General features: G+C 70.0%; 45 protein-coding genes and 1 riboswitch (1 of these 46 running past the window's edge). Of the genes, 35 read left to right on the plus strand and 10 right to left on the minus strand.

What is annotated here, in order from left to right; translation table 11 throughout:
* Nucleotides 1-229 precede the first annotated feature (229 nt).
* Nucleotides 230-1,267: a LacI family DNA-binding transcriptional regulator gene (locus ACFVUT_RS18235; RefSeq protein ID WP_389649500.1), complete on the minus strand. Its 1,038-nt coding sequence runs from the start codon at nucleotides 1,265-1,267 to the stop codon at nucleotides 230-232.
* A 246-nt stretch (nucleotides 1,268-1,513) separates the two neighbouring features.
* Here ACFVUT_RS18235 and ACFVUT_RS18240 point away from each other — a divergent pair, with 246 nt between their 5' ends.
* The 5 genes from ACFVUT_RS18240 to ACFVUT_RS18260 all read left to right on the plus strand — a co-directional run bounded on the left by ACFVUT_RS18240 (nucleotide 1,514) and on the right by ACFVUT_RS18260 (nucleotide 10,213).
* Nucleotides 1,514-2,830, plus strand: a complete 1,317-nt coding sequence (locus ACFVUT_RS18240) for an ABC transporter substrate-binding protein (protein ID WP_389649497.1) — start codon at nucleotides 1,514-1,516, stop codon at nucleotides 2,828-2,830.
* Nucleotides 2,831-2,920: 90 nt separating this feature from the next.
* Complete coding sequence (locus ACFVUT_RS18245) at nucleotides 2,921-3,805, plus strand: carbohydrate ABC transporter permease (RefSeq protein WP_389649494.1); 885 nt, start codon at nucleotides 2,921-2,923, stop codon at nucleotides 3,803-3,805.
* A 4-nt stretch (nucleotides 3,806-3,809) separates the two neighbouring features.
* Complete coding sequence (locus ACFVUT_RS18250; RefSeq protein ID WP_389649492.1) at nucleotides 3,810-4,727, plus strand: carbohydrate ABC transporter permease; 918 nt, start codon at nucleotides 3,810-3,812, stop codon at nucleotides 4,725-4,727.
* A gap of 62 nt (nucleotides 4,728-4,789) precedes the next feature.
* Complete coding sequence (locus tag ACFVUT_RS18255) at nucleotides 4,790-7,378, plus strand: family 78 glycoside hydrolase catalytic domain (RefSeq protein WP_389649489.1); 2,589 nt, start codon at nucleotides 4,790-4,792, stop codon at nucleotides 7,376-7,378.
* A 270-nt stretch (nucleotides 7,379-7,648) separates the two neighbouring features.
* Complete coding sequence (locus ACFVUT_RS18260) at nucleotides 7,649-10,213, plus strand: glycoside hydrolase family 3 C-terminal domain-containing protein (protein ID WP_389649486.1); 2,565 nt, start codon at nucleotides 7,649-7,651, stop codon at nucleotides 10,211-10,213.
* Nucleotides 10,214-10,463: 250 nt separating this feature from the next.
* Here ACFVUT_RS18260 and ACFVUT_RS18265 read toward each other — a convergent pair whose 3' ends face one another.
* Nucleotides 10,464-11,042: a TetR family transcriptional regulator gene (locus ACFVUT_RS18265; RefSeq protein WP_389649483.1), complete on the minus strand. Its 579-nt coding sequence runs from the start codon at nucleotides 11,040-11,042 to the stop codon at nucleotides 10,464-10,466.
* Between the two features lie 71 nt (nucleotides 11,043-11,113).
* On the opposite strand from ACFVUT_RS18265, the gene ACFVUT_RS18270 reads away from it, so the two are divergent.
* The 6 genes from ACFVUT_RS18270 (at nucleotide 11,114) to ACFVUT_RS18295 (ending at nucleotide 20,138) form a co-directional block, all read left to right on the plus strand.
* Nucleotides 11,114-12,499, plus strand: a complete 1,386-nt coding sequence (locus ACFVUT_RS18270; RefSeq protein WP_389649481.1) for a carboxypeptidase regulatory-like domain-containing protein — start codon at nucleotides 11,114-11,116, stop codon at nucleotides 12,497-12,499.
* A gap of 173 nt (nucleotides 12,500-12,672) precedes the next feature.
* A complete protein-coding gene (locus ACFVUT_RS18275) occupies nucleotides 12,673-13,194 on the plus strand; it encodes a hypothetical protein (RefSeq protein WP_389649478.1) in 522 nt (173 codons plus the stop codon).
* The gene (locus ACFVUT_RS18280) at nucleotides 13,164-14,588 is read left to right on the plus strand and encodes a hypothetical protein (RefSeq protein ID WP_389649881.1); all 1,425 of its coding nucleotides are present in this window, start codon (nucleotides 13,164-13,166) and stop codon (nucleotides 14,586-14,588) included. Before ACFVUT_RS18275 ends, ACFVUT_RS18280 begins: the two co-directional genes overlap by 31 nt.
* A complete protein-coding gene (locus ACFVUT_RS18285) occupies nucleotides 14,585-15,958 on the plus strand; it encodes a VWA domain-containing protein (RefSeq protein WP_389649475.1) in 1,374 nt (457 codons plus the stop codon). The genes ACFVUT_RS18280 and ACFVUT_RS18285 overlap by 4 nt, the downstream gene beginning before the upstream one ends.
* 98 nt (nucleotides 15,959-16,056) lie before the next feature.
* Nucleotides 16,057-17,181: an AAA family ATPase gene (locus ACFVUT_RS18290; protein ID WP_389649472.1), complete on the plus strand. Its 1,125-nt coding sequence runs from the start codon at nucleotides 16,057-16,059 to the stop codon at nucleotides 17,179-17,181.
* A complete protein-coding gene (locus ACFVUT_RS18295; RefSeq protein WP_389649469.1) occupies nucleotides 17,178-20,138 on the plus strand; it encodes a hypothetical protein in 2,961 nt (986 codons plus the stop codon). Before ACFVUT_RS18290 ends, ACFVUT_RS18295 begins: the two co-directional genes overlap by 4 nt.
* 209 nt (nucleotides 20,139-20,347) lie before the next feature.
* Here the strand turns inward: ACFVUT_RS18295 and ACFVUT_RS18300 are convergent, their stop codons facing one another.
* Together ACFVUT_RS18300 and ACFVUT_RS18305 are read right to left on the minus strand one after the other, a co-directional pair.
* Complete coding sequence (locus ACFVUT_RS18300) at nucleotides 20,348-21,811, minus strand: hypothetical protein (protein WP_389649466.1); 1,464 nt, start codon at nucleotides 21,809-21,811, stop codon at nucleotides 20,348-20,350.
* 384 nt (nucleotides 21,812-22,195) lie between these two features.
* Entirely contained in the window at nucleotides 22,196-22,306 is a 111-nt protein-coding gene (locus ACFVUT_RS18305; protein ID WP_389649463.1) for a putative leader peptide, read from the minus strand.
* Nucleotides 22,307-22,503: 197 nt separating this feature from the next.
* A riboswitch (SAM riboswitch) is annotated at nucleotides 22,504-22,616 on the plus strand.
* Between the two features lie 57 nt (nucleotides 22,617-22,673).
* On the opposite strand from ACFVUT_RS18305, the gene ACFVUT_RS18310 reads away from it, so the two are divergent.
* The 3 genes from ACFVUT_RS18310 (at nucleotide 22,674) to ACFVUT_RS18320 (ending at nucleotide 25,495) form a co-directional block, all read left to right on the plus strand.
* Nucleotides 22,674-22,781, plus strand: coding sequence for a putative leader peptide (locus ACFVUT_RS18310; RefSeq protein ID WP_389670999.1), 108 nt, complete (start codon nucleotides 22,674-22,676; stop codon nucleotides 22,779-22,781).
* Nucleotides 22,782-22,873: 92 nt separating this feature from the next.
* The gene (locus tag ACFVUT_RS18315) at nucleotides 22,874-24,082 is read left to right on the plus strand and encodes an LLM class flavin-dependent oxidoreductase (RefSeq protein ID WP_389649877.1); all 1,209 of its coding nucleotides are present in this window, start codon (nucleotides 22,874-22,876) and stop codon (nucleotides 24,080-24,082) included.
* Between the two features lie 18 nt (nucleotides 24,083-24,100).
* Complete coding sequence (locus tag ACFVUT_RS18320) at nucleotides 24,101-25,495, plus strand: NtaA/DmoA family FMN-dependent monooxygenase (RefSeq protein ID WP_389649458.1); 1,395 nt, start codon at nucleotides 24,101-24,103, stop codon at nucleotides 25,493-25,495.
* A gap of 147 nt (nucleotides 25,496-25,642) precedes the next feature.
* Here ACFVUT_RS18320 and ACFVUT_RS18325 read toward each other — a convergent pair whose 3' ends face one another.
* Nucleotides 25,643-27,070 carry an amidase gene (locus ACFVUT_RS18325; RefSeq protein WP_389649455.1) on the minus strand — a complete coding sequence of 476 codons (1,428 nt, stop codon included), beginning with the start codon at nucleotides 27,068-27,070 and terminating at the stop codon, nucleotides 25,643-25,645.
* 45 nt (nucleotides 27,071-27,115) lie between these two features.
* Here ACFVUT_RS18325 and ACFVUT_RS18330 point away from each other — a divergent pair, with 45 nt between their 5' ends.
* Together ACFVUT_RS18330 and ACFVUT_RS18335 are read left to right on the plus strand one after the other, a co-directional pair.
* The gene (locus ACFVUT_RS18330) at nucleotides 27,116-27,769 is read left to right on the plus strand and encodes a TetR/AcrR family transcriptional regulator (protein ID WP_389649452.1); all 654 of its coding nucleotides are present in this window, start codon (nucleotides 27,116-27,118) and stop codon (nucleotides 27,767-27,769) included.
* A complete protein-coding gene (locus ACFVUT_RS18335; protein ID WP_389649449.1) occupies nucleotides 27,762-28,631 on the plus strand; it encodes an alpha/beta fold hydrolase in 870 nt (289 codons plus the stop codon). Before ACFVUT_RS18330 ends, ACFVUT_RS18335 begins: the two co-directional genes overlap by 8 nt.
* 207 nt (nucleotides 28,632-28,838) lie before the next feature.
* On the opposite strand, the gene ACFVUT_RS18340 is transcribed toward ACFVUT_RS18335, so the two are convergent.
* Nucleotides 28,839-28,970, minus strand: coding sequence for a hypothetical protein (locus ACFVUT_RS18340; protein ID WP_389649447.1), 132 nt, complete (start codon nucleotides 28,968-28,970; stop codon nucleotides 28,839-28,841).
* A gap of 412 nt (nucleotides 28,971-29,382) precedes the next feature.
* On the opposite strand from ACFVUT_RS18340, the gene ACFVUT_RS18345 reads away from it, so the two are divergent.
* The 3 genes from ACFVUT_RS18345 (at nucleotide 29,383) to ACFVUT_RS18355 (ending at nucleotide 33,538) form a co-directional block, all read left to right on the plus strand.
* Nucleotides 29,383-31,317: a hypothetical protein gene (locus tag ACFVUT_RS18345; RefSeq protein ID WP_389670989.1), complete on the plus strand. Its 1,935-nt coding sequence runs from the start codon at nucleotides 29,383-29,385 to the stop codon at nucleotides 31,315-31,317.
* Nucleotides 31,318-31,428: 111 nt separating this feature from the next.
* The gene (locus ACFVUT_RS18350) at nucleotides 31,429-32,523 is read left to right on the plus strand and encodes an NAD(P)/FAD-dependent oxidoreductase (RefSeq protein ID WP_389649442.1); all 1,095 of its coding nucleotides are present in this window, start codon (nucleotides 31,429-31,431) and stop codon (nucleotides 32,521-32,523) included.
* Between the two features lie 391 nt (nucleotides 32,524-32,914).
* Nucleotides 32,915-33,538, plus strand: a complete 624-nt coding sequence (locus ACFVUT_RS18355) for an SMI1/KNR4 family protein (RefSeq protein ID WP_389649439.1) — start codon at nucleotides 32,915-32,917, stop codon at nucleotides 33,536-33,538.
* A gap of 200 nt (nucleotides 33,539-33,738) precedes the next feature.
* Here the strand turns inward: ACFVUT_RS18355 and ACFVUT_RS18360 are convergent, their stop codons facing one another.
* The gene (locus ACFVUT_RS18360; RefSeq protein ID WP_389649436.1) at nucleotides 33,739-34,506 is read right to left on the minus strand and encodes an SDR family oxidoreductase; all 768 of its coding nucleotides are present in this window, start codon (nucleotides 34,504-34,506) and stop codon (nucleotides 33,739-33,741) included.
* Between the two features lie 116 nt (nucleotides 34,507-34,622).
* Here ACFVUT_RS18360 and ACFVUT_RS18365 point away from each other — a divergent pair, with 116 nt between their 5' ends.
* From ACFVUT_RS18365 to ACFVUT_RS18430, 14 genes are all read left to right on the plus strand, one after another.
* Nucleotides 34,623-35,303 carry a GntR family transcriptional regulator gene (locus ACFVUT_RS18365; RefSeq protein WP_389649433.1) on the plus strand — a complete coding sequence of 227 codons (681 nt, stop codon included), beginning with the start codon at nucleotides 34,623-34,625 and terminating at the stop codon, nucleotides 35,301-35,303.
* 71 nt (nucleotides 35,304-35,374) lie between these two features.
* Nucleotides 35,375-36,625 carry a pyridoxal phosphate-dependent aminotransferase gene (locus tag ACFVUT_RS18370; protein ID WP_389649430.1) on the plus strand — a complete coding sequence of 417 codons (1,251 nt, stop codon included), beginning with the start codon at nucleotides 35,375-35,377 and terminating at the stop codon, nucleotides 36,623-36,625.
* A complete protein-coding gene (locus ACFVUT_RS18375; RefSeq protein WP_389649428.1) occupies nucleotides 36,622-37,506 on the plus strand; it encodes a dihydrodipicolinate synthase family protein in 885 nt (294 codons plus the stop codon). Before ACFVUT_RS18370 ends, ACFVUT_RS18375 begins: the two co-directional genes overlap by 4 nt.
* Nucleotides 37,507-37,910: 404 nt before the next feature.
* The gene (locus tag ACFVUT_RS18380) at nucleotides 37,911-39,215 is read left to right on the plus strand and encodes a dihydroorotase family protein (protein ID WP_389649425.1); all 1,305 of its coding nucleotides are present in this window, start codon (nucleotides 37,911-37,913) and stop codon (nucleotides 39,213-39,215) included.
* A 124-nt stretch (nucleotides 39,216-39,339) separates the two neighbouring features.
* Nucleotides 39,340-40,212, plus strand: a complete 873-nt coding sequence (locus ACFVUT_RS18385) for a sulfurtransferase (RefSeq protein WP_389649423.1) — start codon at nucleotides 39,340-39,342, stop codon at nucleotides 40,210-40,212.
* Between the two features lie 68 nt (nucleotides 40,213-40,280).
* Nucleotides 40,281-42,074, plus strand: a complete 1,794-nt coding sequence (locus tag ACFVUT_RS18390; protein ID WP_389649420.1) for a dipeptide ABC transporter ATP-binding protein — start codon at nucleotides 40,281-40,283, stop codon at nucleotides 42,072-42,074.
* Nucleotides 42,075-42,746, plus strand: a complete 672-nt coding sequence (locus tag ACFVUT_RS18395) for an aspartate/glutamate racemase family protein (protein WP_389649418.1) — start codon at nucleotides 42,075-42,077, stop codon at nucleotides 42,744-42,746.
* A gap of 6 nt (nucleotides 42,747-42,752) precedes the next feature.
* Nucleotides 42,753-43,913 (plus strand): MalY/PatB family protein, encoded by a 1,161-nt coding sequence (locus ACFVUT_RS18400; RefSeq protein WP_389649415.1) that lies wholly within the window; start codon nucleotides 42,753-42,755, stop codon nucleotides 43,911-43,913.
* Nucleotides 43,914-44,118: 205 nt separating this feature from the next.
* Nucleotides 44,119-45,687 carry an ABC transporter substrate-binding protein gene (locus ACFVUT_RS18405; RefSeq protein WP_389649413.1) on the plus strand — a complete coding sequence of 523 codons (1,569 nt, stop codon included), beginning with the start codon at nucleotides 44,119-44,121 and terminating at the stop codon, nucleotides 45,685-45,687.
* Between the two features lie 123 nt (nucleotides 45,688-45,810).
* Complete coding sequence (locus ACFVUT_RS18410; RefSeq protein WP_389649410.1) at nucleotides 45,811-46,821, plus strand: ABC transporter permease; 1,011 nt, start codon at nucleotides 45,811-45,813, stop codon at nucleotides 46,819-46,821.
* Between the two features lie 3 nt (nucleotides 46,822-46,824).
* Entirely contained in the window at nucleotides 46,825-47,664 is an 840-nt protein-coding gene (locus ACFVUT_RS18415; RefSeq protein WP_389649408.1) for an ABC transporter permease, read from the plus strand.
* Nucleotides 47,665-47,672: 8 nt separating this feature from the next.
* Nucleotides 47,673-49,094, plus strand: a complete 1,422-nt coding sequence (locus ACFVUT_RS18420; RefSeq protein WP_389649405.1) for an ABC transporter substrate-binding protein — start codon at nucleotides 47,673-47,675, stop codon at nucleotides 49,092-49,094.
* 14 nt (nucleotides 49,095-49,108) lie between these two features.
* Nucleotides 49,109-49,489 (plus strand): VOC family protein, encoded by a 381-nt coding sequence (locus tag ACFVUT_RS18425; protein ID WP_389649402.1) that lies wholly within the window; start codon nucleotides 49,109-49,111, stop codon nucleotides 49,487-49,489.
* A gap of 122 nt (nucleotides 49,490-49,611) precedes the next feature.
* Entirely contained in the window at nucleotides 49,612-51,720 is a 2,109-nt protein-coding gene (locus tag ACFVUT_RS18430) for an SUMF1/EgtB/PvdO family nonheme iron enzyme (protein ID WP_389649399.1), read from the plus strand.
* Between the two features lie 579 nt (nucleotides 51,721-52,299).
* Here the strand turns inward: ACFVUT_RS18430 and ACFVUT_RS18435 are convergent.
* Together ACFVUT_RS18435 and ACFVUT_RS18440 are read right to left on the minus strand one after the other, a co-directional pair.
* Entirely contained in the window at nucleotides 52,300-53,349 is a 1,050-nt protein-coding gene (locus tag ACFVUT_RS18435) for a cytochrome P450 (protein WP_389649396.1), read from the minus strand.
* An 85-nt stretch (nucleotides 53,350-53,434) separates the two neighbouring features.
* On the minus strand, nucleotides 53,435-53,548 hold the full coding sequence (locus ACFVUT_RS18440; RefSeq protein ID WP_389649394.1) for a tryptorubin family RiPP precursor: 114 nt from the start codon (nucleotides 53,546-53,548) through the stop codon (nucleotides 53,435-53,437).
* Nucleotides 53,549-54,612: 1,064 nt separating this feature from the next.
* Here ACFVUT_RS18440 and ACFVUT_RS18445 point away from each other — a divergent pair.
* Nucleotides 54,613-55,368 carry a DUF4232 domain-containing protein gene (locus ACFVUT_RS18445; protein ID WP_389649391.1) on the plus strand — a complete coding sequence of 252 codons (756 nt, stop codon included), beginning with the start codon at nucleotides 54,613-54,615 and terminating at the stop codon, nucleotides 55,366-55,368.
* A gap of 809 nt (nucleotides 55,369-56,177) precedes the next feature.
* Here ACFVUT_RS18445 and ACFVUT_RS18450 read toward each other — a convergent pair.
* Nucleotides 56,178-56,552, minus strand: a complete 375-nt coding sequence (locus ACFVUT_RS18450; protein ID WP_389649389.1) for a VOC family protein — start codon at nucleotides 56,550-56,552, stop codon at nucleotides 56,178-56,180.
* Between the two features lie 313 nt (nucleotides 56,553-56,865).
* Here ACFVUT_RS18450 and ACFVUT_RS18455 point away from each other — a divergent pair, with 313 nt between their 5' ends.
* Nucleotides 56,866-57,671 carry the 5' portion of an NAD-dependent epimerase/dehydratase family protein gene (locus tag ACFVUT_RS18455; protein ID WP_389649874.1) on the plus strand. 196 nt of this gene lie beyond the right edge of the window, so only the first 806 of its 1,002 coding nucleotides appear in the window; the start codon lies at nucleotides 56,866-56,868; the stop codon falls past the right edge of the window.

A 57,671-nucleotide genomic window follows, 5' to 3' on the forward strand; every position in this document is an offset into this window, starting at 1 on the left:
GTGCTGGAAGCCTCAAGAACTCCCATCATCGCAGGTCGCAAGGCACTTCCTTATTTCTCGAAGAGTCATCCACAGCCATCAGATCGGTGGATCAAGGCTAAGGCCACAAGGCGCAGCCGCCCGGGGTGGCGGCGGTGCCGCCGGAGACACCTTCCTCCCGAGCCATGTCCGGTCAATCCCGACGCGCGGGTCCACGGCCGGACACCGTGTGTCGTGGGCGCGCGCAAGGTCAGGCCCTGGGCTCTGCGGTACTGCGGCGCACCACGAGGCGCGGTGTCATGGTCGTCTGGACGGAGCGGTCCCGATGTCCTTCGACGCGCTCGATCAGCAAGCGGGCCGCCGTGGACCCCATGTCCTGTCCCGCCTGGTCCACGCTGGTCAGCTGGACGGTGGCCAGCTCGGCCAGGGCGGTGTTGTTGTACCCGACGACGGATACGTCCTTCGGGATCCGCAGCCCCAGCTCGTGCGCGGCCCGCCACACTCCCAGGGCGGCGACATCCGCCCCGGTCATGATCGCGGTGGGCCGGTTCTCACCGGCCAGCAGGCTGATGCCGGCTTTGTAGCCGCCTTCGTCGGAGTACGCGGCCTTGCAGACGCGCGCATGCGCGGCGAGGCCGTGCCTCTCCATCGCCGCCATGTACCCGCTGGTCAGCTCGATTTCAGGGGTGTTGTGCCACTGGCTGGCGCGGGTGCCGGGGGAGGAGACCAGGGCGATGTTGCGGTGGCCCAGTCCGGCGAGGTGGTCGACGACGAGGCCGGCGCCCGCGGCGTCGGCGTCGGCGACCGAGTCGTGGCTGTCGGACGCGTCGTGGTGTCCGATCACGACGGTGGGGGTGGACCGGGCCGTGTGCAGGACCTCGCTGCGTCTGGTGCCGGGGGCGATGAGGATCAGTCCGTCCATCTGGCGGTCGACCATGGACCGGATGGTCTTGCCCTGGGCGTCCGCGCCGAACCCGGCAGCACCGATCATCACGGTGTACTCGCTGTTGTCGAGCTGCCCCTGGATGCCATCGAGGATGTCGGCGAAGAAGCTGTTGCGGATGTTGTCCAGCAGGACACCGATCGTGTAGGTCCGGCCGCGCATGCCGCGTGCCGCCGCGTGCGGGCGGTAGTTGAGCTCCTCCATCGAGGCGCGGACCCTCTCCTGCATCGCCGCGCTCACTCCGTAGGCGTTGCGCAGCACCTTGGAGACCGCCGCGGTCGACACCCCCGCATGCTGGGCGACATCCGTGATGGTGACTCGCTTCTTCTGTTCCGACCCCGGCATTGCAGGCGCTCCCAGTGCTCAGCTCATGGTTTATGCAACGGTCTACACGATGATGCCTCTGGTCCGCCAGATGTGCGCGGCCTTTCCAGGATGTTACGGCCGAATGTCTTGACGTCCGTTCGGACTGAGTGCACTGTGGTGCGCACTTCGCCGTGGAGAACGTTACACAAAATGTGGGCTTCCTGGGCTTCTTCCCCAGGCCCTTCACCGTGCGTCCTCCGCTCCAACGATGACTGGGAGCATGCTGTGAACACCGACTCCACCTCCGCCAGAAGGGCCCGCATCGCCGGTCTGACCGCGAGCGCCGCCGCCCTCACCGTCCTCGCCACCGCCTGCGGTGGAACGGGCGGGGGCTCGTCCTCCGCTCCCAAGGAATTCAGCTACCTGACCAACACCGAGAACACGACGGTCAAGACGGCGCTGACGACCCTGTCCAAGGGGCAGTGCGCCGATGCCGAAAAGGCGTTGCCACTGAAGGTGGAGACCGTTCCCCAGACCAGCCTGGACCAGAAGCTCCAACTGCTGGCCGGCCAGGGCGCGCTCCCGGTCCAGTTCGCCGCCGGCAACGCCCCGGCCCTGACCGATCAGCTCTACACCTCCGGCAAGATCGCCGACATCGAGACGGAGCTGAAGAAACTGGGCGTCCTCGACCGGATCCAGCCCGCCGCCCTCTCCACCATCAAGGCCCTGTACGACGGCAAGGTCGAGGTCCTGCCGTACGAGTACAACATCGAGGGCATTTTCTACAACAAGAAGATCTTCAGCGAGAACGGACTGAACGAACCAGGCACCTGGGACGAACTCACCAAGGTCTCGGCCGCGCTCGACGCCAAGGGCATCCAGCCGTTCTCCGCATCGGGGCAGCAGGGCTGGCCGCTGACCCGCCTCATCAGCGGCTACCTCTACCGAAGCCTGGGCCCCGACGCGCTCAGGGACGTCAAGGACGGCAAGGCCCGGCTCACCGACCCCGAGTACGTGAAGGCCGCCCAGGAGATCGCCGATCTCGGCAAGAAGGGATACTTCGGCAAGGGCGTCGGCTCGATCGACTACGACACCGCCTTCAACCAGTTCCTCACCGGCAAGGCAGCCATGTTCTACATGGGCAGCTGGGCGCTGACCGACATCGCCGACCCGAAGCAGAACACGGTCGGCGCCGAGAACATCGGCTTCATGCCCTTCCCCGCGGTCTCCGGCGGCAAGGGTTCCGCCGACCAGTACCCGTCCAACGTCGGCCTGGCCATGACGCTCGGCAAGAAGACGTTCGACTCCAAGGTCGGCGGCTGGGTGACCTGCATCGCCAAGAACTACGGCAGCACCGCCCTGAAGGACCAGGGCTCGATCTCCGGCTTCAAGACCAGCACCCCCGTCAAGGACCCCAACGAGGTCACCAGCAAGGTACGCGAGACGATCGGCGAGTCGAAGCAGAACGTCCTGTGGTTCGAAGCCCTGTTCAGCACGAAGGCCACCACGGTCAGTCAGACCAACGCGGCGGGCCTCGTCAACGGAACCATGAGCGCCGAGCAGTTCATGCGGACCGTGCAGGACGCGCTGTCCAGCAACTGAGGCGCGCGTACCGACGCCTCAGCCCCTCGCCCCGGGGACGTCCTGTGCCTCCCGCCGCAACGTCCCCCGAACGAAGTGGACTTCTCACCCATGCACCGTGTACTCGGTGACCGCAGGGCCGTCCTGATCCTGATCGGACCAGCCCTCCTCGTCTACTCCCTGATCATGCTCATCCCGATGGTGTGGTCACTGGGATACAGCTTCACCAAGGGCAGCCCGATCGACGGGTTCACCGGCAACGGCCTGGACAACTTCCACCGCCTGTTCACCGACCCGGACGTCCGCCACGCCCTCCGGTTCACCGCCGAGTACGCGGTCACCGTCACCGTAGGCCAGGTCGTCGCCGGCTATCTGCTCGCCCTGCTGTACGTGTTCTTCCTCAAGCGGGCCTCGGCATTGGTTCGCACCCTCGTGTTCTTCCCCGTGGTGCTCCCCACGGTGGCCGTCGGCCTCCTGTTCAAGAACTTCTTCCAGGTGGCCCCGCAGAACGGCCCGGTCAACTCCCTGCTCAACGCCGTGGGAATCGAATCCATCGACTGGTTCGGCAGCTCCGGCCACGCCTTCTGGGTCCTCATCATCATGGACATCTGGCGGTCCATGGGCTTCTACGCCGTCCTGCTGTTCGCCGGCCTCGTCGACATCCCCGAGGAAGTCCTCGAATCGGCCCGGCTCGACGGCGCCCGGGGCCTGCGCCTGATCCGCCACATCGTGCTGCCGATGTCGTTCCCGGTCCTCCTGTCGTCGCTGATCTTCAGCATCAACGGCACGCTGAAGGCCTTCGACTCCATCGTGGCGCTGACCAACGGCGGCCCCGGCAACAGCACGTCGCCGCTGACCCTCTACATGTTCCAGACGTCGTTCACGTACGGCGACTACGGCTACGGCAGCACCATCGCCCTGCTGCTCACCACCGTGTGCCTGCTGGTGACCCTGGTCGTCTTCCGCGTCTCGCGACGCGACCTCACGAAGGACTGAACCCATGGCCCTCGACACGGCACACCGGACCCGGGCGGCCACGGGCAGCGGCGGCCGCGCCTCCCGGCTGCGTACCACCCGCTCCGAGGGGCGCCGCCGCCGCGGCGGACGCCTGTGGGTCAAGGCGGTCGTCGCCCTCCTGCTGGTCGTCGAGATCTACCCGCTGATCTGGATGCTCCTCACGTCGCTGAAGTCCAACAGCGACTACCTCAACAACTCCACCTGGAGCCTGCCCACCCACTGGGAATGGGGCAACTACAGCGAGGCGTGGTCCACCGGCCACATCGGCCTGTACATCCAGAACAGCCTCTTGGCCGTACTGCCCGCACTCGCACTCATGCTCCTGCTGGGCACCGCCGCCGGATTCGCCTTGCAGATCATGGTCTGGAAGGGACGCAGCCTGATCCTGCTGATCTTCCTCGCCGGCATGATGGTGCCCGCTCAGATGATCCTGCTGCCGCTGTTCACCATCTACTTCCGGACCGGCCTGTCCGGCAGCCTGTGGCCGCTGATCCTCACCTACACCGGCACCGGCCTTCCGCTGACCGTCTTCATGATGGCCACCTACTACAAGTCCGTGCCCCGGGAACTGTTCGAGGCCGCGACCATCGACGGCGCAGGCATCCTGCGCGCGTTCTGGACCATCAGCATCCCCATGGTCCGCAACGCCGTCCTCACCGTCGGCCTGGTCCAGTTCTTCTTCATCTGGAACGACCTGCTCATCGCGCTGACCTTCACCAACAGCCAGGACCTGCGCACCGTCCAGGTCGGCCTGCTCAACTTCACAGGCGACTTCGGCGCCACCCAGTACGGCCCCCTCTTCGCGGCCATCTGCCTCAACGTCTTCGGCACCCTCGTGATCTACCTCTTCCTCAACCAGAAGGTGATGAAGGGCCTCACCTCAGGCGCCGTCAAGGGCTGACAACCAACGCCACCACCCCAACCGGTTGTCCCACGCCCATCTCACGGAAGGTTCCCCCAGCTGTGTCGCACCAGCCTGCCCCCGTCACGTTCGAGCACCTGCGTGACGCCCTCGGAATCGGTCGGACCGAACCCCGGCTGTCCTGGCAACTCCCCACCGGCACCGAGACCCAGACCGCCTACGAACTCGAACTCGACCGCGACGGCTCCGTCCACCGAACCGGCCGCATCGAGAGCGGTGACCAGAACCTGGTGTCCTGGCCCGATCGCCCGCTCACCTCACGGGAACGCGTCACCGTCCGCGTCCGCACCTGGGCGGCCGACGACGAACCCTCCGCCTGGTCCCGTCCGGCGACCGTCGAAGCCGGTCTGCTGGATGCCACCGACTGGCAGGCCGAGCCGGTCGGCGCCGGCTGGAACGAAGACCCCGAAGGCGACCGCCGCCCGGCTCGCGTGCGCCGTGACTTCGAGCTGACCAAGCCCATCGCCCACGCCCGCCTCTACATCACCGCGCACGGACTGTACGAAGCCGAGATCAACGGCGTCCGCGTCGGGAACGACACCCTCTCACCGGGCTGGACCGTCTACGGCCGGCGGCTGCGCTACTACACGTACGACGTCACCGCCCACCTCACCGACGGAGCCAACACCGTCGGCGCCCACCTCGCCGACGGCTGGTACCGCGGACGCATCGGCTTCGACGGCGGCACCCGCAACATCTACGGCACCGACCAGTCCCTGATCGCCCAGATCGAGGTCACCCACACCGACGGCACCACCACCGTCATCGCCACCGATCAGAACTGGCAGGCGGGCTTCGGCCCGGTCCTCGCCGCCGGCCTGTACGAGGGCGAGACCTTCGACGCCCGCCTCCACGACCCGGCCTGGTCCACCCCGCAACACGACGACGCGGGCTGGACCCCGGTGGCGGTGCGCGAGCGTGACCTCCACACCCTCATCGCCCCCACGGCGTCCCCGGTGCGCTGCACGCAGGAGATATCACCGGTCTCCGTCACCCCGTCCGGAGACGGCCGATACCTCCTCGACTTCGGGCAGAACCTGGTCGGTCGTCTGGCCGTCACCGCTGACGGACCCCGGGGCACCACCGTCACCCTGCGCCATGCCGAGGTTCTGCAGGACGGCGAACTCGCCACGCGCCCCCTGCGCGGGGCCGCCTCGACCGATGTGCTGACTCTGGCCGGGAACGGCCCCCTCACCTGGGAGCCGCGCTTCACCCTGCACGGCTTCCGCTACGCCGAAGTCAGCGGATGGCACGGAGAGTTGACCACCGAGCACGTCACGGCCCGCGTCTACCACACCGACATGCTGCGCACCGGTTGGTTCGAGTGCAGCAACGACATGATCAACCGGCTTCACGAGAACGTCGTGTGGAGCATGCGCGGCAACTTCGTCGACCTGCCCACCGACTGCCCCCAGCGCGACGAACGCCTCGGCTGGACCGGTGACCTCCAGGTCTTCGCCCCCACCGCCAGCTTCCTCTACGACTGCGCGGGCATGCTCGACTCCTGGCTCGCCGACGTCGCCGCCGAGCAACTGCCCGACGGCACCGTCCCCTGGTACGTCCCGGTCATTCCCGGCGGCCCCACCTGGACCCCGATCCAGCCCGGCGCGGCCTGGGGCGATGTCGCCACCCTCACGCCCTGGGTTCTCTACCAGCGCTTCGGGGACCTGGAACTGCTGCGCCGTCACTACCCGATGGGACGCGCCTGGGTGGACCTGCTCGAACGACTGGCCGGCGAAGACCGCATCTGGGAGACCGGCGACCAACTGGGGGACTGGCTCGATCCCATCGCTCCGCCGGACGACCCCGGCGCCTCGCGCACCGACCGCTATCTGGTCGCGACCGCCTACTTCGCCCACTCCGCCCGCCACCTGTCCTATTCCGCGAAGGAGCTGGGCCACGACGAGGCCGCCGCTACCTACGGCCGCCTCGCCGACGAGGTCGCCGCCGCGTTCCGGGGCAGATACGTCGAGACCTCGGGCCGCATGACCAGCGACAGCCCCACCGCCTACTCCGTCGCCCTCATGTTCAACCTGTTCGAGAGCGACACACAGCGCACGTTCGCCGGCGACCGGCTGGCCGACCTGGTGCTGGAGGACGACGCCCGTATCGCCACCGGATTCGTGGGCACCCCACTGATCTGCGACGCCCTGACCGACTCCGGCCACCTGGACGTGGCCTACCGGCTGTTGACGCAGACCGAATGCCCCTCCTGGCTCTACAGCGTGTCCATGGGGGCCACGACCATCTGGGAGCGGTGGGACAGCCTGCGCCCCGACGGCACGCTCAACCCCGGCGGCATGACCTCGTTCAACCACTACGCCCTGGGAGCCGTGGCCGACTGGCTGCACCGCACCGTCGCCGGACTCGAACACACCCGGCCCGGCTACCGGACCCTCGCCTTCCGGCCCCGGCCCGGCGCGGGGATCACCTGGGCCAGGGCCCGCCACGAAACGCCGTACGGTACGGCCGCCATCGCGTGGGAGCGGACCGCGGGCGGCATCAGCGCCCTGGTCACCGTCCCCGACGGCTGCCGAGGCCGCGTTGAACTGCCCGGCTGCCGGCCGGTCACCGTGGGCGCGGGCGAGCACCGTATCGACAGCACCGCGTTGAACGGCCGCGCCGCCTGAGCCGGCCCACCCGCGCACTTCTCCCGCCGCTCCCTGCCTCCAGCACGCGTGGACGGCGGGAGAGGCACGGCTCGGACGGTGCCGGACGCCGTTCCGATTCCGGCATCGGCATCGCCTGCTCCACCGCACCACGTCCCGGCCCCGTCCGCATCGGACGGCGGCCGCGGCCGAGGCCCGCACCATCTGGACTCGTCCGAGGGGACGACGGCCGAGGCCGAGGCCCGCACCACCCGTGATCCAGCCCCCCTCCCGCCCCTAGGAGAGCGTGACATGACCCGTCCCGGAGGAATGACCCGGCGCGAAGCCGTCGCCGTATCCGTAGCCGTTCTGGGAGGAACCGCGGTGACGACCGCGGGCCTCCCCACCCCAGCCGCAGCCGCTGCCCGCACCGTCCCGGCCAGCGCGTCTGGGGCCGAGCCCTGGCGCGACCAGGGCAAGTCGCCGGCCCGCCGAGCCGACGCCCTGCTCGATTCCATGACCTTCGACGAGCAGGTTCTCCTGGTCACCGCCGTCGAGGCAGCCGAGTTCCAGCCGCTGGAGCACCTCGGCATTCCGGCCATGACGCGGGTGGACGCCTCCGACGGACTGCGCGGCGACACCGGTGTCACCGCCTTCCCCGCGCCCAACGCCCTGGCAGCCACCTTCGACACCGACCTGGCCGAGAAGTACGGCTCCGCGATCGGAGCCGAGGCCCGCGGCAAGGGATGGAACGTGCTGCTCGGCCCGACCGTCGACATCGACCGCAATCCGCGCAACGGCCGCGAGTCCGAGTCGTACGGTGAGGACCCCTTGGTCAACGGCCTGATCGGCGCCGCCGTCACCAGGGGCTTCCAGAACAACGACGTCATCGCCCAGGTCAAGCACTTCACGGTCTACAACCAGGAAGAGGGCCGCAACTCCCTCGACGTGAAGGTGTCCGAGCGGGCCCTGCGCGAGGTGTACTACCCGGCCTTCGAGCACACGATCCGCGACGGCGGCGCCTTGTCGATCATGGGCTCCTATCCGCAGGTGAACGGCGTGTTCGCCTGCCAGGACCCACACATCATCAGCGCGCTCAAGAACGACCTGGGCCTCAAGGGCTACCTGGGCACCGACTTCTACCCGTGGGCCGACCGCGTCGAGGCCATCAAGAACGGCGTCGACTCCGCGGCGCTGACCCCCGACACCCCCAAGGACGCCTTCACCGACGGCCGCATCCCCGAGGACCGCACACGCGATGCGGCCCGGCGCATCCTGTACGCCCTGTTCGCCTCCGGCACCTACGACAACCCGGTGCCCACCACCCCCGCCGACGTCGTCACCAGCGACGCCCACCACACCCTCGCCCGGATCACCGGCGAGCAGGCCACCGTCCTGCTGAAGAACAGGAGCGACCTGCTGCCGCTGCCGAAGAAGAAGACCGTCGCGGTCATCGGCCCGGCCGGCAAGGACGCGATGACCGGCGTCGAAGGCTCCTCGTACGTCGACCCGGGAGAGTTCACGACCGCTGTCGACGCCATCAGGGCGAAGGTTGGTGCCTCCAACGTCCTGTTCTCCCAGGGAAGTCTCGGCGACGTGGCTCTGCCGGTCGTTCCCGGTGATGTGTTCACCACCCCGGACGGCACGCCCGGCCTGAAGGCCGAGTTCTTCGCCGGCGAGGATCTGTCCGGCCAGGCGCTGGCCACCACGACCACCGCCGGCGTCGACTTCCGCTGGGGCAATCCGGTCGGCAACCTGCCCGCGAAGTGGTCGGCGCGATGGACCGGACGCCTGGCCGTCCCGCACAGCGGCCTGATCCGCTTCAGCACCCTGCTGTCCGGTGCCGCCAAGCTCGTCATCGACGGCAGGACCGTCTTCGACGACTCCCGCTTCGTGTGGGACTCCTTCTTCGGCCCCAAGGAATGCGCCCTGGGCGGAGTCGTCCGACTCACCGGCGGCACGAGCGTCGACATCACCGTCGAGTACTCGACGAAGGACGTCGGCTTCAACGGGCCCAGCATGAAGCTGTGCTGGCAGCCCCGATCGCTCATTCCCGACGCCGTCGCCACCGCGAAGAAGGCCGATGTCGCCGTGGTCTTCGTCAACAACTACACCGGCGAGGCCATCGACCGCGACGACCTGGCGCTGCCGGGTGACCAGAACCAGCTCATCGACGCCGTCGCCGCGGCCAACCCCCACACCGTCGTCGTCCTGAACACGTCCGGTCCGATGCTCATGCCGTGGCTCGGCAAGGTCAGGAGCGTCCTGCAGGCGTGGTACCAGGGCGCTGCCACCGGCACCAGCATCGCCAACGTCCTCTACGGGGACGCCGAACCCGGTGGCCGCCTGCCCGTCACCTTCCCCGCCGACGAGAAGCAGGGCCCATCCACCTACACCGGCGGGAAGAACGACGGCGCCTACGGCAGCATCACCTACGACGAAGGCATCTACATCGGCTACAAGTGGTACGACAAGCACCGGGCCGAGCCGCTGTTCCCCTTCGGCCACGGCCTGTCCTACACCACCTTCAGTCACCGCAACGCCCGGGTGACCAGCCGGGGCCGCGGCGACACCGCGGGCCACGTCAGTGTGGAGGTCCGCAACACCGGCAGGCGCCCCGGTGCCGATGTGGTCCAGGTCTACCTCGGACACCTGCCCACCCCCGTGGACACCCCCGCCAGGACGCTGGCCGGATTCGCCCGGGTGGGCCTTGAGCCGGGGGAGCGCACGACGGTCGAGGTCGGGATCAGCCGCCGCGCCCTGTCCTACTGGGACGAGACCGTGAACCGCTGGGTCACCCCCACAGGAAGGGTCGAGGTCTACGTCGGCACCTCGGCGAGGGACGTCGCGTACGCCGGGTCCATCACGGTCAACTGACCACGCGGCACCGCCACACAGCACAACCGCCCAGGGCCACGCACCCCCTGAGCAGACCCACCCGCTGATCCCTGCCCGGACCACGACGCCGGGCAGGGATCAGCCGGCCCCCTTCTTCCACACCGCCGCGGAATTCTTCGGTATGCCGTCCGCCGCAGCGCACAGGTCGGGGCGTGCGGAACGATCGTGCGCCCCCACGCTGTTCCGCACCGCCCGTTGCCGTTCGAGCGTGTGACTCCTCGCGTGTCCCTCAGGCGTCGTGGGGCGGTGAGTGGATCGCCGCGTCGATCAGGAGGCGTGCGGCCGCGTCGGTACGGGCCGCGTCGCCGGTGACCAGGCGGTCCTGGCACAGTCCGCGCAGACCCGAGACCACGAGGGTGGCGCGTGCGCGCGCCTGCCGTTCGGGGGTGCCGAGGCGCACGAAGGCGTCCGCCACCGGACCGATCATGACGTCGACGGTGTCGGCGGCCAGCTCCCCGTACTGTTCCGGATGAGTCGCGGCCAGGCTGAGCAGCTGGAGCAGCATCCTGACCGGGCCGGCCTGCTCGCCGACGGTGATCGCCTCCCACAGGGCGCGGGCCGACCGGCGCAGCTCCCGGGTGCTCGTGACGCCGTCGAACAGGGCGTGGGCGTCGGGGCGGCTCGCGGCCAGGGCGCGTGCCAAGAGGTTCTCACGGCTCCCGAAGTAGTACAGGAGCATCCGCTTCGTCGTGCCGATCTCCTCGGCGAGCGGGGTCAGCGAGAGGTTCGCGAGACCGTGGCGCTCGATGTACCGCACCACCTCGCCGAGCAGTTCGGCGCGCTTCTCGGTGTTGATCGGACGGGGCACCTTTTGAATGTACCGGAAGGTACATGTATCGTCCACTCATTGTTTCTGTGCCGATCGGTACATCAACAGCGGTGGGAACGGAGCGCGACACGGTGGAGAGCGGCACGCGAAGGCGTGGGGCGACGGCGAAGACCTTGGCCGAGGCGGCCTGGTTCCCCGCGGTCCTGTTCCTGGGGATCCTGTTCTTCTTCGCTCCCGCCCTGCACGCGCCCGAGCCGCACCACGTGCGGGTGGCGGTTGCCGGGACCGCGGACGCGGATCGCGTCGGCGGGGAGCTGGGGCGGCAACACCCCGGCGGCTTCGACGTCTCGACCGTGCGGGGCGAACGCCAGGCACGGCAGGCGGTGCTCGACCGCGACGCCTACGCGGGTTATGCCACCGACGGTCACCGCTCCGTGCTCTACGTCGCGAAGGCCAACGGGGCCTCCCTGGAGCAGGTGCTCGTGACCGCCTTCGCGAAGGTGTCCGGCGGAGAGCCCGGCCTCGTGGTGAAGGACGTGGCACCCACCACGAGCAAGGACCTGCTCGGTTCGACCGCGGTCTACTTCGCCATCGCCTGGAACATTCCCGCCTACATCCTCGCCACGACACTGCTGCGTGCCGTCGGCTTCGACCGCCGCCGCAAGCTGATGGCCACAGCGGTCGTCGCGGCGGTGTTCAGCGTGGTCGGCTACGGCGTCGGGGCCGGGCTCGGATACCTGCACGCACAGCCCGCCGTGATGGCCGTCGCGTTCCTGCTGACCACGGCGGTGGCCGCGACGACGTCCGGTCTCGCGCCCTTCGCCCGCCAGTACCTTCCCGCGGTGGGAATGACGCTCTTCATCGTCATGTCGATCCCGACGAGCGGCGGAGCGGTCCCCAGCCCGCTCATGCCGCGCTTCTACCAGCACGTGCATGCCGTCATGCCGCTTGCGAACGCGGTCGACGCGCTGCGCGGCTTCCTGTACTTCGACGGCGCCGGCACGCTCAAGCCGATCCTTGTGCTCTGCGCCTGGATCGCCCTCGGCGCGGGGCTCCTCGCTGTCGACTACTGGCGCCACCGGCGCGCGTCCGACGGCAGCACGGTCGCCGAGCCTCCGGTGGACGATCCGGCCGTCGAGACGCCGGTTCCCACGGCCTTGCCGGTCCATCCACACCACTTCGGTGAACCGGTTCCCGTGCTCGTCGGAGCCGTACGGGAGCGCGAACAGGGGCCCGTGCCCGGAGCGGCGGTGATCGTGCTGGACGGCCAGGGGCGGCGGCTGGTCACCACCATCACCGACGACCGGGGCAGATACGCCATCTCGGGACTGCCCGAAGGACACCTCGGCGTCGTCGCCTCGGCGCCCGGCCTGCATCCGCTGGCGCACCGCACGCTCTTGAGGGCCGGGGAGACCGCCGACGCCGACTTCGTCCTGCGGCGGCGTGAGGGGCGGTACACGGAGGGCGCCGAGGGGCCGGCGCCCGCGGTGAAGTGAGAGGCCGGGTACAGACACCGGCGTGACCCGATCCCGTGCGGGCCCCACTCCACACGCCGCCCCGCCCTGCTCCGTCTCCCAAGTGGTGTTGATGCTTAAGGCCGTTGTCAGTGGGCGACGGTAGGTTCGTTCATGTTGCGCCGCGTCGGCGTGAACACCCCCTTTTTTCTGGCATGCATGGGAGAGGCGCGTTGACAGTCTGGGAGAGGTCGAGCACGGTGCGGGTGGTACCGCCCGCACGGCCGCGGAAACTTGCCAAAGTACCGTTCGTGGAGCTGGCCGACGGGCGGTTGCAGGGCGTGGTGTCCAGCGGATCCGACACAGGCCGCGTGTATGTGTCCTCGATCGCCGCCGGAACGTACGCGTTCGCGTGCAGCACCAACAACAACCGCCCGTGCGGAGGTGCGCGCGGCACGTTCTGCAACCACATCCGCGCGCTCGTCGGCGAGGCCGTCCTCCAGTACGGCGCCGGGCGCGTCGCCCGGTACCTGAAGGCCGAGACACCCGACGGGGAGCTTGACGCCCCCGGGCTCGTCTCGATGATGGCCGGCACGCGTCCCGCGCAGGGAGACACCTCGGCCGCCGCACCGGTCTTCAGCCGGTTCCTGCGGCACCTGGCCTACCTCGAACTGGAGCCGGCCACCGCACCGCTGCCCGAGATGCACTGGTTCCCGCCGACGAGGGCGGTGGCCTGATGCGTACGGACCTGCTCTTCGACCCCGTCGACGGACTCGACGAGGCGCTCGCGGCCGTGGACGCCTTCGACGGCGTACTTGTCGCCGGACTGCTCCGCCCGCAGCCCGAACAGGCCGCGCTCCTGGCCGCGCTCGCGGACGCCGTCGCGGGAACGCCGTTGGCCTCGCGGGTCGCCGAGGCAGTCGAGAAGGCGGCGGCCGGCGCCGCCGGGGAGGACCACTTCGTCGCGCTCGCCGCTGCCCGCACCGCCCTCATGGGTTCCGTCCACGACGCGCTGGCGGCCCGTGCGGGGGACGTCACCGGACGGCCGCGCGCCGGGGAGACCGCTCCCGCTGCCGACGCGGAGGAGCACGCCGTGAACGTGCTCGCCGCTGCCCGAGCCTGGCTGTGCGACCTGGCCCGCGCCGGCTGGCAGGGCATCGACCACGAACTGATCACCGGTGCCGCGCCCGTGGTCTCCGCGATGCTGTCCGACCCGCTGCTGCGGCGGCAGGCGACGCTGTTCGACGGCTTCGCCGCCGAACTCGCCGCATCCTGCCCGGGAGCCGCGCTGGAGCGCGTTCCGGAGCGCCGCTGGGCCGACCTGTGGTCGCGCGGGCTGCTCCTCACCCTGCCCGGTGCCGCCCGCACCCCGGCCATGTCCACCGCCACCGGCCGCCTGCTGCCGCTCGGCGTCGACGTGCAGGAGCACGCGACCGCTGTGCAGGCCCAGGTCCACGCCGTGTTCGAGCCCGCCGACGGCACGGCGCCGCGCCTGGTACGGGCCTCGGTGTCCGCGCCGAAGCCCGACACCGTCATCGGTGCAGGACTGTGGCAGCTGCTCCGCCCCCGCATGTCGCTGCTCACCGCTGTCGGTGAGGGCCGCTCCATGGAGCTCGACGCCATGCCCGTCACCGCAGAGGGCGACCTCGTCTGGGACGACGAGCGGGCCCGCGCGGGCGAGTCGGCCGACCCGTTCGCGACGGCCCGGGTGATCCTGTCCACCGCGACCGACCCGGTGACCGCCCCGCTGGACCGCCACCCCGCCCGGATCGCCGTACCCGTCCTGCTGGAGGGGTACACGGTTGAGCAGGAGGACGACGGGCCGCTGACATTCGTCCTCGCCGGGCACCGGCTGGCCGTCGACACCGACCGCACCCCGGCCGCGGGCCCTCTCACCCCGGAGGCCGTCGCCGCGTCCGGCGCGTGCGTGGGACTGCTCCGCTGGGACGCCGGGGAGTTCGTCCTCCAGCCGGTGGCCGTCGAGACGACCGTGCGGAAGAAGACCGTCGCCGTCCACGCGGGCGCCTGGGCAGGCGGCACCACCGACAAGGCCGGTGCCCGGGCCGAGAAGGCTGCCACCGACTCCGTCGCCGTCCTGCGCGAACGAGCCGGAAGGCTGCTGCGGAAATGACCGACCACACTCCTGGAGGCGGCACCGTACCCGCGGGCCCGCCGCCCGCCGGGCCGGACCCCGGCGAAAACCGCCGGCAGGTCCTCTACTGGCGGCTCCTGGCCCGGCTCTTCGACCACGAGGAGCAGACCGCGCTGGAATCGGCGAGCCTCGCCGTCGTCGAGGACATCGGCCTGCCGTCCGCGCTGCTGGATCCGGCCACGTCCGTCGACTCCGTCGTCCAGCGCCACCCGGAACTGGCCGACGAGTTCGACGGCCTGATGACCCCGGAGCCCGAAGAGGACGGCGCGCGCGACCGTGCCGCCGAGGTGCGGCGCGCCGCGCTCGCGTCGAAGCTGCTGCTCAACGTCTTCGCCACCGGCACCGGCACGGTCTCCGCCGGTCAACTGGCCCGCTGGCAGTCAGACAAGGGCTGGTTCGAGCGCGCGCTCGGCTGCCCACCCGGCGGACCGTCCGCCGGAGCGGGCATCACCGGCAACGGCCTGGGGCCCGAACTCGGCGCCATCGAGGCCGACCTGGTGCGCCGCATGCACCTGCGCGAGGTACTGGCCGACCCGGCGCTGGCCGCCCGGCTCACCCCGAGCATGTCCCTGATCGAGCAGCTGCTCCGCGACAAGGGCAACCTCTCCGGCATCGCCCTGGCCAACGCCAAGTCCCTCATCCGGCGTTACGTGGACGAGGTCGCCGGAGTGCTGCGCACACAGGTGGAGAAGGCCACCGTCGGTGAGCTGGACCGCTCGGTCCCGCCCAAGCGCGTCTTCCGCAACCTCGATCTCGACCGCACCATCTGGAAGAACCTCACCAACTGGAGCCCGGAGGAGGAACGGCTCTACGTCGACCGCCTGTACTACCGGCACACCGTCCGCCGGACCACACCCCAGCGGCTGATCGTCGTCGTGGACCAGTCGGGCTCCATGGTCGACTCGATGGTCAACTGCACGATCCTCGCGTCGATCTTCGCGGGGCTGCCGAAGGTGGACGTCCACCTCATCGCGTACGACACCCGCTCGATCGACCTCACCCCCTGGGTGCACGACCCGTTCGACGTACTGCTGCGCACCAACCTCGGCGGTGGCAACGACGGTCCGGTGGCGATGGCCATGGCCCGGCCGAAGATCGCCGAGCCGAAGAACACCGTCATGGTGTGGATCTCCGACTTCTACGAGTTCGACCGCTCCCAGCCGCTGTTCGAGGGCATCGAGGCGGTCCACCGCTCCGGTGTGAGATTCATTCCCGTCGGCTCGGTGACCAGTTCCGGACGGCAGCAGGTCAACCCCTGGTTCCGCGAGCGGTTCAAGGCCCTCGGCACCCCGGTGGTCTCCGGCCACATCAACAAGCTCGTGCACGAACTCAAGACGTTCCTCACCTGAGGCGCCCCGGCCCGGCCGCCCACCGCCCTGGCGAAGAGGGCAGCCGCCCGCCGGAGTCCGCGCCCCGCACCCATCACCTGTCCGGAAAGGCCCTTACCATGTCCGACCTGCTCCGCGCTCCCGCCGAGACCAAGTACGCCGAGGAACTCGACTGGCTGGAGTCCGTCGACGACAACCCCAAGCCGTTCTCCTGGCGCCTGTCCCCGAAGATGGTCCGCCTGTTCATCCTCGGCTCCGAGCGCGCCGACGGCCTGGACCGCGAGGTGACACAGAAGTGGTTCGGCGACCGGAGCTTCGTCGAGCGTTCCATCGTCACCCTCGCCTCCGACCGGGGCCTGCTGCTCATCGGCGACCCCGGTACGGGCAAGAGCTGGCTGGCCGAGCTCCTCTCGGCGGCGATCTGCCGCAACTCCACCATGGTCGTCCAGGGCACGGCCGGCACCACCGAGGACCACATCAAGTACTCCTGGAACGTGTCCATGGTCATCGCCAAGGGCCAGTCGCGGGAATCCATGATCCCCTCGCCGATCATGACCGCCATGGAGGCCGGAGCCATCGGCCGTTTCGAGGAGCTGACCCGCTCCACCAGCGACGTACAGGACGCGCTGATCTCGATCCTCTCCGAGAAGTACATCTCCGTCCCCGAACTGGAGAGCGACGGCGGCGGCGACAACATCGTCTTCGCCAAGCCCGGATTCTCCATCATCGCCACCGCCAACAGCCGTGACCGGGGCGTCAACGACCTCTCCTCCGCACTCAAGCGCCGCTTCAACTTCGTCCGCATACCCGTTGTGACGAACAAGAAGAGCGAGGCCGAGATCGTCCGCTTCCGCACCGAGGAGCTGCTGCGTCGGCACCGGATCGAGCTGGAGGTGCCGCCCACCCTCCTCGACGTCCTCCTGCAGAGTTTCGCCGATCTGCGCGCCTCGGCCGCCGCGGCGGGCAGCGACGACGAGAAGCTGGAGTCCGCACTGTCCACCGCCGAGCAGATCGGTGTGCTGGAGGACGCCGTCCTGCACGGCAACTTCTTCGGCGAACGCACCCTGACCGCCCGTAACCTCGCCGCCTCGCTGGTCGGCTCCCTCGCCCGCCGTGAGCCCGAGGACCTGGCCATTCTCAGCAAGTACCTGCACGGCGTCGTGGAACCGCGCGGCAAGGAGGAAGGCGGCTCCTGGCCCGAGTTCCTGGAGGGTGGCCGCGACGCGATCGCGAAGCTGTCATGAGCGAAGCCTCCGAGAACCCCGCGCCGACCCCCGCGCCGATCGCGGCGATCGCGGCGATCCGCACAGCCGACGCGCCGCCCTTCGGCGCCCTGCGGGGTCAACTGCACGAAGCCGCAGCCCGGTTCGCCGACGGGCCCGACGCCCTGGAGGGCATCCTGCTGGGCATGGTCGACGACGTCGACCGAGCTGCCCGCGAACCACTGGAGATCTTCCCCGTCTGCCACCACTCACCCGCCTCGGCGCTCGCCATGGCCCGTCGGCTGCGCGAGAAACAGCCCAAGGTCGTCTACCTGGAGCTGTGCGAGGACATGGCCCCGCTCCTCACCGAGCTGCGCAACTGCCGGCTGCCGGTCGCGGTGCAGGCGTTCGCGAGCGACACCGACACCTTCCCGCCCGAGTGGGCCCCTCTGTCGGTCGTCGCGCCGATCACGGAAGCATCCGCCGAATACCAGGCCATCGCCTACGCCCTCGACACACCTGGCGTGGAACTGGTCCTCGTGGACCGTTCCTCCGACCACGTCTTCCAGTGGGACGCCCGCCACGAACAGGCCGGGGAACAGGCCGGCGAGGACACGACGGGCCCCAGGACGGAGCCCGCCGAGGCCGCGCTCCACGGCGAGGCCGTCGGCGTCGAGATCGGCGACCTGCGCCCGCGCTTCGCCGAACTGGAGGAGCATCTGCTGCGCCACGGGAAGGTACGGCACTGGTCGGAGTGGTGGCACCAGTACGTCGAGGTGCCGCTGGGCGACAGCGACCACGACACCTACCGCCAGGTCATGTTCCTCATCGGCAGCCTGTTCCGGCGGCTCGCCCCCGGCGACGCCGACCGCGTACGCGTGGACGAGGACCGCGAGCGATACATGTGGACCCGGATGCGCGAGCACCTGACCACGACCGGTACCGACGCGGCCGACTGCCTGTACGTCTGCGGCGCGTTCCACGCCGCCGCCCGCGTCGAGGAGTTCGGCGTGCACGGCGCCGACCGCTTCACGATCTCTCCACGCACCGCCACGACCTGGCAGTACGGCCTGATCCCGTCCAGCCATGCCGCGATCGAGGCGCAGTTCGGCCTCGCTTCCGGCTCGGTGTCGATCGCCGCGACGCAGTGGGCGAAGAACCTCGGACGCACCCGCGTGAAGCCGTACCGCCTGGAGGGGCAGGCCGGTACGAAGAAGGCGCGCCCCACGAAGGCCGTCGCACCCGTTGCCGCCGTCACACCCGCCGCCCCGAAGGATCAGCTCTCCGGCTTCCTGAGCCGGCCACCGGTCCTCGACACCCTGGACGAGGCCGAACTGCTCGGCTGGTCCGTGGACATCACCCGGGCCGCGCGCCGCAACGGATACCTCGCCTCGACCGCCGACGCCATCGCCGTCTTCGAGACGTCGATCCTGCTCGCCGGCATGAGGGACCGGGCCAAGCCGACGCCGTACGACTTCCAGGATGCGGCGATCACCTGCATCGAGAAGGACACCGTCCCCGGACGGCGGGACGTACGCCGCCTCGTCGAGATCATGATGGGCGGCGACCGCATCGGCCAGGTCGGCTACGACGCGCTGCCGCCCCTCGCCCGCGACGTCCACGACCGGCTGGCACCACTGGAGCTCAACCTCCAGCAGCGCGGGGTACGCCGGGCACTGCTGGACATGGCGTCCAGCCCGCAACTGCGGGCCTGCTCGGACGTGCTCTGGATGCTGCGCAGGCTGATGCCGCCCGGCGCAGCACGGCCTGTCATGGGCGAACGACGGCTGGGTGAGCGCTCGATCCAGGAATCGTGGGACCTGGCGCTCGGCACCCATCAGCGGGCACTCATCGAACTCGGCTACGAAGGCGTGAGTCTCGAACAGGTGCTGGAGCAGAGGCTGCGGCGTGCCGCGTACGGACCGCAGACGACGACCGCGGACGTGCTGGCCGCGGTCGAGGACGCGACACTCCATCTCGCCGGCCAGCGACGCCTCGCCGATGAACTGGGCACACGCGCACTTGAGGTCCTCGCGACCGAGCGCACCGTGGACGGGGCACCCGAGGTGCTGCGCCGGGTCCGCGGACTGCTCGCGTACTACCGCACCAACGAGCCCGAACTGCCCCCGTGGATCGAGTCCTTCGTCAGGACCGGGTACGCCCACTACTGCACCCTGCTGCCGACGGCCTTCACCGACGAGCACGCCGGCGTCCGGCACGTGGCGGCGATGCTGGGCTTCCTGTTCAGCATGGAGAGCCTGGCGCTCTCGCTGGGCTGCGACCGGACCCAGCTGGAACTGGCCGTCGCCCAGTCGCACCCGCAGGACCCGGCGAAGACGGCGCTGCTGTGGGCGGCACAGGTCCAGCTCGGCACCCTGTCCCGGGAGCAGCTGCGGACCCGCTGCGACGAACTGCTGGCCAACCCGCTGGTGGTGCCCTCCTACCCGCGCTACCTCAGCGGTTTCGTGCACGCACTGGAGCCGGTGCCGGGCCTGGCCGGCGTGGTGGTGGAGGCCGTGTCGAACGCGTTCGGCAGACTTCCGGACGATGTGCTGCTGCCGTGGCTGCCGACCCTGATCACCACGCTGCGGTCGAACGGCGCGGAGCTCGCCCCGCTGCTCATCCGCGAGGCCGGACGGATCTTTCCGGCGCGGCTCGCGGCCCTGGACTCCTGGACACCGCCGTGGCGGCAACGACCGGCCGCGGCCCCGGCCGCCGACCGCGCCGGCGGTGGCGTGGCGCTGCTCCCCGCCCATCCTGCGACCTGTGACGCGGTCGCGGAGCTGCTGGGGTGCGCGGACGGCTGGACACCGGCCGACGCACCGCCCCGTGGGGTGGCGCTGCTCCCGGCCCACCCGGCGACCTGCGACGCGCTGGCGGAGCTACTGGGCTGCGACGCCCCGTGGGCCCCGGCCGGCCAGGCACCCGGCAGCGCGGACCTGATGGCCCGCCACCCGGCCACGGCACACGCGGTGGCAGCCCTGCTCACGGGCCGGTGACAGCGGCCTCGGCCGCCGGGACAACGCGTCCCGGCGGCCGGGCACCCGCGGTCGTCGACGGTCAGGTCTCGCCGAGATTCGCTGACCGCGCCCGTCCAGTAGGGGATGGATACCGAGCCGGCCGCGACGTACACGGCGTGACCGCCCCTCGGCAGTCCTGGCATCTCAGGGGAAGTGCGCGACCTCGACGAAGCCGCGCACGGTGTCCGTCACTTGGTGGTGATACGCAGAATGCCCGTCACCGTTCCCTGGTAATAGACCCCACCCGGTGCTGCTGTCCCCGCCATCTGGAGGGTGTCGTACAGCGAGCCGATGCCGACCTGGGAGCTGCGGGTGACCTTCCCGGTGGCCGGGTCGATCTCGGCGTAGCGGTAGGGGTCGAGCAGGGTGGTGCCGGACGTGCCGGGAATCAACGGGTCGCGCAGTACCGTGTGCAGCTTGCCGTCCGCCAGCGACAGCTTGGGCACCGCAGCCGACCGCAGTGCGTTGTCCCACACCAGGTCGCAGCCTGAGCCGTCGGCCCGGACGTCCACCCTGGTCAGGCCACCGGTGAAGTCCGCCGACGCGGGCACGCTGTCCCCGGCGCCGTCCGGTACCGCCGGATACGGATAGCCGTAGGTGCTGGCCACGAAGACGCTGCGGCCCACGCCGATCGGGGAGTTCTCGCTGCCCGCACCGCCGGCCAGCAGGACCGGTGTCGAGCAGATCCGCTCACCGGTCTCCGTCCTGTAGACCTGGAGTTTCACCTGGCTGTCGGCGTTGTCCACGACGGTGACATAGTCCGTGCCGTCACCCGGTCCGAAGAACGTGGGTGTGGAGCCGCTGCCCCAGCTGAGCTGCCCCGGCTTGCGTGCCGAACCGCGGTCGTACTCCTGCCGCCAGGAGACGCGCGGGGTGCCGTCCGCGCCGGCGGTCAGCAGATACGTGGCCCGGGTCGTGGTGACGACGGTGCCCCGGGGCGAGGTGGAGATGCTGTTCGCCACTTTCTCCCCACCGGGCAGTGGCAGGGTGCGGACCGTGCCGGTGCGGTCGTCGGCGGTGCCCACCAGCCCTTCGCCGGTCGCGAACCAGACACGCCCCTGCCAGTCCGGCGAGAGTCCGGTCACCGCGTCGTCCTGCGGTATCTCGGAGGTCAGGGACAGGCTCTGGTCGACGGTCAGCGTCCAGTCGCCGTCCGTGTTCCGGTGATGGCCGACCCGCAGGAGCGACCTGCTGCCGTCCACCACCACCAGGCGGTCGTTCTGGTCGATGTACGCGTAGACGCCACCCAGCAGCGAGCCCTTGGTGAGGGCGAGTTCGGCGATCGAGCCGCCGTCGTCCGGGTCCAGCAGGTGGACCGTGGGGACCTGCCCGAAGATGGGCGTGCACAACGCCACAGGATAGCCGTCGGACCCGACCAGCACGGTCGGGCAGGCGGACGCCAGGGCCACCCGATCCGAGGTGAGCGTGCCGGGCCCCGGCCCGGCCAGCGGCGTGGTGTCCGAGGACGCGGTGTCCCCGTGCATGGTGGCAGTGCCGTCCGGTCCGGTGTACGGGTTGTGGGGCGGCGCCGGAGCGAAGACCGAGCCGGTGGCGCTTGCGGGAGCCGCGCCCGCTGCGGCGACCACCGCAGCGGTGACGGCAGCGGCCAGCGCGGTGCGCAGCCGTGAACGGGCGGGGACGGCGAAGGTCATGCGGGTCTCCTGGGAATACGCGATACGGACGAGGGCACGTCTGAGGGCACGTCCGGCCCTGGCGCCGGGCCGTGCACATGGGCGGAGGACAAGAGGCGGGGGATGCGCCGAGCAGGTCCGCACCACGGTTGGCTGCCGAGGCGAAACCGGTGCGGAGGCGAAACAGAGAACCTCAGGCGATCACTGAGAGCTCTTGGACAGCTGTACCGAGGTCGTCATGCGTCAGGAAGGGACGATGACCAGGACGGGGACGATGACCAGGGCAGGGAGAATGGCCAGGACAGGGACGAGGGGCTGCGCCTGTCGGATCGTGGAAATGCCCGGGGAGCGCCTGCCGGAGCAGCGACACATGTGTTGGCCGACAAGGGAGCTGTCGACGCGGGACTACGACGTGTGCGTGATGACGGCACAGGCTGCCCGGGAGCTACACAGGCTGGAGGCGTGCCTCACCAGGTCGACATGGCGTCGCGCCGTCAGAAGAACTCCCGGATGCATGCCGGGAAGGCAATCAAGAGAAGCATGCCCCTGTCAAGAAGGGGCGTGGCTTCGACCCCGGTCCGAACGAGTCGGCAGCCGGGCCGGTCTGACGGAACATTCGGCGTAGCCGTGTTGTTGTGCGTCGTGGCGATGTGAGCATGACCATGCCTGCCGGACATTGCGCGAGGCTGCCGCCCCACGTAGCGTTCCGGGCAGGTCATGAGTGTCAGCGTCAAGCCCTGGCTTGCTGACCGGCAACCCTCCTGCGCGGTGGGGTGCTCCAGGTGATGACCAGGCGGAGCCCGTCCGGGTTCCGCAAGCGCGATGCGGGCCGAACCCTCGGGTCCGCCGAGACGGAAGGGCGGAGGTGACGGTCGTGGCACCCGTGTCCCGCCTGCTGGTCAGGGTTATCGCCCCGCGACGACGCCTCCACCTGTGCTCCCGGCCTCACATCGACCTGCAGCGCGTGGCCGCCGCGCTCTGTTGTTCCTGACCGCTCTCCCGCCGCCGAACCCTCCGGACGAGGGACGGTGATCACGTACGGTCGATCAGGAAGGCACCCCTCTCGTGTCCTCGTCTTCTTCGCTGAATTCCTCGCTGTCCTCTTCGCTCCACCTGGCCGTCGCGCTCGACGGCGCGGGCTGGCACCCGGCCGCATGGCGTGAGCCGGTGGCCCGTCCCGGGGACCTGCTCACTGCTCCGTACTGGGCCGACGTCATCACGGAGGCCGAGCGCGGCCTGCTCGACTTCGTGACGATCGAGGACGCGCTCGGGCTCCAGAGCTCGCACTTCGCGGAACCCGACGGCCGTACCGATCAGGTGCGGGGGCGGCTCGACGCGGTGCTCATCGCCGCCCGTGTGGCCCCGCTGACCCGGCACATAGGGCTCGTACCGACCGTGGTCCCCACCCACACCGAGCCGTTCCACATCTCCAAGGCGATCGCCACCCTCGACTACGTGAGCAACGGACGCGCGGGCCTGCGGATCCAGGTGTCGGCGCGGCGGAACGAGGCGGCCCACTTCGGGCGCCGTGCGATTCCGGGTGTCCGCATCGAAGACCTGGACAGCCCTGCCGTACAGGAGTTGATCGCCGAACTCTTCGAGGAGGCCGGCGACTACGTCGAGGCGGTGCGCCGCCTGTGGGACAGCTGGGAGGACTCCGCGGAGATCCGCGATTCCGCCACAGGCCGTTTCGTCGACCGCGACAAGCTGCACTACATCGACTTCGTGGGCCGACACTTCAGCGTCAAGGGCCCCTCGATCACGCCCCGGCCACCGCAGGGGCAGCCGGTCGTCAGCGCTCTGGCGCACCAGAGCGTCCCGTTCCAACTGGTGGCCCGGTCCGCCGACATCGGCTACGTCACCCCGCACGACGCAGACCAGGCACGTGCCGTCGTCGACGAGATCCGCCGCGAACAGGCCGTGGCCGGGCGTGCGGAGGAACCGCTGCACCTCTTCGGTGACCTGGTGGTGTTCCTCGACGACGACCCCGCGGCGGCGGCGGCCCGCCGGGCCCGCCTGGACGGCCTCGCGGGCTACGCGTACACCAGTGACGCGCCCGTGTTCACGGGCACGCCCGCTCAGCTGGCGGATCTGCTCCTGGAGTGGCAGCGGGCCGGACTCTCCGGCTTCCGGCTGCGCCCCGCCGTGATCGGCCACGACCTCAACGCGATCACCCGTGGCCTGGTGCCCGAACTGCAGCGCCGCAGCGCCTTCCGGCATGCCTACGAGGCCGACACCCTGCGCGGGCTGCTCGGACTCTCCCGCCCCGCCAACCGCTACGCCAACGCCTGAGCCGGAGGGACCACCGACATGAGCACCAGCAAGGACACCGGCAAGCCGCTCAAGCAGATCCATCTCGCGGCCCACTTCCCCGGGGTCAACAACACCACCGTGTGGAGCGACCCCGAGGCCGGCAGCCACGTCGAGTTCAGCTCGTTCGCGCACTTCGCGCGCACTGCCGAACGGGCCAGGTTCGACTTCCTGTTCCTCGCCGAGGGGCTTCGGCTGCGCGAACAGGGCGGCCGGATATACGACTTGGACGTGGTGGGACGCCCCGACACCTTCACGGTGCTGTCCGCCCTCGCCGCCGTCACCGAGCACCTCGGCCTGACCGGCACCATCAACTCCACGTTCAACGAGCCCTACGAGGTGGCCCGCCAGTTCGCCAGCCTCGATCACCTCTCGGGCGGGCGCGCGGCATGGAACGTCGTCACCTCGTGGGACGCCTTCACCGGGGAGAACTTCCGCCGCGGCGGCTTCCTCCCGCAGGAGGAGCGGTACTCACGGGCCAAGGAGTTCCTGGCCACCGCGAACGAACTCTTCGACGCGTGGCACGGCGACGAGATCGTCGCCGACCAGCAGAGCGGAACGTTCCTCCGGGACGCGCGGGCCGGAGCCTTCGTGCACAAGGGGCAGCACTTCGACATCGAGGGGCAGTTCAACGTCCCGCGCAGTCCGCAGGGCCGTCCGGTGATCTTCCAGGCGGGTGACTCCGACGAAGGGCGCGAGTTCGCCGCGGCGAGCGCGGACGCGATCTTCAGCCGGTACAGCACCCTCAAGGAAGGCCAAGCGTTCTACGCGGACGTCAAGGGCCGCCTCGCCGGCCACGGCCGCACCCGCGACCAGCTGCTGATCCTGCCCGCCGCGACCTTCGTCATCGGTGATACGGACGCCGACGCCGAGGAACTGGCCCGCGAGGTGCGCCGCAAGCAGGTCAGCGGGGCCACCGCGATCAAGCACCTGGAGTTCGTCTGGAACCGCGACCTGTCCGCCTACGACCCGGACGGCCCGCTTCCCGACATCGACCCCGATCCGGGCGAGCACACCATCGCCCGCGGCCGCGCCCAGGTACGGATGTACCGCGACCCGCTGGCCGTCGCCCGGGAGTGGCGGGAGCTCGCGGCTGCCCGTAAGTGGTCGATCCGCGACCTGGTCATCGAGACAGGCAACCGCCAGACTTTCGTCGGCTCCCCGACCACGGTCGCCGAGACCATCAACGACTTCGTCCAGGCCGACGTGGGCGACGGCTTCATCCTCGCTCCGCACATCACCCCCGGCGGACTGGACGTCTTCGCCGACACCGTGGTCCCGCTGCTGCAGGAGCGCGGCGTGTACCGCACCGAGTACGCGGGCACGACCCTGCGCGACCACCTCGGCCTGGCCCACCCCGGCACCGGTGCGCCGGGTGCGCGAGTGGCCTCATGAGCCATGGCCGTCACCTGCGTCATCCACGCTCCGGCCCCTCACCGATCTGACCGGCACGAGCGTCAGCGACGCCACACGGGGGATCGCCCACGCGAAGCGGGACCGCGGGCGGGGCCTGGACTTCCAGGGCCGCCGTGGCGGACGGGCTCATGACCGCACTCGTGCGCGTCCGTCTGCCGGAGGCAGCCGGTGTGACCAGGGCAGGGCTTCCTCCAGTTGGGCCGCCGCGTCGAGGAGCAGTTCCTCCTGGCCCCAGCCCGCGGTGAGGGTGATGCCGATGGGCACGCCCTCGCCGGTCCAGCCCAGCGGAAGGCTGATCGCGGGGAATCCGGTGGCGTTGGCGAGGATCGTGTTGCCGGTGAACCGTGTCATGGCGCGCAGTTCCCGCTCCGGATCGGCGTCGTTGCGCAGCTCGCCGACCCGGGCCGGGAGCCGGGTGATCGTCGAGCTGAGGACGAGGTCGGCGTGCGCGTACCGGGCGGCCCAGACACGGGCCCGTACCTGGAGCGTGTTGAGCGCGGCGGCCAGCATGCCGGAGTCGGTGACGGCGGCGCGGGCCCGCAGATGCCGCACGACGGGTCGCAGCGCCGCCTCCGCGTCGCCGGGCACCGGCTTGGTGCCGGCCAGGGCGCTGAAGACGGTGGTGAACGCCGAGGTCAGTTCGTCGTCGAGGGGCTGGTCCAGCCGCTCCACGTGATGGCCGAGGCCGGTGAGCGCGGTGGCGGCGCCGTCGAGGGCCGCGGCGACCTCGGGGGCCTCCGGGGCACCGGACACCGAGCCGTGCGCGAGTGCCACCACCAGCCCTCGGCGTCCTTCGCCGCAGGCTTCCAGGAAGCCCGCGCCCGGAGCGGGCCGTACCGTGCCGGAACCGGGGCGGGCGGCCATGGTGTCCAGCAGGGCGGCTGTGTCGCGGACGGTCCGGGCCAGAGGCCCTTTCGTCGTCAGGCCGATTCCGTCACCGGCTGTGGGGCCCATGGTGACGCGGCCGCGGCTGGGCTTGAGTCCCACGATCCCGCAGGCGGACGCGGGCGAGCGCAGCGACCCGGCGGTGTCGCTGCCCTGGGCGAGCGGGACGAGCCGGGCGCCGACCGCGGCCGCGGAGCCGCCGCTGCTCCCGGCCGCTGACAGCGCGGGTGCGAAGGGGCTGCGCGAGGGCGGTGCCACGTCGGGCTCGGTATAGCAGGCGGCGCCGAACTCCGGAGTGGTGGTCTTGCCGATGTCGACCAGACCCTGCTCGCGCAGGAGGCCCACGATCTCGTCGTCGTGGTCCGGTACCCAGTCGGCGAAGAGCGACGACCCGAGGGTGGTGCGGATCCCGCGCGTCGCCTCCAGGTCCTTGATCCCCACCGGAACCCCGAAGAGCCGTGGCAGCGCGGCGGGTCCGGTCCGGTCGAGACGGCGTTGCGCTGCCACGGCGGCGGCCCGGGCGTGGGCGTGGGCGACGGTCGTGAACGCGCCCACGGTGTCGTGGTCGGCGCGGTCGAGGAAGTGGTCGACGACCTCGGGGACCGAGACGTCGCGGCGGGCGATCGCCGCCGCCAGGTCCAGCGCGCTGAGGTGGTGCAGGTGGGTCATCGGGCCGCCTTGCAGTTTCGTTACGCGTATCGATATTGTGTGGGCATGGTAGACGACACAGGCACTGGCAGGAAGCCGGGCCGTCCGCGGGCGGTGACGACCGCGCAGATCATGCGGGCGGCAACCGAGATCGCCGACGCCGACGGGCTCGACCGGGTGTCCTTCCGCGCAGTCGCAGCACGCCTTGAGGTGTCCCCGATGTCGGTGCACCGCGCCTTCGGCGGCATCGAGGCGCTGCACCGGGCACTCATTGAGGACCTCGTCGGCTCGGTCGCCACCACGGTCCACTGGCCCGCCACCTGGCAGGGTGTCCTGCGCACCTTCGCCGGGGAACTGCGTGCCCTGCTGCTGCGCCACCCGCTCGTGCTGGAGTCGCACCGCCACGCGGCCCTCGAAGCCCCGGGCGCGGACGACGTCGCACACCGTGTCGTCGCCGCCCTGCGCTCGGCCGGCCTGGACGAGGAGAGCGCCGCCTACGCCTACGCCACCGTTCACGACTTCGTCACCGGGCACGTCGCCATCCGCCTGGGCCGCGGCGAGTTCGAGTTCGCCGACCTGCCGTCCGCGCGCCGTGAGGCGTCCGTCTTCGCCCGCCACCACGACCCCGTACGTCGCTTCGCCCTCGGGCTCGACATCCTCGTCTCCGGCATCGAACACCTCGCCGCGACCACACCGGCCCCGGGGAATCCGGATGCCTGACACCGACGCCCGCCCGCTGCCCCCGACCCATCACGTCACCACGGCCCAGGGCCGCACCATCGGATACTGCTCCTACGGCGACCCCGACGGCCGACTCGCGGTCGTCGTCCACGGCACCCCGGGCAGCCGGTACGAGGGGCTCGCCCTCGACGCCCCGGCCCGCGCCGCCGGCCTCCACGTCGTCGTACCGGACCGCCCCGGCTACGGACGCACCTCACCCGCCCCCGACAACGGATTCCACTCCTGGGACGCCGACTTCGTCGACCTGCTCGACGCGCTCGGCGCCCCGGGCGCCGCACTCGTCGGCTTCTCCGGCGGCGGCGGATACGCCATCGCCGCCGCCCAGCGCCACCCGGACCGGGTGGAACGCCTCGTTCTCGCCTGCGGCATGATTCCCGGCGCCCCCGCCGAACTCCTCGCCCGCCGCATCCCGCTCGTGACGCTCCTCTACCGCGTCGCCGCCCGTGCCCCGCGCGTCGCCCGGGCCATGGTCACCGGCAGCGGGATCTTCCGCTTCGCACGCGGATCCAGCGTCTCCGCGTGGCCGCCCGCCGACCAGGCGGTCATGACCGACCCGGTCTGCAAGGAGTGGTCGGCCGCGGATGCCCTGGGCGCCAAGGAGCAGGGCGGCGACGCCGCCGTGGCCGACCTGCGCCGCTACGCCCGGACGCTGCCCGAACCGCTGTCGACGCTGCGCCCTCCGGTGACGTTCCTGCACGGCACGAGCGACGGCAACGTCCCCGTGGAGGTGGCTCGTTGGGCCCACGACCGTATCCCCGGCTCGACCCTGCGGACCCTGCCCGGGCAGGGGCACCTCTTCCTCATGGCCGACCCGTCCCCCTTGGTGGAGGCGCTCGGCTGAGGAGCCGAACGCGGGGCTTCGTGGGTCTCAGGGAACAGTGACTGCCGACCGGTTCCGGAGTCGGTTGTCGATCAGCCTGTTCGTGAACGTCGAAGAGCGATGACGGCACTGTCGAGTTCGAGAATGCGACGGCCGGCCGCCCGTCACGGGTGACCGGCCGTCGACGCAGGCAGCGGCAGGAGCGAGACGTATGTGGCCGACGCGGTGCTACGGGACCAGCCGGGCCGGCGCCTCCTGCGTGTTGTGCTGGGTGATTCCCCGCATCACCGCGCGGTGCGGGGAGTCCCCGTCGGGCAGGCGCAGGGGGCCGGCCACCGGCGAGAGGCGCGTCGCGAGCATGAAGAGGTCGAGCCGCGCTGGATTGCGTCGGGACGGCCAGGCCCCGACATCCTCGCACTGACACTGACGGTATGCAGATCCTCAATTCGGGCTCACATAAGGCATGTTGAGGTGAAGAGAGGGTTCGTAGTGCGGCTAACGTCGGGCGGAGCCGATGGCCGGCTGCGACGAAGGGGGAAGCGTGGACGACGATCGTCAGCCGGAAAGCGGTGCGGGCACACCGGAGCCACCGCAGCAGCCGCCTCCCCCTGCCGTGCCACCGGACATCCCACGGTCCGAGGACACGGCACCCATCCTTCCTCCTCCACCTCCCACCGTTCCCCCACCACCGGCCCACCCGCCCACAGCAGCACCGACGGCCGGTCCCCGGAGCAGGCGGCGCCTGTATGCGGGCCTGTCGCTGGCGGCGGCGGTGGTGGTGCTCGTCGCCCTGTTCCGGCCGGACGGTTCCGGCGGGCCTGACGCGGACTCCAAGGGGGCGGGCGGTCAGTCCCCGGCCGCCGTCGCGGCCAAGGGTGCCGCCGCGGCCAAGGCGTTGGCGGCGCTGCCGGGTGTGCGCCTGTCAGCCGCCTATCGTTCGAGCGGCGGAGAGACCGAGGTCCGGGCCGATCTGACCGTCACCTCCGACGGCGAGGCCAGCGGAACCCTCAGGATGCCGGTGACCGGCCGGGCCGCCATGGCGTGGTCCGCGGATCAGCTCTATCTCAAGGGCGACGACGACTTCTGGGCGCAACAGGGCCCGCATTACGGAAAAGATCTGTCCAGCAGCAGTCACTGGGTGGCGCCTGTCAAGCGCGACGGCTACTACATGCTCGACAGCTTCGGCGTGAACGCGGGCTCCCTGAATCCCGCGTCGCTCGCTTCCCTTGTGCGCGAGGTCACCTCCGACCCCTCTGTGGTCCAGGAAGACGTCGAAAGCGTGCGGGGCCGAAAAGCCACGTCCTATGCCGCGCGGGACTGGACGGTCGTCCTCGCCGACGCGGCACCGCACACGGTGCTGGCCATCGGGATCAGCCCGGCCCGCTCCAGCCCGGTCAAGTCGGCGTCCTGGCGTCACACGGCAGGCGGCCGGGTGCTCCCGGCTGTTCACCGGATGCCGTCCGACGACAGCGACAGGTACAGCAACCCGTACCTCAACGTGATACTGCATCCGGCCACGGGCAAGGAGGCAAAAGCCGTACGCGTGGCCGCCGGCGAGGCGAAGACGGCCGCCGTGCCTCCCCTGACGTCCGCCGAGAAGGTGAAGAACGCCCAGGGGCCGGTCTTCACGACCTCGTCGGACGATGCGTACCTGTGCACGAGCAAGCCGTGCTCGTACTCCTACACAGTCACGAACGAAGGAGACGAGCCGGCGGAGGCCACCCTGCACGTGAGTTTCCCGGGCATTCCCGACCGGGCCCACCCGCTGGGTGTCCTGGCTCCGGGAAAGTCCCGGACGGTGAGCGGGACGCGCCCCAACGCGGCGGCCGGCACGGGATCGACCGTGCGGCATGTCGACCCCGTGTGGGTGTACTCGTACGCGTACTACGGGCCCGATCCCGAGGTGGGCCGGCGTCTGCACGCGCGGAATCTGAAACCGGACGACGTGTTCGTCGCCACCCCGCTGAAGCCGGCGGTCGCGAAGTTGCTGGACCTGATGACGAAGAACGCCGCCGGCGACGACACGAAGGCCAACGAGGTCGCGGTCGCGGCCCTGCGCAGTGCCGACAACCGGGGCCAGCTTCCCCTGCTGGCGGCGATCGCGCAGTCAGGACGCCTGTCGAACATCAAGGATCTGGCCGCGAACGTGATCAAAGCCAACAAGATGGACAACCCGGGTGACATTCGTGTGCTGGAGCAGGTCGCCCACCTGATGGTGACCGATCCGAACACCGAGGTGACCTACGACGGCGCCTACGAGATCAACGGAGAGAAGTACAAGGCGGACTACATCACCGTGTCCCGAAAGGGAGGAGAGGAGATCAAGAAGGCGTTCCAGGTCAAGGCCGCCAGTTCCAGGAGGAACCTGCCGGACCACGTGGACAAGGGCGGCGAGCAGCTCAACGGGGAGGCCGGAGCGAGCGGATCGGACGGCCTGGCCGAGAACGCGCCCCCCGGCTTCAGGCGTGTCCTCCAGATCTATCTGGAGCCGAACCTCACGGACCTGTTCCACCAGTCCAAGGCCGATCTGGAGAGTTCCCTCTTCGAGACCAGGAAATGGGCCAAGGTTCGAGAAAATCTGTGCAAGCAGAGGGCAGACAAGCAAGGGCCGCGCATCGAGGAACTGGTCATCGTCAACGGGGCCGGAAACCATGTATGGGCGGACCTGAGCAAACTCTGCACGCCGACTGCCGACCACACACGCTGACGAGCGCTTCGGTTGGCGGATGAGCATGCTGGCCGGCGGAGCTGAGCGCTTGAGCCGGCGGACGGGGTGCGGCCTGCGACGCTTACCCGCAGGGGGTGTTCACGAGCGCCGATGGCCTGGGCAGTCATCGGTCATTGGGCGTCGACCCACCAGGCCGCGCGGGCGGACGCTAAGGTCGTGAACGTGTTGAGCTCATTGGTGAGCGGGGACTTGGTTGTTGTCGGCGCCGGCATTGTCGGCGCATCGGTGGCCTATCACGCCGCCCGGGCGGGCGCCGCGGTGACGTTGGTCGACGCCGGGCGGCCAGGCGCCGGCGTGACGGCGGACTCGTTCGCCTGGGTCGGAGCGTCTGGCGTGCGCAAAGGTCCGGCCGCCGGGCTGCGGGCCACCGCAACGACGGAGTACCACCGACTCGGGGCCGAGTTGCCAGGGCTCCCGGTTACCTGGTCCGGCTCGCTGAGCTGGACCAGGGAGGGCAGTGCGCCCGACGCCGGGCCCGGGCAGACAATTGTGGACGCGGCCACCGTGGCGACGCTCGAACCCATGCTTCGGCGGCCTCCGGAGTGGGCTGTCTGGACGCAGGATGACGGCGCTGTCGACTCGGTGGGCGTGACCGAGCGGCTGGTCGCGGCCGCTCGCACCCATGGAGCTCGGGTACATCTGGACACGCCGGTTACCGCGGTCCGCCGGGATACAGCGGGCCGTATCAACGGGGTTGAGACGGCAACAGGACCCCTCTCCGGTACGACAGTGGTGCTGGCGGCCGGAGTCGCCACGGCCGCGCTGGGCGCGTCGCTCGGCGTGCGCGTCCCGGTCGAACCGTCGCCGTCGCCGCTGTTCCGGCTCCGCGCCCCGGCCGGTCTGGTCCGCACCGTGGTCAACACCGAGGACTTCGACCTTCGGCAGGTCGCTGCGGACCGGCTGATCGCCGCCGCGGACTCGCCCGAACGGACCCTTGCCGCCGTCCGGTCCACTTTCCATGGCGCCGGGAGCGTCGAGCTGCTCAGCACCCGACTCGGAGCGCGCCCCATGCCGGCCGACGGTGAGCCGATCGTCGGCCCGGTCGCCGAGGTCCCCGGCCTCTACTTGGCGGTGATGCACTCGGCGGTCACGCTCGCCGCGGCCGTGGGCCGCCTGGTCGCACGGGAGTTGGTCGACGGAACCGTTGAGCCGGTTCTGTCGGGTTGCCGCCCGGATCGCTTCTGACCTCGATCGTTCATGAGTCCTCGTCGGTTCGCTGACGGGGATTCTGTGCTTGCGAGGTGCGGAATTTCGTGGGCTGGGGCATGTCGGCGCTCTCTGTTACCCAGGCGCCGGGCCGCTCGTTGCCGCCGGCGGAATCGGTGCGGATCAGTGTCTGTCGGCCCCGCCGCACATGTTTGACGAAGTCCCGGCGTCCGGGGCAGTGCGCCTGCGGGCGGCGGGCCTGGGTCTCGGTGCCGTCGATCCTCAGCGTGACGTTCTCGGCCGCGGCATGGGCGAAGACGTCCGCAGGCGTCCGTAGTCGCAGGCCGGGCCGGCGCCGCGAATCCCCGCGCGGGGCGCATCCATGTCCCGGCGGAGTCCTGACGGATCGCTCGCGTCTACCCTCACCTGTATGACGACCGATTGGATGGCGGAAGACCAACGCATCGCTCGGGGACGGCGCTCTGACGGGCTCAGCGGTCCACCCGCGAGGCAGGTCGCTTCCCCGCCGCCGCTGTCCGAAGCGGAGATCTGCGAAGCGGAGGCGGAGCTGGGCATCGCGTTCCCGGACCAGTACCGAGAGTACGTGCTCCGGCAGAGCGCCGGCGGCGTGGTGAACCGGCTGTGCCGATCCGCGGCAGGCTGGGGCTGGCATGGTGACTCAAGCACCAACTACCACTTGCTCACCACTGACTTCCCGCATCCCGACTCCTACCGTGCTTACGAGGATGAGCTGGACGCGCGCGAGCCGCTGACGCAGGAGTTTCCGGACCACAACGCCTACCAAGCGGCATGGGAGCAGTGGGACGCCGAGTACGGGGTGTTCCGGGAGCGCCAGACGTCCGGCGCCGTATTCATCCAGGACAACGGCTGTGCCTTCTCGACCCTGCTCGTTGTCACCGGTCCGCACCGGGGCTCACTGTGGTTCGACGGCCGGGCCACCTGCGACCGGATCCTTCCTCTGAACCTGGGCGGTCAGCCCGTGTCGTTCACGGACTGGCTCGCTCACAGGTCCATGGATCTGGTCGGCTGGTGAACGCGGCCGGGCCGACGCCCGGCGGAGCCGGTCCGGCCGCCCGGTCGCAAAATTCCCCACTCAACCACTGGTGAGAACGCGGTCAGGCCCATCGCGGGGCATCGGCCGGGCGAACTTCCGTGGATCGCCCCCGGTCCGAGTCGGCGCCTGTCAGCCGTGCTGCCACGGTCACGGCCCGTGGGCCGAGCCGGTCAGGCCCTTCAGTACGAGCCGACCATGCCGCCGTCGACGCGGAGCTGCTCGCCCGTGATGTAAGCGGCCTGCTCGCTCGCGAGGAAGGACACCGCGGCACCGAACTCCGCAGGATCGCCGTAGCGGTTGGCCGGGATGCGCGCGGCCGACTGTGCCGCGACCTCGTCCGGGCTCCGTCCGCTCTTGCGGGCAGCGGCCTCGTCGAGGGCTGCGACCCGGGCCGTCGCGATGCGCCCGGGCAGCACCATGTTCACCGTGACCCCGCGGTCGGCGACGTCGCCCGCGAGCGACTTCAGGTAGGCGGCGAGCGCCGCGCGGCCGATGTTGGAGACCGCGAGGGTCGGGATGGGGCTCTGCACGCCGCTCGAACCGATGGCGACGATGCGGCCCCAGCCGTTCTCCAGCATCCCCGGCAGCAGGGCCTTGGTGAGGGTGATGTGGGCGAAGAGCAGTTGTTCCATCGCCGTCCGGAGCGCCTCGGTGGTGAGCTCGCTCGCGGTCGACGGGGCCGGTCCGCCGGAGTTGAGGACGAGCTGGTCGATCTCGAGCCCGGCCAGTTCGGGAAGGGCGGCGGCGATCGCGGCCGGATCGGCGAGATCGAGCGCGATGCCGGACGCCCCCGCGCCGAGCTCCCGGGCCACCTCCGCCGCGCGGCCCGCGTCCCGGCTGGTGACGAGGACACGCGATCCGGCGGCGAGAAGGGCGGCGGCGGAGGCGCGGCCGAGTCCGCTGGATCCTCCGAGAACGAGTGCGGTGTGGGAGCGGGTATCCGTCATAGTTGACTCCTGTAGATGCGCCAATGGCGGGCACTACAGTACGTCCTGCGTCATGGACCAGCAGTAACTCGCCTTCCGCGTGACGGGCAAGTCTGACGAAAGGGAAATGAAGGGGCATGAGGGAAGAGGCCAAGGTCGCCAGATGGGCGCTCGTCTACTCGGAGCTGAAGCGCCAGATCCAAAATCTCGAACTCGTTCCGGGCGCACGCCTCTCGGAGAGCAGTATCGCGGCACAGTTCGGCGTCAGTGCCAGCCCCGTGCGGGACGCGCTCGGCCGGCTCAGTCAGGAGGGGCTGCTCACTGTCCGGCGCGGGCAGGGCTACACCGTCGCGAGCCTCACCATCGGTGGTATCACCGAGACCTGTGACCTGCGCTACGTGCTGGAGACCGGGGCTGCGGAACTCGCCATGGAACGGGCGCGGCCCGAGGACGTCGAAGCGCTCCGGCCCCTCGCGGCCGCCACGGGGGAACCGGGTGTCGCCGGTGTCGACCTCATCCGGCGCAACGCCGAGTTCCACACGGCGGTCGCCGGACTCACCGGCAACGGCCGGATCGTCGAGTCGGTGAAGCGCGTCATGGAGGACTCCGTGCGCGTCTTCCATCTCGGCCTGCCGACCTTTGAGGACCACGGCATGCAGGCCGACCACGACGCCCTGCTGGATGCCATCGCGGCCAAGAACGTCGACGCGATGAGGGAGATCGTGCACCGGGAGGCCTATGAGGCGAGCCGGCACATCCTGGAGAGCCTTGTCCGTAACCCCGGAACGAAGGCTTCGCAGCTGATCGCATCCCTCTGACGTCCGACCGGCCGACCTGTCCCCGACTGTGAACTGTTGCGCGTACTGCAGTACGCAGTATGGTGGCTGCCATGTTGGGCAACCCGGCTTTCGCTCCACGCGCTCTGACGCCGCCCCGGTCCGCCACCAGTGCCACGGTCGCCCTCGGCGACACCGTCGCGCGCCTGCGGGCCGAGGGGCGCACGATCATCAACCTCGGCTCCGGCGACCCGGACTTCGCGACGCCCGGGCACATCGTGGAGGCGGGCGTCCGGTCGCTCCGGGAAGGCCGCACGCACTACGCGCCGTCCCGCGGCATCCCCGCCCTGCTGGAAGCGATCGCCGCCGACCGTGAGGCGCGCACCGGCATCGAGGTCGCGCCCGGCCGCGAGGTCGTCACGACACCGAGCGCCAAGTACGCGCTCACCATCGCCGTTTCCGCGATCGCCGGGGTCGGCGAGCCGGTCATGATCCTGGCGCCGAGCTGGGTGTCCTACGTCTCCATGGTGACCATCGCCGGCGCCGAGCCCTGCCCTGTGCCGCTCGATGCCGCGGACGGGTTCCGGCTGACGCGCGAGCGGCTGGAGGCGGCCCACCGGCCGGGCGCCAGGATGATCATCGTCAACTCCCCGAACAACCCGACCGGGAGGGTGTTCGACGCCGCCGAACTCGAAGCGCTCGCCGGGTACGCGCAGGCGCACGACGTCGTCGTGCTCTCCGACGAGATCTACGAGGACGTCGTCTACGACGGCCCGCAGACGAGTATCGCCTCCCTGCCCGGCATGGCGGAGCGGACGGTCGTGGTGAGCGGATTCTCCAAGGCCTTCGCGATGACCGGCTGGCGGCTCGGCTACGTCGTCGCGCCCCCCGCCCTGACCGACCGCATCCTCGCCGTTCATCAGCACACCTCCTCGTGCGTCGCCACGTTCGTCCAGGACGCCGGAGTCGCCGCGCTCACCGGGCCGCGCGACGTCGTACGCGAGATGACCGGGACGTACCGGCAGCGGCTGGATGTCGCCCTCCGGCGGATCGGCGAGGTCCCGCAGTTCGGTGTCCGCAGGCCCGAAGGCGCCTTCTACCTGCTCGTCGACGTGAGCCGCACGCCGGTCCCGGACTCGACGCAGTTCGCCACCTGGGCCCTGGAGCGCACCGGGGTGTCGCTGGTGCCCGGTGCGAGTTTCGGACCCGGCGCGGACCGGCATGTCCGGCTCGCGCTCACCACCACGAGCGACGTGCTCCTGGAGGCGGTCGACCGCCTTGCCGAGCTCGTCTCCGATCCCCATGCCGCGACCGCCGCCGACGGGGCGGCCCAGGCACCGACCCTTCACGAGGAGCAGTCTTGACGGCCATCGACTGGCGCGGCGTCGCCAACATCATGGTGACTCCGTTCACCGAGGACGAGAACATCGACGTCGAGGGCGTCGGTGCCGTCACCCGCTGGGCGGTCGAGGCGGGCGTGGACATGCTCGTACCGCTCGGCATCATGGGCGAGGCCCACAAACTCACCGACACGGAACGGGACGTGGTGCTGCGCGGCGTCGTCGAGGCGGCCGACGGCACTCCCGTGGTGGCGGGTTGCACGGCCGAGTCGACCCGCGCCGTGATCGTCAGGGCCGAACGGGCCGCGGAACTCGGCGCGTCCGCGGTGATGGTCGCCCCGCCGCGCGCCGCCGCCGGACCGGAGCTGCAGCGGCGCCACTACGAGGCCGTCGCGGCGGCGTCCCCGCTGCCGGTCGTCCTGCAGGACGAGCCGGTCACCACCGGCGTCAGGATGGCCGCGTCGACCATCGGCGAGATCGGCCGGCTCGACAGGATCGCCGCGGTCAAGGTCGAGGAGGTCCCGAGCCCCACCAAGGTGTCGGGGATCCTCGCCGCGAACCCGGACCTTCCGTGCTTCGGCGGTCTCGGTGGCCTCTACATGGTGGAGGAACTCGACCGCGGCGCGGTCGGCATCATGACCGGCTTCGGGTTTCCGGAAGTGCTGGTGGCCATCCACCGGGCCTACGCGAGCGGCGACCGCGAGGAGGCGCAGCGGATTTTCTGGCATGCCATGCCGCTCATCCGTTACGAGGCCCAACTCGGCGTCGGCGGCGTCTCGATCCGCAAGAAGCTCCTGGCCGAGCGCGGCGTCATCGCTACCCCGGCCGCCCGCCAGCCCGTCGCGGCCGGCGACCCCGAAGCCCTGCCCGAGCTCCGCCGACTCGTCGCGCAGCTCAAACTGTGAACACCGGGGCTGCTCAGGCTCTGAACGCCGGGCTGCTCAGGCTCTGCTCGCCGGGGCTGCTCAAGCTCTGATCGCCGGACCGCTCAGGCTCTGCACGCCGTGCATCTCAAGCTCTGAACACACCGGGACGCTCAAGCTCTGATTGTCGCGCAGCTCATGCCCTGGACGCCGTGCCGTTCAAGCTCCGGTCCCCGTGGCGCCCATGTCCTGAACAGCGCGGCAGGAAAGGCCCGTTCGGTCCGTTGTCGGTGCATATCGGCGTGTTGCTGCCCGGTGGTGGACGTACGGGCATGTCATATGGCGGACGCCGCATGGCAAGTACTGCAGTACGTGCTACCGTCCGCGGTGTGGTAGCCGATGTGAGGGGTGGAACAGGCATGCTCGGGTCGGTACAGGGTCTTCAAGTGCTGCGTGGCGTAGGCATGTACGGCGACGAGCGCGACGCGAAGCTCGACATCGTCACGCGCGCCGGACGGATCGTCGCCGTCACGGCCGCGGGTGAGACGGAGGGCGCCGAGGTCGTCGACCTCGACGGTCTGCAGGCACTGCCCGGCGTGATCGACGCCCACACGCATCCCATCCACGACGAGACGTTCGAGAGCGTGGGAGCCGCCGCCCCCCGGGGCGGTGTCACGACGGCGCTGCACCACCTCTATCCGGAGCCGGGCGAGCCGTACGCCGACGCCGTGGCCCGCGCGACCGCGTCGGCGCGGCTCGGGCAGGCGGACTACGGATTCCATGTGCGCATCACGCCCGACCGCCTGCCGGAAGGGCTCGCGGCCCTGGCCCCGCTCTCCCCGGTCGTGGGCGCGAAGCTGTTCCTCGCGCACTCGGACCCGTCGGTGATGAGTTCCTACGGCGACCTCTACACCGCCCTGCGGCAGGCCCGTGACGCCAAGGTCCGCATCGTCGTCCACGCCGAACTCGGCGAGGTCCTCAACCTGCACGAGAAGGTCGTCGGCGACTACGCGGACCTCGACGCGTTCCAGGCGGCCCGGCCCACCTCACTGGAGGCCGCTGCCGTCGCCACCGTCGGCGCGATCGCCGAGATGACGAACGGTCCGGTCTACATCGCCCACGTCTCGGCACCCGAGGCGCTCGACGTGGCCCGCGCCGCCCGGGACCGCGGCGTCGACATCGCCGTGGAAAGCTGCCCGCACTACTTCTTCCTCGACGCGACCGCGCCCCTCGGCGGCCTCGGCCGCGTGACGCCGCCGCTGCGCAGGCCCGAGAAGGCCGCCGCCATGCGCGACGCGATCAGCCGCGGCGGATCCGTCGACGTGATGGGCAGCGACCACTGCGGCTACGGCGAGCACGAGAAGTTCGCCGACGACGTCACGGCGTCCAGCAACGGCCTGCCCGGCATCGAGCTGATGCTTCCGCTCTTCCTCGACGCCGCGGCCTCGCCCGACTCCTGGGTGACACCCCGGCGCGTGGTCGAGCTGCTCTGTGAGGGCCCCGCGCGCACCTTCGGGATCACACGCAAGGGACGCATCGCGCCCGGCTTCGACGCCGACCTCACCCTTGTCGACCCGGCGGGCAGCTGGACGGTCGACGGCGGCGCGCTGGCCGACCGCTCCTTCTACTCGCCCTACCACGGCCGCACGCTCAAGCAGCGCATCGAGCGCGTGTACCGACGCGGCGAGCAGATCTACTCGTACCAGGACGACGTCACGGGGGGCGAAGGTGCGCCGGTCGCCAAGGCATGACGCACCGGGCACATCGGCCGCGACGGCGGACACGTCGCCATGAGTACGGGCACGGCGACACGGCAGGCTTCGCGGGCCGCGGCAGCGGACACGGCGACAAGAGGAATCGGAAGGACGGTGGCACATGCCTGACGACATACGCGGCGCCGCTCTGCTCACGCCGCAGGAGCTGCAGGAGTTGCGCCGCTGCGGCGCCGACGTGACGGTGCTGGCCGTCCACTCCGTCAACCCCTACACGGGACAGCGTTACTTCACCGGCCTGCGCATCGAGGGCGCGCTCGACACCGAGGCGTACACCGACTTCCAGGCACCCGCCTCGGCCGAGGGCGGGCAGCGACCGCTCCCCGAGATCGACGTGCTGCAGGAGAAGGCGCGCGCCTGGGGGCTGCGCCCCGAGAGCACGATCGTGGTCTACGACTACGACCGGAGCATGACCGCGGCGCGCGCCTGGTGGGTGCTGAAGTGGGCCGGCCTGCCCGACGTCCGCGTCCTGGACGGCGGACTGCCCGCCTGGCTCGAAGCCGGGCTTCCGGTGACGACCGCGGCCACCCGGCCGGGGCCCAGCGGCATCGTGCTGTCGCCCGGTCACATGCCCGAACTCGACGCCGGCTCGGCGCTCCGCGCGGCCGAGGAGGGCGTGCTCCTCGACGCCCGTATCCGGCCCAACTACATCGGCGCTCCGGTCGCCGAGGGTGAGCCCGCGCGCGGGCACATCCCGGGAGCCGTCAGCGCCCCCGCCCCCGACAACGTCACCGACCACGGCACCTTCACCGACGCGGCGACGCTGCGGGAGATGTACCGCGCGCTGGGCGTCGACGGACAGCGGCCCGTCGGCGTGTACTGCGGCGGCGGGATGTCGGCGGCGCACTCCGTTCTGGCGCTGGCGTCCATCGGGGTTCCCGCCGCCATGTATCCCGGCTCGTGGTCGGCGTACATCAGCGATCCCGAGCGGCCCGTCGTCACCGGCGCGGATCCGGTCCGGGCGACCGCCTCGTAGACCCTGCCGAACGTGTTGGCCTTGGTTTTGGCGGCGCACTCCGCCGAACCGTCCCCAGGAGCGTCCATGTGACTGTGCTGTCCGTTGAGAATCTGACCACTTCCTTTCGCCGTGGCGGGGAATGGGTGCCGGTCGTCGACGACGTGAGCTTCGGTGTGGGCTCCGGCGAGACGGTGGCCCTCGTGGGCGAGTCGGGGTCGGGGAAGAGTGTGACGGCCCTGTCGATCATGGGTCTGCTGCCCGCGCGGACCTCCCGTGTCACCGGTTCGGTCACGCTGGAGGGGCGCGAACTGCTGTCGCTCGGCGAGCGGGAGATGCAGGACGTGCGCGGCAACGAGATCGCCATGATCTTCCAGGAGCCGATGACGTCGCTCAATCCGGTGCTGACCGTCGGACGGCAGATATCCGAGGCGATCCGGCGCCATCGCCGTGTCTCCAAGGCACAGGCGCGGGCCGAGGCCATCGGGCTGCTGGACCGGGTGAGGATCGCCTCGGCCGAGAAGCGCGTCGACGAGTACCCGCACCAGCTGTCGGGCGGCATGCTGCAGCGCGTCATGATCGCGATGGCGCTCGCCTGCCGCCCGAAGGTGCTGATCGCCGACGAGCCGACCACCGCCCTCGACGTGACCGTCCAGGCCGACATCCTCGAACTCGTCAAGTCCCTCCAGGACGAGGAGCGGATGGGCGTCCTCTTCATCACGCACGACATGGGCGTGGTGGCCGAGGTCGCCGACCGTACGGTGGTGATGTTCCGTTCGAAGGCGCTGGAGAGCGGCTCGACGCAGGACATCTTCGCGCGTCCCGAAACCGGCTACACCAAGGCGCTGCTGTCGGCCGTGCCGAGGCTGGGGTCGATGGAGGGCAGAGCGCACCCGGCGACGTTCCCGCTGACCGATGTCGACACCGGCCAGGTCCTGCCGGAGCGGGAGGTGCCCACCCCGGTCGGTGCCCCGGTGCTCGAAGTGCGCGATCTGGTGACCCGGTTCGACATCAAGTCCGGTGTTCTGGGCCGGGTCACCGGGCGCGTGCACGCTGTCGAGGACGTCTCGTTCGACATCCGGCAGGGCGAGACGCTGTCGCTGGTCGGCGAGTCCGGCAGCGGCAAGTCCACCACGGGCCGGTCGGTGCTGCGGCTGGTGGAGCCCGTGAGCGGCACCGTCCGCGTCGCCGGCCAGGACGTGCGGGCGATGTCGCGGGCGCGGCTGACCAAGCAGCGCCGCCAGATGCAGATGATCTTCCAGGACCCGTTCTCCAGCCTCAATCCGCGGATGCGGGTCGGTGACGCGATCGCGGAACCGATGCGCGTCCACGGACTCGCGGACAAGCGGGAGTTGCCCGACCGCGTCGCCGACCTCCTGACCCGGGTCGGTCTCAGCCCCGACATGGCCAGGCGGTTCCCGCACGAGTTCTCCGGCGGACAGCGTCAGCGCGTCAGCGTCGCACGCGCCCTCGCTCTCGACCCCGCGCTCATCGTGGCCGACGAGTCGGTCTCCGCCCTGGACGTGTCGATCAAGGCACAGGTCGTCAATCTGCTGATGGAGCTGCAGGAGAACCTGAAGATCGCCTACTTGTTCATCAGCCACGACATGGCCGTGGTCGAGCGGGTGAGCCACCGGGTCGCGGTGATGTACCTCGGCGAGATCGTGGAGATCGGCACCCGGGCCCAGATCTTCGAGGATCCCCAGCACCCGTACACCAAGCGGCTGATGGAGGCGGTGCCGGTCGCAGATCCGGCCCGCCGCCGGCAGCGGATGTCCCGGACGGGGATGGAGATCAAGAGCGCCGTGCGGCCGGTCGGCCATGTGGTGCCGAAGACGGTCTACCGGGAGCAGTCGCCCGGGCATCTCGTGAAGGAGAACTGAATGTCCGGCATCCTCGTCCTCAATCCGAACAGCTCGGTGTCGGTGACCGCGTCGATGGAGTCGTGCCTCGCCCCCGTGCGGGCCGCGACCCGTCACTCCCTGCGCCTCACCGAGCTGGCGAAGTCGCCTCCCGGTATCGAGACCGACGCGCACGTGGCCGAGGTGGTGCCGCACATCCTCGAAGAGGTCGGCCGGGCGCCGGAGGACATCGTCGTGCTCTCCTGCTTCTCCGACCCGGGAATCGACGAGGTGCGCCGGTCCACGGCGAAGCCGGTCGTCGGCATCGCGGAGGCCGCCTACCTCACGGCGCTCGGCCTGGGACGGCGCTTCGGGATCGTCTCGCTCGGCCCGTCGTCCATCGACCGTCACCAGCGGTATCTGCGGCGACTCGGCTTCGACGGACGACTGGCCGGCGACCGGTCCATCGACACGACCGTTGTGGAACTCATGGCAGGCGACGTCATCGACGTCGTCTCACGGACCGCCACCCGGCTGCGCGACGAGGACGGGGCCGAGGTCGTGATCCTCGGCTGCGCCGGCCTCGGCTCGTACCGCGCCGCGCTGCAGGAGGCCCTGGGGATCCCCGTGGTCGACCCGGTGCAGGCGGGTGTCGCCCTGGCCTGCACTCAGCTCGACCTGGCCTGTGGAACGGCCCGCCGTCCAAGAAAGTAGACAAGAATGACCGACTTCGACCTGCTGTGCGACCGCAGGGGTACGGGCAGTTCCAAGTGGAGCAGGTACCCGGACCAGGTACTGCCCATGTGGGTGGCCGACATGGACTTCCCGGTGGCGCCCGAGATCATCGACGCCGTCCGGGAACGGCTCGAACACCCCGTCCTCGGCTACGGAGTCCCGCGGGACGAACTGCGCGAGCAGATCGTCGCCGACATGAGGACGAAGTACGACTGGACGGTCTCGCCCGAGGACATCGTGTTCCTCCCCGGCGTGGAGCCCGGATTCAACATGGCGCTCAAGGCGATGCTGCGGCCCGGCGACGGCGTACTCGTCCAGACGCCCGTCTACAGCCCGATCCTGAACGCTCCGGGGAACTGGCAGCTGGAGCGCTACGACGCGCCGCTCACGCCGACGCCGGACGGCTGGCTGATGGACGCCGACGCCGTCGGCGACGGGCTGCGCGAGGCGACGGCGCTGCTGCTGTGCAACCCGCACAACCCGACGGGCAAGGTCTTCACGCGCGACGAACTCCAGCTCCTCGCCGGGCTCTGCCGCGCCAACGACACCTTCGTGATCTCCGACGAGATCCACTGCGACCTGCTCTTCGACGGCAGGCGGCACGTCCCCTTCGCGACGCTGTCCGAGGACGCGGCGCAGCGTACGGTCACGCTGATGGCCGCCAGCAAGACCTACAACATCGCCGGCCTGAAGACGGCCTTCGCGATTGTGCAGAACAGGGAGGTCCGCGAGCGGTTCGCGGCCTCCAGGCTCGGCATGGTCGACAGCGTCAACGTCCTGGGCCTGGAGGCGACTCTGGCCGCGTACGCGAAAGCCGACGGCTGGAAGGCCGAGATGCTGAGCTATGTCCAGGACAACCGGGACTTCCTCTGTGACGAGGTGGCGAAGCGCTTTCCCGGCGTCCGCCTGGTCAAGGCCGAGGGTACGTTCCTCGCCTGGCTGGACTGCGCTGACCTGGGGCTCGCCGACGACCCGCAGCAGTTCTTCCTCGACCACGCCGGCGTCGGCCTCAGCGCGGGCCGTGACTACGGCGACGCCTACCGGGACTGCGTCCGCCTGAACTTCGGTTGTCCGCGCGCCCTGTTGGCCGAGGGGCTGGACCGCATGGGACGAGCGCTCGCGCGCGTACGACAGCCGCTGCCCTGAGACCGGCGGAAGGCCGTCGGGCCCCGGACGTTCTTCCCCGGCGACCACTCGCGTCCCGTCGCCGAGACCCCTGTATGAAGTTCTTGTTGCGTGCCTTGCTCGCGTACGGCATCACGTGCTGCAGTACTCACTACAAGAGTGCGAACAGGCGTGAAAACAGTACCGAAAACGCCGCAGCTCACCCCAGGCATGAAAGGTCCGTGAAGTGAAACTCAGGAAGGGACTCGCAGCAGGCGCGGTGGCTCTGCTGATGTCCGCCACCGCAGCCTGCGGCCCCGAGCAGGCGAGCGGCGCGGCGGATGCGCTCGTGGTCGCCGTGCCCACGGACCCCGCCGGCGTGGAGCCGGGCACCAACCTCGCCGAGCCGGTCGGCAGTGAGATCATCCTCAACGTCTTCGACACCCTCGTGGCCTGGAAGTCTCCCGGCTACACCGAGCTCGAAGGACGTCTGGCCAAGAGCTGGAAAGTCTCCGACGACTCCAGGAAGTTCACCCTCGAACTGCGCAGCGGCGTGAAGTTCCAGGACGGCACCGCCTTCGACGCGGAGGCCGTGAAGTACTCCCTGGAACGCACCAAGAAGATGAACTCCTACGTGAAGGCGACCTTCGACCTGATCGACACGATCACCGTCGACTCGCCGACCCAGGTGAGCATCGACCTGTCGAAGTCGTACCCGGCGTTCCTCTCGATCCTCGCGCAGCCGCAGTCCGCGATCGTCAGCCCGACCGCGGCCAAGAAGTCCGGGGACACGTTCGACGCCCACCCGGTGGGCACCGGCCCGTTCGAGTTCAAGAGCGCCAAGGCCGGCACCAACGTCGTCCTGGAGGCGAACCCCGACTACTTCCGGGGCGCGCCGAAGGTGGACCGCATCATCTACCGGGTGATCCCGGACGCCTCCACGCGACGCCTCGAACTCGAAAGCGGCGGCGTCGACATCGTGCACCAGCAGGGCCAGCTCGCGGGCAACGCCGCCGAGGACGTCAAGGCCCTCAAGCAGAACCCCGACGTCAAGATCCTCGAATCGTCGAGCCAGATCATCCGTCAGCTGGAGTTCAACAACAGCGCCACCGACGGCCCGTTCAAGGACGTCCGGGTGCGCGAGGCCATCGCCTCCGCGATCGACTACGACGGCCTGCTCGACGGCGTCTTCGGCGGAACCGCCGAGCGCGTCTACGGGGCGCTGACGACCAACAGCTGGGCGTTCGACCCGAAGATGAAGGACCTCGCCCCCACGTACGACCCGGCACGCGCCAAGAAGCTGCTCGCCGAGGCGGGCGTGAACCCCGCCGACCTCGACCTGACGCTCTACAGCTACCAGGGCGAACTCTGGAAATCCGTCGCGACCTTCGTCCAGGCCAACCTGGCCGACATAGGCGTCGGCGTGAAGATCCAGCAGACCGAGTTCGCGTCCTACCGGTCGCTGCAGACCGCGGGGAAGTTCGATCTGGCGCTCGACGGCCGTCAGCCCTGGTACAACGACCCCGACGCGCACATCACCATCGGCTACCTCTCGTCGCTCGCGGACTCGGCCATGACGTTCCGTATGCCCGAGGACAAGAAACTCGACGACCTCATCCTGAAGGCCCAGCAGGAAGCCGACACGGACCAGCGCAAGGAGCTGTACCACCAGGTCCAGGAAGAGCTCGCGAAGCGCGTCCCCGGTGTCTACCTGTTCAGCCCGAAGCTGATCGTGTTCCAGCGCGCCGACGTCAAGGGCCTGGTGATCAACAGCGCACCCCCGCTCAACGAGTACTGGGGAGTCTCGAAGAGCTGATCACCGCGCGACCGCGGGCAGGCGGCTCCCAGAGCCCGCCTGCCCGCCATTGCGGGGTTCCCGGAGATTGGCGATGCCCGTCCTGACGCAGCGGACGGGCAGGGCGAACAGGTAGATGAGGTTATGTCGAGATTCATCGTGCGCCGGTTGTTGGCACTCATACCGATGCTGTTTCTCGTGCTGGTGATCGTGTTCTCACTGGTGCGACTGATCCCGGGCGACCCCGCGGTCAGCCTGATGGGGCCCGGCGCCACCCAGCAGCAGATCGACGCACTGCGCGACCAACTCGGCTTGGACCAGCCGGTCCTGATGCAGTTCTTCACCTACGTCGGTGACGTCCTGCGAGGAGACCTCGGCGTCTCGCTGAAGACCGGCCAGCCCGTCGCGGACGAGATCGCCTCCCGGTTGCCCGCCACCCTCGAACTCTCCGTCATGGCGCTCCTCGTCGCCGTCGTCGTGGGCATCCCGATCGGTGTCCTGTCCGCCGTACGCTCGAACACCTCCGCCGACCATGTCATCCGGCTCGTCTCGCTGCTGGGCGTCTCGATGCCGGCCTTCCTGCTGGCACTGCTTCTGCAGATCGTCTTCGGGACCGCCCTCGGATGGCTCCCCGTGTCCGGACGGCTGGATCCGACGATCATCGACGAGCCCGTCACCGGCTTCGCCGTCCTCGACGGGATCATCGCCGGGGACTGGGCGGCGGTGGGCAGCGCCGTCGAGCATCTGATCCTGCCGACGATCGTGCTCGCCGCCTTCCTCGCGGCCTCGATCGGACGGTACGTGCGCAGCACCATGCTCGACACGATGGGCGAGGACTACATCCGCACAGCCCGGGCGAAGGGGCTCGGCCGCGGCGCCGTCGTCCTGGGCCACGGGCTGCGCAACTCCCTGCTGCCCACGGTCACCGTTATCGGGCTGCAGTTCGCCGACATGCTCGGCGGAGCCATCCTCACCGAGACCGTCTTCTCCTGGCCGGGCATCGGCCGGTACATGTTCGAGGCCATCAACACCCGGGACTACCCCGTCATCCAGGGGGCCACCCTGGTCTTCGCATTGCTGTTCGTCATCACATCGATCGTCGTGGACGTGCTGTACGGCGTGCTCGATCCCCGCGTCCGCACGAAGGTGGGCTGACCCATGGCAGACTTCGTCGTCTTCCTCCGCCGCAACACCCTGGCCACCGTCGGCCTCGCGATCCTGCTGATACTCATCGGCCTGGTCACGATCGGTCCGCTGATGTCGCCGTACTCGCCGACCCGACTCAGCATCGGAGACAAACTGCTTCCGCCCGGCGCGGAACACTGGCTGGGCACCGACGCGTTCGGCCGTGACGTACTGACCCGCGTCATGTACGGCGGACGCGCGACGCTGGTCATCGGCATCGGCGTGGTACTCATCGCCTTCGTCGTGGGCGTCACGACCGGACTCGTGGCCGGCTTCTTCGGAGGCTGGGCCGACACCGTGATCATGCGCGTCGTCGACTCGGTCCTCGCCTTCCCGGGCCTGGTGCTGGCGATCGCGCTCGCGGCGGCCTTCGGTCCCTCCCTGCAGAACGCGATGCTCGCCGTGGCCGTCACGCTGGCACCGCAGTTCGCCCGGGTCGCCCGCAGCGAGGCACTCGCCATCGGGGTCAAGCCGTACGTCGAGGCGGCTTCCGCGATGGGTGTGCCACGTTTCAGGATCCTGCACCGCTACGTCTTCGTGAACGGCCTCGGACCGCTCCTCGTCCAGTCCACACTGGCGCTCGGCAGCGCGATCCTGCAGACGGCGAGCCTGGGCTTCCTCGGCCTGGGCGCCCAGCCCCCGATGGCCGAGTGGGGCGCGGACGTCTCCGCCAGCCTGGAGTACGTGCGCAGCGCCGCCTGGGTGGCGTTCGCCCCGGGGTGCGCGATCCTGGCCGCCGTCCTGTCGTTCAACCTGATCGGCGACTCCTTCGCCGAATGGCTCAACCCGCGCCGCCGCAAGCAGGAGGCCTGAGGCCCGCCATGTCCACTCTGACGATCGCCCTCGAAAAGGTCGACTTCCTGCCTCCCACACGCGTGACGGACGACACGAGTGTGCTGACCCTGAAGAACCTGGTCTTCGAGCCCCTGCTGAAGTGGCAGGACGGCTCGGTGCGTCCCGCGCTGTTCGAGAGCTGGACCCACTCCGCCGACGGCCGGGAGTGGACCTTCTCCCTCCGGGAGGGCGCCACCTTCCACGACGGCGTGCCGTGCACCGCGCACCACGTGATCGACTTCGTCTCCGGAATCCTCGACGCCGTCGACACCTTCGGGATGAAGTGGTCGTACGCGCGCTACCTGGCCGACGCCCGCATCTCGGCCGAGGGCGACGGCGTGGTGCGGGTGGAGAATCCACGGCCGCTGGCCGATGTCCTGGACATCTTCAGCGAGTTCTACATCTGCCGCCTGACGGACGACGGGCAGCCGGTGCTCGGCACCGGGCGCTATCGGGTGGCCGAGTTCGAAGCCGGACGGCGAGCGGTCCTGGAACGGGCCGGTGGACCGGCCGGCGGCGACCGCGTCGGCGGACCGGGCGGCGGTCACGGCTGGGAACGGATCGTCGCGCTGGCCGAACGCGGGGCTGAGGAACGCCTGGCGTCGCTGCGCTGCGGCGAGGTGGACGCGGCGCTCAACCTGGAGCGCGTCGAGGGCCGTCTCGCGTTCGACGAGGACGTCGACTGGAGCACGGCGGTCAACACGCTGTCGGTGATGGCGTACCTCAACTGCCAAGAGGGAATCTTCCGTTCGCCCAAGGCCCGGCTGGCCGTCAACCACGCCGTCGACACCGTCGCGCTCGCGACCGAGGTGTTCCACGGTCTCGCCGTGCCGTCGGCGACCGTGGCCGGCCCCTTCCACCTGGGTACGGCACAAGCGGGCCTGGAGCCGGTCCGCTACGACCCCGACACCGCCCGGCGGCTGCTCGACGAGGCCGGCACCGGCGGCTCGGTGCGGCTGCGCACACCCACCTTCATGCCGGAACGGGCCCCGGAGACCAGTCACTTCATCGCCGCATCGCTGGAGGCGGTCGGGCTGGACGTGACGGTCGAGACCGAGCGCGACCGCCCGGAGTACGCGCGCCAGGTGGGGCGCAAGGAGATCGGCGACATGGCGGTCTTCGACTCTTCGCCGCACAGCACGTACCGCATCCTCAACGACAAGATCTCCAGCGCGACCCGGGCCGTCTGGTGGCAGGGCTTCGACGACGAGGAGACCGAGCGCCTCATCGGGCGCGCCAACAGCGCCGTCTCGCACGACGCCCGGCGGACCGCCTACGCCCGCTGCCTGCGGCGTCTCCACGAGAACCCCCCGTGGCTCTATCTCGTGCACCCGGTCGAGGTGCTCGGGACGCGCACCGGCGTGGCCGGGCTCTCGATCGACCACAAGGGCACACTCACCCTCGCATGAACAGGTAACCGGTCATGGACAAGAACTACTCGATCACTTTCTTCTACTATCCCGACATCCATGAGGTCGCACCGTTCTACGAGGACGTGCTCGGCTTCGAACTCGTGCTGGACCAAGGGCTCGCGCGCATCTACCGGATCGCCGGCCAGTGCTACTTCGGGATCGTCGACGGCACCCGCGGGCACCTGAAGCACCAGGAGAAGAGCGCGGTGCTGCTCACCATCGTCGCCGACGATGTCGAGGGCTGGCACGCGCGCATGGAGAAGGCCGGTGTGCCGGGGCTCTCGGACGTGCTGACCGGCACGTACTGCGAGCACTTCTTCTTCGAGGATCCCGCCGGATACGCGATCGAGATCCAGCGCTTCCGCTCCCCGGACGTTGCGCAGCTGTTCTGATGACACGAGAGATCCGGAACGAGACCGGGAACCCTGCCGGGAGCGGGAGCGGGAGCGGGAGCGGGAGCGGGAACGGGAACGGGAACAGGAACAGGAACAGGAACAGGAACGGGATCCAAGCAGTGCGCGACCGGCTGCTGTCGACCGCCCGGAGCTACGGCGACGCGGCGCTGCTGCCCCTTTCCGACGGCTCGCACCTCGACCTGCGAACGGGCCATCTGCCGCGCCTCGTCAACTTCACCTTCGAGGACAAGGCGGCCAAGGGCCTGCGGAAACTCAGGGACCAGACCGACCCCGAGCCCCCCGTGTACTTCTCGGCCCTGGAAGCCGTGCGGGACAACGCGGCACTGGTGCTGGCGGGGGACTGCGGCAGCGGCAAGACCAGCCTGGCGCTGTACCTCGCGTATGTCCTCGCCGGCGGGGGACAGGCGGCGCGCGCGGTGCCGCGCAACGACCTGGGTGCCGTGCACGACGAGGAATGGCAGGCGCCGGAAGTCCTGCCGCTCTGTCTGCGGGTCACGGCTGCCACGAGCCTGAGGGACCTCCTCGGCGCGGCCGTGCCGGACATCGACGAGCTGCTTCACTGCCTGCGCCCCGAGCGGGGGGCTCCGGTCCCGGAGCATGCCGCGCTGCAGATCATCCTGGACGGTGTCGAGGCTGCGGGGGAGCGTGGCCCGGCGTTGCTGCAGGAGGCGATGGACATCCAGCAGCGGTATCCGGGGGTCAGGGTACTGGCGCTCGGCGAGACCTCGGTGGTCAGGTCGTGGGTGCTGCCCGCGCAGTACACACGTCATGAGCTGCTGCCGTTCACCGTGGCGCAGCGACGTGAGGCGCTGTCTGGGATTCCGGGCGTCGGCCCGGACACGGCTTCTGCGGTGTTGGGTGAAGTGGGCGCGATTCCGGCCCAGTTCGCGATGGCCGTCCAGGCGCGGGCGGCGGGCGGAACCCCCGAGATCCTGGTGGACGAATGGCTGGCGGGCACCGCCGGTTCCGCCGAGGAGGTTCGGCGTCTGGGCGGGCGTGCGGTCGAGCTGCTCCAGGGGGCGGCGCTCGACCCCGATGCGGACCCGCTGCTCCTGGGCAACCGCCGGGTGCGGCAACTGCTGGCAGCCCGCCGTCTGTTGACGCAGCGGCCGGAGACGATCACCGAGTCGTACCGGCGCGATCCCGCGTTGTGGGCTCCGGTGCTGAGAAGTCTCGCGGTCCGTTACGCCGGATCTGCCGAGGCGAACGCCCTGGTCGGGGCGTTGCTTGAGGGATCCGCTGACGATGTGTCACGTGGTGCGCTGCTCGCCGTCGATCTCGCCACTGATCTTGCCACCGGTCTCGCCACCGATCTTGCCACCGGTCTCGTCACCGAGCCCGGAGCGCTGCGTGAGCGGATCTGCGGACACCTGCTTGCCGTTGTGGAGACGGGTGCGCTGACGGCTCCCGAGCGCGAACGTGCCGGAAGGGTCCTGTCCTGCTGGGGCGACCCCCGTGATCTGTCGGCCCTGGCCGACGTCCCCGCGGGTACGGTCGTCATGGGTTCGCTCACGCACCCGAATTCCGCTCCACCGCACAAGGTGACCGTCGACGCCTTCCGTATCGGCCTGTACCCGGTGACGAACGCCCAGTACGGGGCCTTCGTCCAGGAGACGGGGCATCCATGGCGCAGCCCGGACGGCTTCGCCGAGGACCGCCGAAACGCCCCGGCCACGGACCTCACCTGGCGAGACGCGCGTGGGTACTGCGCATGGCTGACGGACCGGTGGCGCGCCTGCGGGCGCATCGGCCCCGACGAGCTGGTACGGCTGCCCACGGAGCCCGAGTGGGAACGCGCGTCCCGCGGTGACGAACCCGACCGTGGCGCGGACACGATCGTGTACCCGTGGGGAGCGGGGTGGACCGATGACTGTGCCAACTCGGAGGAAGCGGGCTTCAACGCCACCTGCACGGTGGGCCTCTTTCCCAGGGGCCGTTCCCCTTACGGCTGTTACGACATGGCCGGTCAGGTGTGGGAGTGGACGACGACTCTGTGGGGCGAGGACATGGCCACCCCGGGTTTCGCCTACCCCTACACATCGGACGGCCGCGAGAACGCGGACGCGGCCCCCTCGGTCCGCAGAGTCCTGCGCGGCGGCTGCTTCTCCAGCGGCAGGGCAAAGGCCTGCTGCACCTACCGGGGCAGCCTGGAGCCGGACGGCTTCTGGCGGGGCAACGGCTTCAGGATCGTCGTGGCCGGGAGCTGACAGGCTGACGGGGCCTGCCGGTCCGGGTGGGCAGGCCCTGTCAGTGGACCGTGATGTGCATGCTCCGGGCAGCGCAATGCAGCAGACTCATTCTTACAACCTTCGCGTTGGACGTGTGTGTTCGCCTCTGCCTGCCTGCCTGCCGGGTTGCCGGGTTGCGGTTGTGCCTGGCAACGGTGGACGGATGTCCTTCGTGCCATGCGCCGCCCCGATCTCGTCCGGCAACTCGTGGTCATGGCGTCACTTCCGGGCGGGCTGCCGGGGGCCGGCTGGGTGATGGCTCCGCTCCCGCTCGCCACCGCCCTGACCGGCGGCAATTGCAACGACGTCACCCAGCCGTGCCACTGTTCCCGCCTGTCCCGCTGTTTCAGCCCGTGCCGGTGTTCCAGCCCGTGCAGCCTGGATACGGCGAACGCGGCAGGCCTCGGAGCCGCCCGCCCGGAGGGCGCCGGAGCGCCGGAAGAAGCGAAGCCGTACCGGACGGACAGCGCCTTCGCGCAGCGGTGACCCTGTCTTCAGGTGCCGTGCCATGGCCGCCCGCAGGGACCGAACGGCCGCCCGGTCGGGGTCGTTTCTGCCTCACCCTCGTGTCACCCGGACCTCCGCGACTTCCATCAGCCCGTCGAGTTCGACCCGGCCGACCCTCTGGGCGGGGCGCACCGTGAGACCGTCCCGGCGCACCAGGTCGAGGAGGCGCTCGGCGAGCGGCAACACCATATGGCGGCCCCAGCACCGCTCGTCGGCGTGGCCGAACGGCAGGTAACCGGGGTGGTCGTCCGGGTCCAGGTCCGCCCACCGCTCGGGGCGGAAGGCGTCGGGATCCTCCCACCGCGCGGGGTCGCGGTGACTCAGGAGGGGCAGCAGCAGGACATCGTCCGCCGGACCGATCCGGGCGTCCACCGCCGTGAATTCGGGCGAGGCCATCCGGAGGATGTTCCAGGACGGCGGCAGTAACCGGAGCGCTTCGGCGAGGACATACCGGTTCGGGACGCCGTCGTCGAACGGCGCGCCCAGCCAGACCGCGTTGGTGACCAGCGCGGCCACGGTGAAGCAGACCGGCGCTGCCACCCGCCGGTAGAGGTACATGGCGTACCGGCGGTCCGGGTAGCCGGTGGCGCCGAGCACGAGCGTGGCGAGCTTCGAGAGGGGTTCCGCGCCGTCGGGGCGACGCAGCAGGGCAGCGCACGACGTGACGGCTGACCAAGTGAGTTTCGGGGTGAGTTCCAGTCTGCGGTCCACCAGGACCCGGAAGCGCAGGAGTTCTTGTCCGAAGACCAGGTCCCGGAGGTAGGTGTGCGGCACCTGCGGCCACGGGCCGGTCAGGTCGACCGGAGCCTCCAGGGGGCGCTGGAGCGCTTTGCGCACGTCCGCCGCCACGGCCTGCATGTAGGCGGACGCATCCGCCCGGCCGACGTGCCGGCCCAGGACGGGTTTGAAGGTCGGGCGCTCCTCGGCGTTGGCCGGCCGACTGCGTAGCAGGGCGTCCATCAGGTCGGCGCCCGCGACGCCGATCGTGGTGGGTTCCAGCCGGAACAGGTCCTGGCCGGTGTGGTGGCTGAGCAGCGCATCGATCCTGGGCGCGAAGCGTACCCGCCGGTCACTGTGGCCGGCGATCGGTCGCTGGGACATCGGGAACCTCCGGGAACGCGGGCCGGTGGCGGTACGGGCCGACACGCCCGCCCCGCCACCGGCCTCTCCTACGAGCGCGGGCCAGTCAGATCCAGCCGTACCACGCATACGCCTTGAGGCTCTTGTCGCTGCGCATCCGCTTCACGAGACGAACGAACTTCATCCGTACCTCCAGGGCGGGGAAAGGTCTGTTCCCCATTCGCAGGCCGCCGAATGGTCTTCGACCGCCGCAGAAGTGAATGCCGGGGTTCCGAAGGCGTCAAGTGACCTGTATCACCGCAAAGAACAACTAACCCCGTGTTTCATACGAGTTCACTAGGCAAGGTGGCGAACAGTGCACAGGAAAACGGGCAATTGATCCCGATATCGTGGATACGTATGCCAAGTGCCTTATGGAACAGCAGTGTTGGCAGTCACGGTGAAGTGGCGAAGGTTTTACGAAACACGGGTTCTGGGCGGCACCCGGCGGCACGCGCGGAACGAGACGGTCCGTCCACTTCCATGGAGCCCGGAGCACCCGCAACACGGCGGGACCAGACCGAGAAGCCATATGTCGGCTCTCCCGCGTCTGTACCTCCCGCCACCGCTACGATCGACGGCTGCGCGCCCACCGCCCGTCGCCGCCGATATGCAGCGCCCGAGCGCATCGCAATGCCGTCGTGCTGCCGACCGGCTCGGCCGGGCCGTCTGCTGACGAGGGGTGGTGCGATGGCCGACCACACCGCCCCCACGCGCCCTGGCTGCATCTGCGGCAGGTTCGGGCCCAGCCCCTGCCCGGGGGTCGCACCCTGCGCGCGGGCCACGGCGGGAGAAGGGCGAGTACGGCTGGAGCGCTTTCCCTGATCCGCCTGGTGATCCACACGCGACCGCCCGGATCCGTAGTACCCCGGTCCTGTCCTGGCCCGGTTCCGCTGACGGCAGTCCCTGCGACGCCCGGGACTGCTCCGTCGGTGCGAAGTCCGGGCGGCGCGGGCCGCGCCTTACTGCCGTCGCCCGGGATCCGGCGGAGCATGACGCTGCGGGCATCCGGATCCACAGGCATACACGCCGTCACCTCGCCGTGAACAGAACTGCCTTCCTGGCTGCGCCGACCTGGCACCCGTCCGCACGGGGCCACGGCCGGCGAAGGCGTCGGCAGGGCGTCAAGGGTGAGCCAACAGGGCGTGAGCGCCGGGCGGGAGAGGGATGAGTGTCAAGAGGTCAGGGGCAATCCGCCCGCAGACCTTGGGTCTTTGTCGTGCTGTCACACTTGGGGGGATCCTCATGCGTACGTTCCACAACCGCCACCGCGCCACCGCCACCGTCATCGGCGCCACCGCGGTACTCGCTCTGACACTGACCGCCTGCGCCGGGCAGGCAGCCGGCGCGAAGGCCGCCGGCTCTGCGGACAGTTCCGTATCCGTGGCGGCTTCGGCGGGGACTTCGCGGTCCACCGGGCCGGTGAAGACCAGCAATGCCGTTCATGCCATCGACACCACGCACGCCGCCGCCAGGAACGCCGTCGTCACGAACTCGGCCGACGGCAACGCCAACAGCGACAACAGCGACAACTACGCCTCCACGCACCCGTGCCAGATGCAGAAGCTGTCGCTCCACGTGACCCGCCGGGCCGGTGCGCCCACCCAGCGGGTGATCGAGGTGCGCAACGTCGGTGCTCACGCCTGCGGCCTGAGCCACTACCCACGGGTCAGCCTGGGCAACTCACAGTCCGCGGACCACAGCCACGACGTCAGGCCGCTGGTCCCCGGCAGGCTCGGCGGGGCACCCGCGTTCCCGGTCCGGGCCGGACACACCGCCTACGCGGTGATCGACCTCGATCCGAGCGGCACGACCACCGGGACCGTGGCCGGGATCGACGAGATGAACGTGCTGGCCGACGGCGACCACATGCCCAACGCGGACACGCTCAACTTCCCGCTCGGCCCGAGCGCGAAGGTACTCAGGCCCAAGCTGGGCCTGTACAGGAACACGGTCACGGACGCGGTGGTTTCCATGACCGGGGCCGACACGCAGTCCTGAACACTCACCGTCCGCCACTGCCCTCGACGACAGCGCATTCAGGGACTCGCCGAGAGGACTTCGAGGAAGACCTCCGTCAACTGCTGCTCAGGTCGTCCCCGTCGGGCCGCTTCTCCGAGCGGCTGCCGAGCACCGAGGTCTTCGTCTGGCGGACAGATCCCGCCGAGTGGTGACCGGTGAGTTTCGGCCCGACAGGACGGCCTCCCACCGGTACGGGCGGCGGGCCGTCGTGGCGGGGTGATGGTGCCCGGCCCAAGCCGGATCTGAGGTAGTTCCCCGCGCGTGTTGCCGTCCGGAAGGGGACTTCAAGACTTCAAGCCCGTCCGGCAGGAAGGAACTGGTGCTGGGCGCGTCGGCCGGCGCAGCGCCCAGGTCCGGTACCACCCCTGCACAGACCGGAGGCTGCCCCGCAACTCCTTGGCGATCACCGCGCTCGTCACACCCCACTCGAACCGCTCAGCAGTCTTCAGCCGCAACTGCGCCCGGAACTCCCGACGTCCGACGGTCAGTTCGCCCCCGGGTGGACACCGCATCCCACGGTGATACCGCACAGCACAGGGCCCGGTCAGCCCCATGCGACATCACGAGTTCAACGCCAGCCCTGACCGGCGGCTGAAGTCAATGCATAGAGTCTCCACCGAGCCCGGTGCGGTTCACATGGTGTCGTGCCGGATTGCCGTTGGCGGGCTTGTCGACCCGTAGTTGGCCACCGGCAGCCCCGGCTACGGCTGGCTCATCGCGGTTTTTCGGCTCAGCCGGCTGCCCGGTCGGGCGCCGCATTTCGGGTGCCCGACCAGGCTCCGCCCCGGCTACAGGTACGGGCGGGTGATCAACTCGATCGCGTGGCCGCCGGGGTCCTTGAAGTACACGCCCCGACCGCCGTGCCCGTTGTTGATCTCGCCCGAGCGTCGCATCTGGGGATCGGCCCAGTGCTCGATTCCGTGGTCACAGAGCCGCTGGTACGCCCGATCGAACAGCTCATCGTCGATCAGGAACGCGTAATGCTGCATCTGAATCTCCACCGGCGGCTCAGCGAACTGCAGCAGCACACCATCAGCAAGCTGAATGTTGGTGAACGGGCCCCAGGAAGGAGCTTCCGGCAGCTCCAACAGCTCTCGGAAGAAGCGGGCCGACTCCTGACGATCCTTCGCGGCGATGATGGTGTGGTTGAACGTGACTGTCATTCGGCTGACCTCAGTTTTGTTCGGCACGAAAAGGGACTCGCGGTGCACGAGCCCTGGGAGGTCCGCGTGCCGAACTGAGGGGGTGCCTTCTCCGCCCCCGCTGCCTGATCAGCCGTCCGCCGGGTGGCCAATCCGTGTGTGGCGTAGCGCCGGTCCGGTGTTCACGGCGGTGATCCTACTTGAGCCGGCAGACCGCGACAACGTCTGAAGGGAGCCGTCAGTCGGGCGGGACGTGCCGGTGCTTCCATGCGGATCGCTACGCCCTCGGCGAAGCAGGGGCCCGCAGACTCAACGTCCGTGTTTGAGTCTGCTGATGGAGATCCTGGTACTGGGTGGGACAGCGTGGGTGGGCCGCGAGATTTCGCGGCAGGCACTGGAACGTGGGCATCGGGTGACCTGCCTGGCCCGCGGTGAGAGTGGCGAAGTGGCCGAGGGCGCGGCACTGGCCGTTGCGGACAGACGTGATCCGTCAGCGTACGAAAGCCTGGCGGGCCGGGACTGGGATGCCGTGGTCGAGGTGTCGTGGCAGCCGGCATTCGTACGTGAGGCACTGGCAAGCCTCGGTGAGCGGACGGCCCATTGGTCGTACGTGTCCTCGATCAGCGCGTATGCCTCACATGCGCAGTTGGACGCGGACGAGTCGGCGGAGCTGCTCCCGGCGGCCGAGCGGGACGAGGCCGACCGCGAGGAGTACGGGGAGGCCAAGGTGGCCTGTGAGGAGGCCGCTGCGGCTGCGGTGGGTGACCGTCTCCTCATTGCGCGGGCGGGACTGATCGGCGGTCCCGGTGACCACAGCGGCCGCACCGGATACTGGGTCGGCCGCGCGGCGCGCGAGCCCCTGACGCCACTACTGGTGCCCGCCTCACCCGGCCTCGCGACGCAGGCGGTTGACGCGCGTGACCTCGCGGCGTGGCTGCTCGACTGTGCGGAGAAGGGGACGACCGGAACGTACGACGCGGTCGGCCCGATCGTGCCGTTCGGCGAGTGGGTCGCACTGTCGCGGGAGATCGGCCGGCATACCGGGCCGGTGGTGCAGGCCGACGCCGACTGGCTGCTCGGGCAGGAGGTGGGTCAGTTCATGGGCCCGGAATCGCTCGCCATGTGGATGGCCGACCCGGA

The sequence above is a fragment of the Streptomyces sp. NPDC058051 genome (assembly GCF_042885475.1).
GTDB lineage: Bacteria > Actinomycetota > Actinomycetes > Streptomycetales > Streptomycetaceae > Streptomyces.

What these genes read in the sequence shown, in the direction of transcription:
- ACFVUT_RS18335 (WP_389649449.1), top strand. Translation starts at nt 27,762, where the DNA reads ATGCCTGACACCGACGCCCGCCCGCTGCCCCCGACCCATCACGTCACC.
- ACFVUT_RS18340 (WP_389649447.1), bottom strand. Translation starts at nt 28,970, where the DNA reads ATGCTCGCGACGCGCCTCTCGCCGGTGGCCGGCCCCCTGCGCCTGCCC.
- ACFVUT_RS18305 (WP_389649463.1), bottom strand. Translation starts at nt 22,306, where the DNA reads ATGCATCCGGGAGTTCTTCTGACGGCGCGACGCCATGTCGACCTGGTG.
- ACFVUT_RS18395 (WP_389649418.1), top strand. Translation starts at nt 42,075, where the DNA reads ATGTCCGGCATCCTCGTCCTCAATCCGAACAGCTCGGTGTCGGTGACC.
- ACFVUT_RS18440 (WP_389649394.1), bottom strand. Translation starts at nt 53,548, where the DNA reads ATGGGGAACAGACCTTTCCCCGCCCTGGAGGTACGGATGAAGTTCGTT.
- ACFVUT_RS18355 (WP_389649439.1), top strand. Translation starts at nt 32,915, where the DNA reads ATGACGACCGATTGGATGGCGGAAGACCAACGCATCGCTCGGGGACGG.
- ACFVUT_RS18410 (WP_389649410.1), top strand. Translation starts at nt 45,811, where the DNA reads ATGTCGAGATTCATCGTGCGCCGGTTGTTGGCACTCATACCGATGCTG.
- ACFVUT_RS18415 (WP_389649408.1), top strand. Translation starts at nt 46,825, where the DNA reads ATGGCAGACTTCGTCGTCTTCCTCCGCCGCAACACCCTGGCCACCGTC.
- ACFVUT_RS18285 (WP_389649475.1), top strand. Translation starts at nt 14,585, where the DNA reads ATGACCGACCACACTCCTGGAGGCGGCACCGTACCCGCGGGCCCGCCG.
- ACFVUT_RS18400 (WP_389649415.1), top strand. Translation starts at nt 42,753, where the DNA reads ATGACCGACTTCGACCTGCTGTGCGACCGCAGGGGTACGGGCAGTTCC.
- ACFVUT_RS18295 (WP_389649469.1), top strand. Translation starts at nt 17,178, where the DNA reads ATGAGCGAAGCCTCCGAGAACCCCGCGCCGACCCCCGCGCCGATCGCG.
- ACFVUT_RS18445 (WP_389649391.1), top strand. Translation starts at nt 54,613, where the DNA reads ATGCGTACGTTCCACAACCGCCACCGCGCCACCGCCACCGTCATCGGC.
- ACFVUT_RS18250 (WP_389649492.1), top strand. Translation starts at nt 3,810, where the DNA reads ATGGCCCTCGACACGGCACACCGGACCCGGGCGGCCACGGGCAGCGGC.
- ACFVUT_RS18245 (WP_389649494.1), top strand. Translation starts at nt 2,921, where the DNA reads ATGCACCGTGTACTCGGTGACCGCAGGGCCGTCCTGATCCTGATCGGA.
- ACFVUT_RS18420 (WP_389649405.1), top strand. Translation starts at nt 47,673, where the DNA reads ATGTCCACTCTGACGATCGCCCTCGAAAAGGTCGACTTCCTGCCTCCC.
- ACFVUT_RS18425 (WP_389649402.1), top strand. Translation starts at nt 49,109, where the DNA reads ATGGACAAGAACTACTCGATCACTTTCTTCTACTATCCCGACATCCAT.
- ACFVUT_RS18330 (WP_389649452.1), top strand. Translation starts at nt 27,116, where the DNA reads ATGGTAGACGACACAGGCACTGGCAGGAAGCCGGGCCGTCCGCGGGCG.
- ACFVUT_RS18290 (WP_389649472.1), top strand. Translation starts at nt 16,057, where the DNA reads ATGTCCGACCTGCTCCGCGCTCCCGCCGAGACCAAGTACGCCGAGGAA.
- ACFVUT_RS18350 (WP_389649442.1), top strand. Translation starts at nt 31,429, where the DNA reads ATGGCCTGGGCAGTCATCGGTCATTGGGCGTCGACCCACCAGGCCGCG.
- ACFVUT_RS18325 (WP_389649455.1), bottom strand. Translation starts at nt 27,070, where the DNA reads ATGACCCACCTGCACCACCTCAGCGCGCTGGACCTGGCGGCGGCGATC.
- ACFVUT_RS18370 (WP_389649430.1), top strand. Translation starts at nt 35,375, where the DNA reads ATGTTGGGCAACCCGGCTTTCGCTCCACGCGCTCTGACGCCGCCCCGG.
- ACFVUT_RS18435 (WP_389649396.1), bottom strand. Translation starts at nt 53,349, where the DNA reads ATGTCCCAGCGACCGATCGCCGGCCACAGTGACCGGCGGGTACGCTTC.
- ACFVUT_RS18365 (WP_389649433.1), top strand. Translation starts at nt 34,623, where the DNA reads ATGAGGGAAGAGGCCAAGGTCGCCAGATGGGCGCTCGTCTACTCGGAG.
- ACFVUT_RS18360 (WP_389649436.1), bottom strand. Translation starts at nt 34,506, where the DNA reads ATGACGGATACCCGCTCCCACACCGCACTCGTTCTCGGAGGATCCAGC.
- ACFVUT_RS18450 (WP_389649389.1), bottom strand. Translation starts at nt 56,552, where the DNA reads ATGACAGTCACGTTCAACCACACCATCATCGCCGCGAAGGATCGTCAG.
- ACFVUT_RS18235 (WP_389649500.1), bottom strand. Translation starts at nt 1,267, where the DNA reads ATGCCGGGGTCGGAACAGAAGAAGCGAGTCACCATCACGGATGTCGCC.
- ACFVUT_RS18300 (WP_389649466.1), bottom strand. Translation starts at nt 21,811, where the DNA reads ATGACCTTCGCCGTCCCCGCCCGTTCACGGCTGCGCACCGCGCTGGCC.
- ACFVUT_RS18320 (WP_389649458.1), top strand. Translation starts at nt 24,101, where the DNA reads ATGAGCACCAGCAAGGACACCGGCAAGCCGCTCAAGCAGATCCATCTC.
- ACFVUT_RS18385 (WP_389649423.1), top strand. Translation starts at nt 39,340, where the DNA reads ATGCCTGACGACATACGCGGCGCCGCTCTGCTCACGCCGCAGGAGCTG.
- ACFVUT_RS18275 (WP_389649478.1), top strand. Translation starts at nt 12,673, where the DNA reads ATGCATGGGAGAGGCGCGTTGACAGTCTGGGAGAGGTCGAGCACGGTG.
- ACFVUT_RS18260 (WP_389649486.1), top strand. Translation starts at nt 7,649, where the DNA reads ATGACCCGTCCCGGAGGAATGACCCGGCGCGAAGCCGTCGCCGTATCC.